Annotated in this window: 56 protein-coding genes (2 of these 56 cut by a window edge); 29 read left to right on the forward strand and 27 right to left on the reverse strand. The window is 73.3% G+C overall.

The genetic code is table 11. The features are described 5' to 3' along the window. From pruA to CFP65_RS27725, 3 genes are all read left to right on the forward strand, one after another. Positions 1 to 286, forward strand: the end of a protein-coding gene (gene pruA, locus CFP65_RS27715) for an L-glutamate gamma-semialdehyde dehydrogenase (RefSeq protein ID WP_104818737.1). The gene continues 1343 nt to the left of window position 1, outside the view; 286 of the gene's 1629 nt are visible here — the last part of the coding sequence; its start codon lies off the left edge, out of view; its stop codon occupies positions 284 to 286. Positions 287 to 535: 249 nt separating this feature from the next. Continuing rightward, positions 536 to 1465, forward strand: coding sequence for a proline dehydrogenase family protein (locus tag CFP65_RS27720; protein ID WP_104818738.1), 930 nt, complete (start codon positions 536 to 538; stop codon positions 1463 to 1465). A 105-nt stretch (positions 1466 to 1570) separates the two neighbouring features. Further along, on the forward strand, positions 1571 to 2548 hold the full coding sequence (locus tag CFP65_RS27725) for an AraC family transcriptional regulator (RefSeq protein ID WP_104818739.1): 978 nt from the start codon (positions 1571 to 1573) through the stop codon (positions 2546 to 2548). A gap of 275 nt (positions 2549 to 2823) precedes the next feature. Here CFP65_RS27725 and CFP65_RS27730 read toward each other — a convergent pair whose 3' ends face one another. After that, positions 2824 to 4083, reverse strand: coding sequence for a TerD family protein (locus tag CFP65_RS27730; protein WP_104821173.1), 1260 nt, complete (start codon positions 4081 to 4083; stop codon positions 2824 to 2826). Between the two features lie 196 nt (positions 4084 to 4279). Here CFP65_RS27730 and pepN point away from each other — a divergent pair, with 196 nt between their 5' ends. Then, positions 4280 to 7006, forward strand: a complete 2727-nt coding sequence (pepN, locus tag CFP65_RS27735) for an aminopeptidase N (RefSeq protein WP_104821174.1) — start codon at positions 4280 to 4282, stop codon at positions 7004 to 7006. A gap of 184 nt (positions 7007 to 7190) precedes the next feature. Here the strand turns inward: pepN and CFP65_RS27740 are convergent, their stop codons facing one another. Continuing rightward, positions 7191 to 8306 carry a hypothetical protein gene (locus tag CFP65_RS27740; protein ID WP_104818740.1) on the reverse strand — a complete coding sequence of 372 codons (1116 nt, stop codon included), beginning with the start codon at positions 8304 to 8306 and terminating at the stop codon, positions 7191 to 7193. A gap of 558 nt (positions 8307 to 8864) precedes the next feature. Here CFP65_RS27740 and CFP65_RS27745 point away from each other — a divergent pair. Next, positions 8865 to 9362: an SsgA family sporulation/cell division regulator gene (locus CFP65_RS27745; RefSeq protein WP_158702378.1), complete on the forward strand. Its 498-nt coding sequence runs from the start codon at positions 8865 to 8867 to the stop codon at positions 9360 to 9362. Positions 9363 to 9384: 22 nt separating this feature from the next. On the opposite strand, the gene CFP65_RS27750 is transcribed toward CFP65_RS27745, so the two are convergent. Together CFP65_RS27750 and CFP65_RS27755 are read right to left on the reverse strand one after the other, a co-directional pair. Beyond that, positions 9385 to 10866, reverse strand: a complete 1482-nt coding sequence (locus CFP65_RS27750; protein ID WP_254552604.1) for a GAF domain-containing protein — start codon at positions 10864 to 10866, stop codon at positions 9385 to 9387. A 187-nt stretch (positions 10867 to 11053) separates the two neighbouring features. Next, positions 11054 to 11674 carry a hypothetical protein gene (locus CFP65_RS27755; protein ID WP_158702379.1) on the reverse strand — a complete coding sequence of 207 codons (621 nt, stop codon included), beginning with the start codon at positions 11672 to 11674 and terminating at the stop codon, positions 11054 to 11056. A 169-nt stretch (positions 11675 to 11843) separates the two neighbouring features. Between CFP65_RS27755 and CFP65_RS27760 the strand changes: the two genes are divergently transcribed. Continuing rightward, positions 11844 to 12680: an inositol monophosphatase family protein gene (locus CFP65_RS27760; protein ID WP_104818744.1), complete on the forward strand. Its 837-nt coding sequence runs from the start codon at positions 11844 to 11846 to the stop codon at positions 12678 to 12680. 97 nt (positions 12681 to 12777) lie between these two features. Here the strand turns inward: CFP65_RS27760 and CFP65_RS27765 are convergent, their stop codons facing one another. Further along, entirely contained in the window at positions 12778 to 13383 is a 606-nt protein-coding gene (locus CFP65_RS27765; protein ID WP_104818745.1) for a TetR/AcrR family transcriptional regulator, read from the reverse strand. Positions 13384 to 13439: 56 nt separating this feature from the next. Between CFP65_RS27765 and CFP65_RS27770 the strand changes: the two genes are divergently transcribed. From CFP65_RS27770 to CFP65_RS27780, 3 genes are all read left to right on the forward strand, one after another. Then, entirely contained in the window at positions 13440 to 14372 is a 933-nt protein-coding gene (locus CFP65_RS27770; protein WP_104821175.1) for an alpha/beta fold hydrolase, read from the forward strand. A gap of 8 nt (positions 14373 to 14380) precedes the next feature. Further along, positions 14381 to 14737: a hypothetical protein gene (locus tag CFP65_RS27775; protein ID WP_104818746.1), complete on the forward strand. Its 357-nt coding sequence runs from the start codon at positions 14381 to 14383 to the stop codon at positions 14735 to 14737. Positions 14738 to 14916: 179 nt separating this feature from the next. Continuing rightward, a complete protein-coding gene (locus CFP65_RS27780; RefSeq protein WP_104818747.1) occupies positions 14917 to 15399 on the forward strand; it encodes an SRPBCC family protein in 483 nt (160 codons plus the stop codon). A 50-nt stretch (positions 15400 to 15449) separates the two neighbouring features. Here the strand turns inward: CFP65_RS27780 and CFP65_RS27785 are convergent, their stop codons facing one another. The 4 genes from CFP65_RS27785 to CFP65_RS27800 form a co-directional block, all read right to left on the reverse strand. Further along, positions 15450 to 15887, reverse strand: a complete 438-nt coding sequence (locus CFP65_RS27785) for a GNAT family N-acetyltransferase (protein ID WP_104818748.1) — start codon at positions 15885 to 15887, stop codon at positions 15450 to 15452. 89 nt (positions 15888 to 15976) lie between these two features. Continuing rightward, positions 15977 to 16291 (reverse strand): hypothetical protein, encoded by a 315-nt coding sequence (locus CFP65_RS27790; protein ID WP_158702380.1) that lies wholly within the window; start codon positions 16289 to 16291, stop codon positions 15977 to 15979. An 86-nt stretch (positions 16292 to 16377) separates the two neighbouring features. After that, positions 16378 to 17313, reverse strand: coding sequence for a M48 family metalloprotease (locus CFP65_RS27795; RefSeq protein WP_104818750.1), 936 nt, complete (start codon positions 17311 to 17313; stop codon positions 16378 to 16380). A 46-nt stretch (positions 17314 to 17359) separates the two neighbouring features. Next, entirely contained in the window at positions 17360 to 17797 is a 438-nt protein-coding gene (locus tag CFP65_RS27800; protein WP_371682473.1) for a BlaI/MecI/CopY family transcriptional regulator, read from the reverse strand. A 77-nt stretch (positions 17798 to 17874) separates the two neighbouring features. Here CFP65_RS27800 and CFP65_RS27805 point away from each other — a divergent pair, with 77 nt between their 5' ends. The 4 genes from CFP65_RS27805 (at position 17875) to CFP65_RS27820 (ending at position 20839) form a co-directional block, all read left to right on the forward strand. Then, a complete protein-coding gene (locus CFP65_RS27805) occupies positions 17875 to 18576 on the forward strand; it encodes a DedA family protein (protein ID WP_104818751.1) in 702 nt (233 codons plus the stop codon). Beyond that, positions 18573 to 19211: a phosphatase PAP2 family protein gene (locus CFP65_RS27810; RefSeq protein ID WP_104818752.1), complete on the forward strand. Its 639-nt coding sequence runs from the start codon at positions 18573 to 18575 to the stop codon at positions 19209 to 19211. The genes CFP65_RS27805 and CFP65_RS27810 overlap by 4 nt, the downstream gene beginning before the upstream one ends. 104 nt (positions 19212 to 19315) lie before the next feature. Continuing rightward, positions 19316 to 19828 (forward strand): pyridoxamine 5'-phosphate oxidase family protein, encoded by a 513-nt coding sequence (locus CFP65_RS27815; RefSeq protein ID WP_104818753.1) that lies wholly within the window; start codon positions 19316 to 19318, stop codon positions 19826 to 19828. 39 nt (positions 19829 to 19867) lie between these two features. Beyond that, positions 19868 to 20839, forward strand: a complete 972-nt coding sequence (locus CFP65_RS27820) for an LD-carboxypeptidase (protein WP_104818754.1) — start codon at positions 19868 to 19870, stop codon at positions 20837 to 20839. A gap of 96 nt (positions 20840 to 20935) precedes the next feature. Here the strand turns inward: CFP65_RS27820 and CFP65_RS27825 are convergent, their stop codons facing one another. The 8 genes from CFP65_RS27825 to CFP65_RS27860 form a co-directional block, all read right to left on the reverse strand. Continuing rightward, a complete protein-coding gene (locus tag CFP65_RS27825) occupies positions 20936 to 22897 on the reverse strand; it encodes a phosphocholine-specific phospholipase C (RefSeq protein ID WP_104818755.1) in 1962 nt (653 codons plus the stop codon). Positions 22898 to 22953: 56 nt separating this feature from the next. Next, a complete protein-coding gene (locus tag CFP65_RS27830; RefSeq protein WP_104818756.1) occupies positions 22954 to 24360 on the reverse strand; it encodes an endonuclease/exonuclease/phosphatase family protein in 1407 nt (468 codons plus the stop codon). A gap of 156 nt (positions 24361 to 24516) precedes the next feature. Continuing rightward, complete coding sequence (locus CFP65_RS27835) at positions 24517 to 24837, reverse strand: multidrug efflux SMR transporter (protein WP_104818757.1); 321 nt, start codon at positions 24835 to 24837, stop codon at positions 24517 to 24519. Further along, positions 24837 to 25502 carry an HAD family phosphatase gene (locus CFP65_RS27840; protein ID WP_104818758.1) on the reverse strand — a complete coding sequence of 222 codons (666 nt, stop codon included), beginning with the start codon at positions 25500 to 25502 and terminating at the stop codon, positions 24837 to 24839. Before CFP65_RS27840 ends, CFP65_RS27835 begins: the two co-directional genes overlap by 1 nt. A 152-nt stretch (positions 25503 to 25654) precedes the next feature. After that, positions 25655 to 26737: an ABC transporter ATP-binding protein gene (locus CFP65_RS27845; RefSeq protein ID WP_104818759.1), complete on the reverse strand. Its 1083-nt coding sequence runs from the start codon at positions 26735 to 26737 to the stop codon at positions 25655 to 25657. Between the two features lie 27 nt (positions 26738 to 26764). Next, positions 26765 to 27592, reverse strand: a complete 828-nt coding sequence (locus CFP65_RS27850) for an ABC transporter permease (protein WP_371682474.1) — start codon at positions 27590 to 27592, stop codon at positions 26765 to 26767. Next, entirely contained in the window at positions 27580 to 28551 is a 972-nt protein-coding gene (locus CFP65_RS27855) for an ABC transporter permease subunit (RefSeq protein WP_104818760.1), read from the reverse strand. The genes CFP65_RS27850 and CFP65_RS27855 overlap by 13 nt, the downstream gene beginning before the upstream one ends. Positions 28552 to 28559: 8 nt before the next feature. Further along, complete coding sequence (locus tag CFP65_RS27860; protein WP_104818761.1) at positions 28560 to 29729, reverse strand: ABC transporter substrate-binding protein; 1170 nt, start codon at positions 29727 to 29729, stop codon at positions 28560 to 28562. A gap of 294 nt (positions 29730 to 30023) precedes the next feature. Here CFP65_RS27860 and CFP65_RS27865 point away from each other — a divergent pair, with 294 nt between their 5' ends. After that, positions 30024 to 30800 carry a GntR family transcriptional regulator gene (locus CFP65_RS27865; RefSeq protein ID WP_168219634.1) on the forward strand — a complete coding sequence of 259 codons (777 nt, stop codon included), beginning with the start codon at positions 30024 to 30026 and terminating at the stop codon, positions 30798 to 30800. A gap of 72 nt (positions 30801 to 30872) precedes the next feature. Here CFP65_RS27865 and CFP65_RS27870 read toward each other — a convergent pair whose 3' ends face one another. After that, a complete protein-coding gene (locus CFP65_RS27870; RefSeq protein WP_104818762.1) occupies positions 30873 to 31445 on the reverse strand; it encodes a carboxymuconolactone decarboxylase family protein in 573 nt (190 codons plus the stop codon). Positions 31446 to 31662: 217 nt separating this feature from the next. Between CFP65_RS27870 and CFP65_RS27875 the strand changes: the two genes are divergently transcribed. Next, the gene (locus CFP65_RS27875) at positions 31663 to 31971 is read left to right on the forward strand and encodes a helix-turn-helix domain-containing protein (protein WP_104818763.1); all 309 of its coding nucleotides are present in this window, start codon (positions 31663 to 31665) and stop codon (positions 31969 to 31971) included. Positions 31972 to 32031: 60 nt separating this feature from the next. Here the strand turns inward: CFP65_RS27875 and CFP65_RS27880 are convergent, their stop codons facing one another. Beyond that, positions 32032 to 32784, reverse strand: a complete 753-nt coding sequence (locus CFP65_RS27880) for an alpha/beta hydrolase (protein ID WP_254552606.1) — start codon at positions 32782 to 32784, stop codon at positions 32032 to 32034. Between the two features lie 94 nt (positions 32785 to 32878). Continuing rightward, positions 32879 to 34480, reverse strand: coding sequence for a TauD/TfdA family dioxygenase (locus tag CFP65_RS27885; protein ID WP_104818764.1), 1602 nt, complete (start codon positions 34478 to 34480; stop codon positions 32879 to 32881). Positions 34481 to 34701: 221 nt separating this feature from the next. On the opposite strand from CFP65_RS27885, the gene CFP65_RS27890 reads away from it, so the two are divergent. The 3 genes from CFP65_RS27890 to CFP65_RS27900 all read left to right on the forward strand — a co-directional run bounded on the left by CFP65_RS27890 (position 34702) and on the right by CFP65_RS27900 (position 37455). Then, positions 34702 to 35547, forward strand: coding sequence for a DMT family transporter (locus CFP65_RS27890; RefSeq protein WP_104818765.1), 846 nt, complete (start codon positions 34702 to 34704; stop codon positions 35545 to 35547). A gap of 84 nt (positions 35548 to 35631) precedes the next feature. Next, positions 35632 to 36120: a MarR family winged helix-turn-helix transcriptional regulator gene (locus CFP65_RS27895; RefSeq protein WP_168219635.1), complete on the forward strand. Its 489-nt coding sequence runs from the start codon at positions 35632 to 35634 to the stop codon at positions 36118 to 36120. Positions 36121 to 36201: 81 nt separating this feature from the next. Beyond that, positions 36202 to 37455 (forward strand): MFS transporter, encoded by a 1254-nt coding sequence (locus CFP65_RS27900; RefSeq protein ID WP_104818767.1) that lies wholly within the window; start codon positions 36202 to 36204, stop codon positions 37453 to 37455. Positions 37456 to 37526: 71 nt separating this feature from the next. Here CFP65_RS27900 and CFP65_RS27905 read toward each other — a convergent pair whose 3' ends face one another. Then, positions 37527 to 38015, reverse strand: a complete 489-nt coding sequence (locus CFP65_RS27905; protein WP_104818768.1) for an ester cyclase — start codon at positions 38013 to 38015, stop codon at positions 37527 to 37529. A gap of 139 nt (positions 38016 to 38154) precedes the next feature. On the opposite strand from CFP65_RS27905, the gene CFP65_RS27910 reads away from it, so the two are divergent. Then, positions 38155 to 38817, forward strand: a complete 663-nt coding sequence (locus tag CFP65_RS27910; protein WP_104818769.1) for a TetR/AcrR family transcriptional regulator C-terminal domain-containing protein — start codon at positions 38155 to 38157, stop codon at positions 38815 to 38817. A 53-nt stretch (positions 38818 to 38870) separates the two neighbouring features. Here the strand turns inward: CFP65_RS27910 and CFP65_RS27915 are convergent, their stop codons facing one another. The 4 genes from CFP65_RS27915 to CFP65_RS27930 form a co-directional block, all read right to left on the reverse strand. Then, positions 38871 to 39617 (reverse strand): phosphotransferase family protein, encoded by a 747-nt coding sequence (locus CFP65_RS27915; protein ID WP_104818770.1) that lies wholly within the window; start codon positions 39615 to 39617, stop codon positions 38871 to 38873. Between the two features lie 88 nt (positions 39618 to 39705). Then, positions 39706 to 40188: a nuclear transport factor 2 family protein gene (locus CFP65_RS27920; RefSeq protein WP_104818771.1), complete on the reverse strand. Its 483-nt coding sequence runs from the start codon at positions 40186 to 40188 to the stop codon at positions 39706 to 39708. A gap of 48 nt (positions 40189 to 40236) precedes the next feature. Then, positions 40237 to 40734 carry a DUF664 domain-containing protein gene (locus tag CFP65_RS27925; protein ID WP_104818772.1) on the reverse strand — a complete coding sequence of 166 codons (498 nt, stop codon included), beginning with the start codon at positions 40732 to 40734 and terminating at the stop codon, positions 40237 to 40239. Positions 40735 to 40790: 56 nt separating this feature from the next. Next, positions 40791 to 42200, reverse strand: a complete 1410-nt coding sequence (locus CFP65_RS27930) for an NAD(P)/FAD-dependent oxidoreductase (protein ID WP_104818773.1) — start codon at positions 42198 to 42200, stop codon at positions 40791 to 40793. A 136-nt stretch (positions 42201 to 42336) separates the two neighbouring features. Here CFP65_RS27930 and CFP65_RS27935 point away from each other — a divergent pair, with 136 nt between their 5' ends. Next, positions 42337 to 42927: a hypothetical protein gene (locus CFP65_RS27935; RefSeq protein ID WP_104818774.1), complete on the forward strand. Its 591-nt coding sequence runs from the start codon at positions 42337 to 42339 to the stop codon at positions 42925 to 42927. Between the two features lie 259 nt (positions 42928 to 43186). Here the strand turns inward: CFP65_RS27935 and CFP65_RS27940 are convergent, their stop codons facing one another. After that, the gene (locus CFP65_RS27940) at positions 43187 to 44290 is read right to left on the reverse strand and encodes an alanine--glyoxylate aminotransferase family protein (protein WP_104818775.1); all 1104 of its coding nucleotides are present in this window, start codon (positions 44288 to 44290) and stop codon (positions 43187 to 43189) included. A 239-nt stretch (positions 44291 to 44529) separates the two neighbouring features. Between CFP65_RS27940 and CFP65_RS27945 the strand changes: the two genes are divergently transcribed. After that, a complete protein-coding gene (locus CFP65_RS27945; protein WP_104818776.1) occupies positions 44530 to 45621 on the forward strand; it encodes an amidohydrolase family protein in 1092 nt (363 codons plus the stop codon). A gap of 266 nt (positions 45622 to 45887) precedes the next feature. Beyond that, positions 45888 to 46565, forward strand: coding sequence for a uracil-DNA glycosylase (locus tag CFP65_RS27950; RefSeq protein ID WP_104818777.1), 678 nt, complete (start codon positions 45888 to 45890; stop codon positions 46563 to 46565). 107 nt (positions 46566 to 46672) lie between these two features. Here CFP65_RS27950 and CFP65_RS27955 read toward each other — a convergent pair whose 3' ends face one another. Continuing rightward, positions 46673 to 47089 (reverse strand): hypothetical protein, encoded by a 417-nt coding sequence (locus tag CFP65_RS27955; protein ID WP_158702381.1) that lies wholly within the window; start codon positions 47087 to 47089, stop codon positions 46673 to 46675. Positions 47090 to 47444: 355 nt separating this feature from the next. On the opposite strand from CFP65_RS27955, the gene CFP65_RS27960 reads away from it, so the two are divergent. From CFP65_RS27960 to CFP65_RS27990, 7 genes are all read left to right on the forward strand, one after another. Then, positions 47445 to 48629 carry a helix-turn-helix transcriptional regulator gene (locus CFP65_RS27960; protein WP_104818779.1) on the forward strand — a complete coding sequence of 395 codons (1185 nt, stop codon included), beginning with the start codon at positions 47445 to 47447 and terminating at the stop codon, positions 48627 to 48629. A gap of 207 nt (positions 48630 to 48836) precedes the next feature. Next, positions 48837 to 49196, forward strand: a complete 360-nt coding sequence (locus tag CFP65_RS27965) for a hypothetical protein (RefSeq protein ID WP_104818780.1) — start codon at positions 48837 to 48839, stop codon at positions 49194 to 49196. A gap of 165 nt (positions 49197 to 49361) precedes the next feature. Further along, positions 49362 to 50384: a glutamine synthetase gene (gene glnII, locus CFP65_RS27970; RefSeq protein WP_104818781.1), complete on the forward strand. Its 1023-nt coding sequence runs from the start codon at positions 49362 to 49364 to the stop codon at positions 50382 to 50384. A 224-nt stretch (positions 50385 to 50608) separates the two neighbouring features. Continuing rightward, positions 50609 to 51364, forward strand: coding sequence for an SDR family NAD(P)-dependent oxidoreductase (locus tag CFP65_RS27975; protein ID WP_104818782.1), 756 nt, complete (start codon positions 50609 to 50611; stop codon positions 51362 to 51364). Positions 51365 to 51390: 26 nt separating this feature from the next. Next, complete coding sequence (locus tag CFP65_RS27980; RefSeq protein WP_104818783.1) at positions 51391 to 52671, forward strand: M48 family metalloprotease; 1281 nt, start codon at positions 51391 to 51393, stop codon at positions 52669 to 52671. A 306-nt stretch (positions 52672 to 52977) separates the two neighbouring features. Continuing rightward, positions 52978 to 53685, forward strand: a complete 708-nt coding sequence (locus CFP65_RS27985) for a bifunctional 2-polyprenyl-6-hydroxyphenol methylase/3-demethylubiquinol 3-O-methyltransferase UbiG (RefSeq protein WP_104821179.1) — start codon at positions 52978 to 52980, stop codon at positions 53683 to 53685. 119 nt (positions 53686 to 53804) lie between these two features. Then, positions 53805 to 54503: the 5' portion of an alpha/beta fold hydrolase gene (locus tag CFP65_RS27990; protein ID WP_104818784.1), read on the forward strand. The gene runs 63 nt beyond the window's last position; only the first 699 of its 762 coding nucleotides appear in the window; it begins with the start codon at positions 53805 to 53807; the stop codon falls past the right edge of the window.

Here is a 54503-nt window from a genome sequence, read left to right on the forward strand (position 1 = left end):
GATGGAGGGCGTCTCCTCCTACGCGCTGACCGGCGCCGTCATCGCCCAGGACCGCGAGGCCGTCCAGCACACGATGCTGAAGCTGCGCAACGCGGCGGGCAACTTCTACATCAACGACAAGCCGACCGGCGCCGTCGTCGGCCAGCAGCCCTTCGGCGGTGCCCGGGCCTCCGGCACCAACGACAAGGCCGGCGCCAAGCAGAACCTGGCCCGCTGGACCTCCACCCGCTCCATCAAGGAGACGTTCGTCCCGCCGACGGACTACCGCTACCCGCACATGGGCTGACCCCCCTGCCCGGTGCACCCGAGGAGCCGCTGCCGCCGTGCCGACGGCAGCGGCCCCAGGTCCGGAGCCCCTACTCCGGACCAGGGGCCTGTGCTGTGAACAGGCCCCGCCCCGGGCCTGTGCTGTGAACAGGCCCGACCCCGGGCCCGTGCCGCGCACGGGCCCCCGGCCGGGCGGGCCACCCTCACCCGCCCGGCCACCCCCTTCTCTCGCTGTCTCTCCCTGCTGAACCATCTCCAGGAGTCACCGATGCTCCGTTCCGCCCTCCTCGCCGCCTCCCGCTCCCCGCAGGTGCGCACCGTCGTCGAGAAGTTCCCGCCCACCCACGCGATAGTCGAGCGGTTCGTCGCCGGTGAGGCGCTGGACAGCGCCGTCACCGCCTGCGACGACCTGGTGGCCACCGGCCGCAAGGTCACCCTGGACCACCTGGGCGAGGACACCAAGGACGCCGACCAGGCCGCCGGCACCGCCGAGGCGTACGAGCACCTGCTCGCCGCCCTCAAGGACACCGGCCTGGCCGCCAGCGCCGAGGTCTCGGTCAAGCTCTCGGCCGTCGGCCAGTTCCTCCCGGTGGACGGCGAGAAGATCGCCCTGGAGAACGCCCGCCGGATCTGCGAGGCCGCGGCCGACGCCGGCACCACGGTGACCCTCGACATGGAGGACCACACCACCACCGACTCCACCCTCTCGATCGCCCGTGAGCTGCGCGCGGACTTCCCGTGGCTGGGCGTCGTGCTCCAGGCCTACCTGCGCCGCACCGAGGCCGACTGCCGTGAGTTCGCCGGCGCCGGCTCGCGCGTGCGCCTGTGCAAGGGCGCCTACAAGGAGCCCGAGTCGGTCGCCTTCCAGGGCAAGCACGAGGTCGACCTCGCGTACGTCCGCGCCCTCAAGGTGCTGATGGCGGGCGAGGGCTACCCGATGATCGCCTCGCACGACCCGAACATGATCAAGATCGCCGGCCAGCTGGCCGAGTGGAACGGTCGCAAGCGCGACAGCTTCGAGTACCAGATGCTGTTCGGCATCCGCCCCGAGGAGCAGCTGCGCCTCGCCGAGGCCGGCAACACCATGCGCGTCTACCTGCCGTACGGGCAGGAGTGGTACGGGTACTTCATGCGCCGCCTCGCGGAGCGCCCGGCCAACCTGACCTTCTTCCTGCGGGCGATGGCCACCAAGGGCTGAGGTCTCCGCACCCGGGCGGTCGCGTACTACGGTGCGTGACCGCCCGGTCTGCTTTATGGTGTCGGAACGGACCGGGGGCGAGTCGCTGCTCCTGGGAGTCATGCCATGTCGCTGCACGACGGATTGCTGTACGACGGATTGCTGTACGACGGTGACAGTGTCGAGGGCCTGCACGAGGTCGTCAGCGCACGGTTCGCGCCGCACCGGATGACCGTCCGCGGCGACCGGTGGCTGAACGGCCGGTTCCGGGCCCTGCACGAGGGCCGGCTCGCGCTCTACGAACTCGGCTACGGCACCGAGGTGGGGGTCTTCCCCGGCGAGCTGCCCGACTTCTACAACATCCAGCTGCCGGTGGCCGGCACCGGCGAGGTCACCCTGGACGGCGCGGCGCTGCCGGCCGGCCCCTGGCTGGCCGGGCCCGGCCAGCGGGTCTCGATGACCTGGGACGCGCAGGCGCTCAACCGCATCCTGATCGTGCCGGCCGCCCTGGTCGAGCAGCGGCTGGCCCTCCGGCTGGGCGAGACGCCCGGGGCGCTGCCGCGGTTCGAGCCCGTGCTGGACGGGCGGGACCCGGCGGTGCGGGCCTGGCTGGAGCTGGCCCGCGGCTTCAACGAGTTCGCCGGCTCCGAGCTGAGCCGGCGTTCGCCGCTGGGCGTGGCCGGGTTCGAGCAGCTGCTGGTGGACACCCTGCTGGACGCCCAGCCCGGCTCGCAGACCGTGGCCCTGCCCGGTGGCGCCACGGCGGCACTGCCCGCCGCCGTGCGGCGGGCCGTGGCCTACTGCGAGGAGCACGCGGACGAGCCGATCACCGTCACCGACATCGCCCGGGCCGCCCGGGTCTCCCTGCCCAGCCTGCGCGAGGGCTTCCGCACCCACCTGGGCACCACCCCGCTGGCCCACCTGCGCCGCGTCCGGCTCGACCTGGCCCACCGCGACCTGCTCACCGTGGCCGAGGGCCGGGCCGAGGGCACCGTCACCGACATCGCCGGCCGCTGGGGCTTCACCCATCTCGGGCGGTTCAGCGCGCACTACCGGGCCGCGTACGGGCGCTCGCCCTCGGCGACGCTGCGGCGGGCCCCCTGAGGGCTCGAAGCCCTCGGAGCCTTGGTGTGACTATCCGAAAAACGGTGCCGATCGCGCCGCTAACTGGATAGCGGCGGCCCGGCCGCTCGGCGAGGCTGTCCGGGAAGCTGCACGAGACGGCGGGCCTCCGGGCCGGCCACGGGGGTCGCCGTGCAGACCGGGGCGCTCCTCGTGTGGGACGGAGCGCCGAGGGAGGACCGGCGGAGCCGGTGACGAGACCACCGCGCCGGCGGTCACACCGTCACCGGCTCCCCCCGGTGCCTGAACTCCGACAGTCAGAGCAGCGCAGCCGAGGGCTTGACCATGGCGCGGGCGGTCTTGGCGTCCACGTACTCGCCGATCGCGGTCATCACCCACTCGCCGGAGTACTGGCGGACCAGCTTGCACATCACCACGCCCGTGTGGGCGGCCGCCTGGGCGAGCTCGAAGCGGACCAGTTCGGCGCCGGTGCCCGCGTCCAGCAGGCGGCAGTAGGCGTTCTTGATGTCGGTGAACTTCTGGCCGGAGAACGAGTTGACCACGAAGACCAGGCCGCAGACCTGGGCCGGGACGCCCTCCAGGTGGACGGTGATCGCCTCGTCGTCCCCGTCGCCCTTGCCGGTCAGGTTGTCGCCGGAGTGGGCGATCGCGCCGTCGAAGATGGACAGCTTCATGAACCAGGCCGTGTCCACCTTGTTGCGCTGGGCGTCGAAGGCGATGCAGGAGGCGTCCAGGTCGATGTTGCGGCCGTGCTTGGCGGGCTCCCAGCCCAGGCCCATCCGGACCGAGGCGAGGTAGGGGCGGCCGTTCTTCTCCAGCGAGACCGAGCCGCCCTTGACCAGGTTGACCTTGCCCTTGTCCAGGGTGACCTTGGTGAGGCCCGGCGGCTGGACGGCCGGCGACGCCATCGGGCGGGGCGGCATCGCCTGGCCGGCCGGCGGGGCGGGCGGAGCCGGGGGCATCGGCGGGGCGGCGGCCGGCGTGGGGGCGGGTGTGGTGGCCGCAGTGGTCGGAGCGGCCGCGGCGGTAGGGGCGGCTGCGGCGGTCGGGGCGGCCGAGGTGGGCTCCTCGACCGAGACGCCGAAGTCGGTGGCGATGCCGGCCAGTCCGTTCGCGTAGCCCTGGCCGACGGCGCGGACCTTCCAGGCCGAGCCGCGACGGTAGACCTCGACCACCACCAGGGCCGTCTCCCGGCCCAGGTGGGGCGGGGTGAAGACGGCCAGCACCTCGCCGCTGTCGGCGTCCCGGAGGGTCGCCGTCGGCTCGGTGCCGGCGAAGGTCGCGCTCGCGTCGTCCAGGCTGGCCGTCACCACCACCCGCTCGATGCCCTCGGGCAGCGCGGTGGTGTCCACCGTGATCGCGTCCGGCGTGCCGCCGGCCGCCGGGCGGTGCGTCACGCCCGGGCCGTTCGGGGCGTTGAAGAAGACGAAGTCGGCGTCGGAGCGCACCTTGCCGGCCGCGGTGAGCAGTAGTCCCGAGACGTCCAGGGCCTTGGGAGCAGACACCTCCACCGTCACCCGGGCGGCTGTGATCGGGGCGTTGCCGCCCTGGGACAGGACCGTGGACACAGTGCTCTCCTCCTGAGGTGTGGGGGCCGAGGTGATGGGGCACCCGCCGTGTCACCCACCCTAACCAACCGGGCGGTCGGGCCGTACGAGACCTGCCGCCGAGGCCGACGGGCCGTCAGAAAGGCGCCGCCGGAGGATCCCGAGGCCCTTGTGGGCGGCAGTGGGGTGGGGAAGCATGCGGACCATGCCAGCACTCCAACGCGCCGAGGCACTCACCCGTGCCCGCCTGCTCACCGTCCACGGCTACCGCGTCGAGCTCGACCTCACCAGTGGTGCGGAGCTCTTCGGCTGCCGGACCGAGATCCGGTTCACCTGCGCCGAGCCCGGGGCCGGGACCTTCCTGGACCTGCGACCCGAGGTGCTGCACCGGGCCGTGCTGAACGGCCGCCCGCTGCCGGCCGCCTCCTTCGTGGACGGCCGGCTCGCCCTCGACGCCCTGGCCGCCGAGAACGAGCTGCTGATCGAGACCGACCAGCGCTACTCCCGGACCGGCGAGGGCCTGCACCGCTTCGCCGACCCGGCCGACGGCGAGGTCTACGTCTACGCCAACTGCGGCCCCGACGCCGCGCCCCGGGTCTTCCCCTGCTTCGACCAGCCCGACCTCAAGGCGTCCTTCGCGCTCACGGTGACCGCCCCGCAGGGGTGGACGGTGATCGCCAACAGCGCCCGCAGTGCCCATGGCGCTGGAGGTGCCGGCGGTGCCGGCGGTGGGGGCGGTGCTGGAGGTGCCGGCGCTGGGGGCGGTACGGCGGGTGTGGTGGGCGGTGCGGCGGGTCGGTGGGAGTTCGAACCGACCCCGCCGATCTCCGCCTACCTGGTCACCTTGGTGGCCGGGCCGCTGCACTCGGTCTACGCCGAGCACGACGGCATCCCGCTCGGCGTGCACGCCCGCCGTTCGCTCGGCGCGGCGCTGGACCGCGAGGCCGCCGAGATGTTCGAGCTCACCGCCGCGAGCTTCGACCGGATGCACGCCGTCTTCGCGGAGCGGTACCCGTTCGGCAAGTACGACCAGGCCTTCGTGCCCGAGTTCAACTGGGGCGCGATGGAGAACCCCGGCTGCGTGACCATCGCCGACCGGTTCGTCTTCCACGCCCCGCCCACCGAGGCCGAGCGGGAGACCCGGGCGATGGGCGTGGCGCACGAGATGGCGCACATGTGGTTCGGCGACCTGGTCACCATGCGCTGGTGGGACGACCTCTGGCTGAACGAGTCCTTCGCCGAGTACCTCGGCTACCGGGTGATCACCGAGGACACCCGCTACACCGAGGCCTGGACCACCTTCGGCATCCGCCGCAAGTCCTGGGGCTCCGACGCCGACCAGCGCGACTCCACCCACCCGGTCGCCGCCACCGGCATCGACAGCCTCGCCGAGGCCATGGTGACCTTCGACGGCATCGCCTACGCCAAGGGCGCCTCGGCCGTGCGGCAGCTGGTCGCCTGGCTCGGCGACGAGGTCTTCTTCGCCGGGATCAACGAGTACCTGAGCCGCCACCGGTACGGCAACGCCGACCTCGCCGACTTCCTCGCCGCCCTCACCGACGTGAGCGGCCGGGACGTCCGGGGCTGGGCCGAGCGGTGGCTCGGGACCACGGGGCTGGACACCCTGCGGGTCGAGACCACGGTCGCGGGCGGGGTGGTCACGCGTGCGGAGCTGGTCGCCGAGGGCAGCCGGCCGCACCTGGCAGGGGTCGGCGTCTACGACCTGGTCCGGGGCCGGCTGCTGCTCCGCGAGTCCTTCGAGGTCGAACTCGCCCCGGGCGGCCGGGCCGTCCTGCCGAAGCTGGCCGGCTCGCCCGCCCCGGCCCTGGTGCTGCCCAACCACCAGGACACCACCTGGGCCAAGATCCGCCTGGACGCCACCTCCTGGCACGCCGTCGCCACCGGCCTCGGCACCGTCGCCGACCCGCTGACCCGGGCCGTGCTCTGGGAGCACGCCCGGGACTTGGTCCGGGACGGCGAACTCCCACCGGACACCTACCTGGAGATGCTCGCCGTCCACCTGCCGGGCGAGAGCGCGGACGCCGTGGTCGAGACGGTGCTGCTCTTCGCCCGGGCGGTGGTGGTGCCGACGTACCTGCCGGCGGAGCGGCGGGCGCACGGGCACGCGGTGCTGCGGCGGATCTGCGAGGCGATGCTGGCGCTGCCTGGGGCTGGGGCTGGGGCTGGGACCGGGGGCAGGGGCGGGAGCGGGGGCGGGGGCGGGGGCGGGAGCGGGCGCGTCGAGAGTGGTGCGGCTGGGAGCGCGGCGGCCGGGCGTGGGGCGGCCGGGCGTGGGGCGGCGACGGTGGAGAGCCGGCGGCTGGTCGCGCTGCGGGGGCTGGTGGAGAACTCGGTGGGGGAGGCCGGGCTGCTCTGGGCCCTGCTCGACGGTGACCGGGAGGAGGCGGGTGCGGACCGGCGGGAGCTCGGGGTCGAGCTGCGCTGGGGCGTGCTGATGCGGCTGGCCGCGCTCGGGGAGATCGACGAGGAGCGGATCGCGGCGGAGTTGAGCTGCGAGCCGGGGGACATCGCGCAGCAGGGGGCGGCGGGTGCCCGGGCGGCGCTGCCGGACGCCGCTTCGAAGGAGCGGGCCTGGCGGGCGATGTTCACGGACGGGGAGCTCTCGGCACTGGTGCTGGGTGGTGCGGCGGCTGGGTTCTGGCTGTCGGGCGGGGCGGAGCTGCGGGAGGGGTACGTGCGGCGGTACTTCGAGGAACTGCCCGACGCCGGGCGACGAGGGGACGTGGTGATGCGGACGCTCGCCAGCCGGCTCTTCCCGGTCTGGTCGGTCACGCCCGAGACGGTCGCGCTGGCGGAGGCGTGCTTGCGGCAGGACGGGCTCACGCCCGCGACGCGGCGGCTGATCGGGGATCAGACGGACGATCTGCGGCGGGCGCTGCGGGTGCGGCGGTCGGCTGTGGCCGACGGGTGAGCGGTGCCTCGGGGCGTGCTTTACGTCGGTGGTAAACATGCCCCGAGGCTCGCTTTGCCATGGTCCCCGGTTTACCCCTGGGCGTTCTTTATGTCGGTGGTAAATGTGCCCCGAGGGCGGCTTTGCATCGGACCACGTTCTGCCTCGGGGCGCGTTTTACGTCGGACGTAAAAGTGCTGCCGACCTAGAACGTGCCCCGGATGGCCAAGGCCCGCGGGGCGGCCGGGTCGAAGGCGGAGGCGGTCCAGGTCTCGGCCGTGGCTGCGGCCGGGGCGCTGCTGCGGGTGCCCCGGACGCCGAAGGTGTGGCTGCCGGGCGGGAGCTCGTCCAGCGAGAAGCGGTAGGTGATGGTGGCGCGGTCCTGGGTGACGGTGACCACCGCGCCCGGGACGGAGCACCACGGGGTGGTGCCCGGCAGGGCCTCCGGGCGGGCCAGCCGCAGCTCCACCTGGAGGGCGGCCAGGTGCGCGGTGGAGTTCAGGACCAGGCTGTGCCGGGTGCCCGAGGGGCCGAGCTGCTCCCGGAGCGCCTCCGTGTCCCGCAGGGGCGGCTCGGTGGGCGGCTTGGCCGTCGGGGTGTCGGTCGGCGCGGCCGTCGGCTTGGTCACCGGCGGTGCCGTGGGTGCCTGGATCGGCGGCCGTCCGGTCGGTCCGGTGGGCGAGCCGGTGGGCGAGCCGGTCGGCGAGGGCTTCGGGGGCTGGGTCGGGGCCAGCGGCGGCTGGCTGGGCGAGGCCGTCGGCTGACCGGTCGCGGTGGGCGGCAGGGAGGGCCCCGGGGCGGTCGGCGACCCGCTCGGACCCGGCTGCTGGGTGGGGCCGGCCGCCACCGGTGGCAGCGAGGGCCCGGCGCCCGGGAGGGCGGGGCCGCCCGTGCCGCTGGGCGAGGTGGAGGGCACGGCGAGCGGCGCCCCCGAGGCAGGGGCGGCGGGGGAGGCGGCAGCCGAGCCGTGCGCCGTGGGGTGTCCGCTGCTGTGGGTGGGGGAGGGCCGGTGGGTCTCGGCGGCCGCCTTCGGGGCGCCGAGGGCGCGCGGGCCTGGCATGGCCTGCTGGGCGGCGGGCGAGCCGTCCGGGCTGGCCTCGGGCGGGTTGCCGCCGACGTTCGCGGTGTCCGGGTGGCGGCCGATCTGCTGCTGGGAGCTGACCAGCCAGGTGGTCGCGGCGCTGATCCCGAGCACGGTGGACATCGCCATCGCCGCGCCGGAGAACCGCAGCCCCGGCAGCGCGAACCGTCCGCCGACCGGCCCCGGTCGCCCGTGGCGGCGGCCGGTCTGCCGCGGTGCACCTACCCGGTGGAGCGTCACTCCGGCCTCCCCTCTTCTCGGCTCTTGCCGCCTCGCTGCTGCTCGTGCGCTGTTTCGTGCTCTGCTGCCCGTGCCCTGTCCGGTTCGTGCTGTTGCTCGTTCGTCCTGCTGCTCGTGCCGTACGCGTCCCGCCGCCGTGCCGTGCTGCCCGTTCCGACCGGTACCCGGGGGCGCCCGTCGGGGCGTTCCGTCGGTGGCGAGTCTGTGCCACTCGTCCGGGCCGCGCGAGCGCCTCCGGACGCCATTTCGGTGGAGAGCCGGTGAGGGACCTGCGGGGGGCCTGCGAGGTTCGGTGGTATCACTGCGGCCCGCCGTTGGTACGACGGGCCGATGCTTCTACGGTGTCACGAGATTACCAGCGGTGTGCCATTCTTCCGACAGTGTGCCGCGGTGCGCTTCGCCACCCGAGTGGGCCTGCCTGTCGGCGAGTTGACGATCTGCCAGGTCGCCGGCCGGGCGGTTGGCAGGGTGCGGGGTTGCAACCCCCTGCAACCTTTGCCGGGCGGCGCCGCGTCCAGCACTCTGGCCCCTGACCCCAGCCGCCTCGGAGAGACTGTCATGCCGCGCGACCCGCTGTCAGCCGCCTCGCCCCCGCCATCCGCCGCCACCCCCACGGGCGGCGAGGCGGGTCGCTCCGCCGCCGCCCCGGCCCCGGTGGAGGAGGTCATGACCCTGCGGATCGCGCTGGACCAGGATCTGGTCGGGGAGGTGCGGACCCGGTTCCGGTACGACCCCGAGCGCCCCTACGAGGTGTTGCTCACCTTCCATCTGGGGCGCGCGGACGAGGCGGACTGGGTGTTCTCCCGGGAGCTGCTCCGGGACGGCCTGCGCGGGTTGAGCGGGCAGGGGGACGTGAAGCTCTGGCCCGCGTACTGCCCCTGCCACGGTTCGACCCTGCACCTGGCGCTCGAATCCCCGTACGGCAGCGCCCTGCTGGAGGTCTCCAAACCCCGGGTCAAGGCCTGGCTGGACCGCACCTACCGCTGCGTCACCGAGGCGGAGGAGGAAGCGGCGCTGCCCACCGACGCGCAGTTGGCCGCCTTGCTGCAGGACTGACGGCAGGACGGCCCCGGCCGGCTCAGCGGCAGGCGGTCGGGATGCTGAGCGCGCTGCTCAGCGGCAGGCCCAGCGGAGTTCCGGTGATCGGTTCGGGGCCGAGCGACTGCGCCGGGATGCCGGGGACGCCGACCGCCGGCGCGGTGGCCGCGGCGGGGCCGGCGGCGGTGGGCAACCGGTGGGTGCCGGCCAGCAGTGCGGCGCGCAGCTCGCGGACCCAGGGGCTGACCGCGCCGGGCAGCAGGTCGTACGGGTCGGCGGGCCCGGACACGGTGACCTCGGCGGAACGGGTCAGCCGGTAGGGACGGTGGTCGAGCAGACCACCCAGATAGCGCCGCAGCCGGGAGACCTCGGCGCGGATGGTCACGGTGCGGCCCGGGTCGCCGAACAGCGCCTCGGCGAGCTGGGCCGCACTTCGGCCCTCACGGTGCAGCGCGAGCAGCAGGAGCAGCTCGGCGTGGCGCGGGCTGAGGGTGTGTGACCAGCTCCCGACCGAACCGGAGACGTGCAGTTCGGGGCGGTCCGGGGCGCTCAGGTCGAGCCGGATCCGGGCTCCGGCGGTCTGTTCGACCGCCTCGCCCGCCGAACCGGTCCGGGGGCGGATCAGCCAGCCGTCGGCGATCGGTTCGACCACGCACTCGCCCAGCGAGGGCAGCCAGTGCACGGCGGTCGCGCCCCAGCCCTGGGCGGGCAGCCGGAGCCGGGGCACCGGTGGCAGTCCGACGGTGGCGGCCGTCCAGCCGGCCTGGTCCACCACCAAGGCCGGTTCGCCGAGCCGGGCGAGCAACGGGGCTGCCACCGTGCGGAGTTGGTGCAGGCCCTCCAGCTGGCGGGCCCGCAGTTCGGCCTCGGCGAGGCGGGCGGCCGTGACGGCCAGTTGGAGCAGGTACGGGGCCATCGTCCGGGCCGGGCCGCTGAGGTTGACCACGCCCGCGAGCCGTCCGGTGCGGGGGTCGTGCACGGGGGAGGCCACGCAGGTCCAGCCGTGGTGGCTGCGCAGGTAGTGCTCGGTGGAGTGCACCTGCATGGGCCGCCCGGTGCGCAGGGTGGTGCCGATCCCGTTGGTGCCCACCTCGTCCTCGACCCAGCGGGCGCCACTGTCGAAGCCGATGTTCTCGGCGGTGCGGCGCAGTCCGCGCTCGCCCTCGTGCCAGAGCACGTGGCCCTCGGCGTCGGCGATGGCCAGGATCAGCGGGGTGCTGCTGCTGGGGGCCAGCAGGGTGGCCCGCAGTACGGGCAGCACCTCGGCGAGCTGGGTGGCCTGACGGCGGTGCTCGACCTCGGCGGTGCTCAGCCGCTGCGCGTTCCGCCCCCGCTCGGGGTCGAGCCCGAGCCGGCGCAGCCGGTCCCAGGAGTCGCCGATGACCGGCCGGATGGCGCCCGGGCCGGTCTCCCCGCCGGTGACGGCGCTCTCGTGGACGGCGGCGGAGGTGCCCGCGTCGGCGGTGCCGACGGTGGGTCTGCCTACGGTGGACCGGCTCGCCGCCCGAGGGCTCTGCTGCAATCCGTCTCCCCGTCGAGTCGTCGGTCCGGACCCCGTCGTCCGGTGACAGGGTACGGCGGAGGGCGGGTGGGATGACGGAGTTGCGAAATCTTTCATACCGCCCGGAGCTCCGCTGCTAGGGGTGCGGCGCTCGTGCGGCGCGGCAGCTCATCCGTACCAAATTTGACGGGGTCTCGACAAGTTTGGTTCAGATGGTGAAAGAGTTGATCGATGGGGCTGGAGTGCTGGTCGGAGCACTGTCCGGCGGGGCGATCGGTGGGGTGACTGGTGGGGTGGCCGGCGGGGTGGCGAGGGCGGCGATGAAGGGTTCGCGGACGGCCGGGTCGCAGTGGGCCGCCTCCAGGGCGCGCTTGTCGGTGTCCGGATCCGACCCGGCCGGGTGGTCGGTGCCGTCCGCGCAGGCGATCGGCATCGAACCGGCGCCGTCCCAGCTCGGGCCGGTGGGGAAGGTGACGTCGATGACCACCCGCTCGCCCCCGTGGCGGATGGTCAGGTACCGGTGCACGTCCCACAGGCCGGCTGCGGGCACGGCCGCGGCGGCCGCCGGGCCGAAGGCCCGCTCGGCCCCGGCCGGCGTGCAGCGGTAGACCCGGTGCACCAGCTGTGGTTCGGTCTCCGGCCAGCGCTCGGCGAGGGCGGCGGCCAGCAGTGCGTGCTTGGACGAACAGGTCCCGCGCCACTCGGCGAGCGCCCCGCGCGCGCTGCGCTCGGCCGGCCGCCCGTACGGCATCGACCGCACCGCCTCGATGACCTCGGCGAGGGTGGCGTCCGGCGGGAGGCCCGCCCGGGCTGTCAGTTCGTCGATCATGGCCGTCATTGTCCACCCGTCGTCAATCCTCCTGCCCGGGGCCGGTGTCGGGGGCCGGTGTCCGGGAGGCTGTCCGGGGGGCCGGGGGTGGTGACCGGGGTCGGCCCCTCCGGTCCTCTTGGCGGTGGTCCGTGACCCCGGGGCGGGGCTCGCGCCTATCGTTCGGACCATGATTGATTCACGGGTGGGAGCGGACGGCGTCGAGCCGGGCGGGTCGGATCTGGCCGGGCTGGACGATGCGGGGGTCGCGGAGGCGGCGGCGCGGGCCGGGGCCGAGGTGGTGCGGTCGATGTTCGGGCAGCGGCTCGAGCGGATCGACAAGGGCGGTGGTGACTTCGCCACGGCCGCCGACGTGGCGGCGGAGCAGGTGATCCTCGACCTGCTGCGGGCGGCGCGACCGCAGGACGGGGTGCTCGGCGAGGAGGGTGGCAGCCAGGGCGCAGAGGGGGCGGCCCGGCAGTGGCTGGTGGACCCGCTCTGCGGCACCCTCAACTACGCCGTGGGCAACCTGGTGGTGGCGGTCAACGTCGCGCTCGGCGGCGGTGCGGCCGGCGAGGTCAGCGCTGCGGCGGTGGCCGACCCGTTCGGCGGGGAGGTCTTCCGGACCGACGGGGTGTCGGCCTGGGACGAGAACGGCCCGTTGACCCCGACCTCGGCCACCCGGCTGGTGGACGTGAACCTCGACCAGCCGCTCCCGAGCGCACCGGGCTTCCGCGGCGTCGACCTGCTGGCCCACCCCGGCTTCGTCGCGGGCTACCGCCCCCGGGTGGTCTCCAGCACGCTGGCCGTGGCCTGGGTCGCGGCGGGCCGCCGGGCGGCGTACGTCACCGACGGCGGCGACCTGCGCGGCAGCGTGCACTTCGCGGCGGGCATCGCGCTCTGCCGGGCCGCCGGCTGCGTGGTCACCGGCATCGACGGCGCCCCGCTCGGCCCGGCGGGGCGGGGGCTGCTGGCGGCGGCGGACGCCGAGACGCACGCCGAGCTGTTGGCGATGATCCGCGGCTGACGGGGTGGAGGTCCGGAAGGCAGGGTGACGACCTGCTAGCTGATGGCTCACCGGTTGACGCCCCTTCGGGGATCCTCCGGGATCCGCCGAGGGCGTTTCAGGTCCGGTCGAAAAGGTCGTCCAGGTGATCGTCGAGGATCGCCTGGACGTCCTCGCCGGTGCGCTGGCCGGCCAGCACGCTGGAGCCGAGGCCGTTGACCATGGCCAGCAGGCCGGCCGCCGTCCGGGCCGGGTCGCGGCGCGGGCGGAGTAGGCCGGCCTCCTGGGCGGCCTGGAGCTGCTTGGCGAGGAAGCCTTCGAGCAGGTCGGGCTCGGCTGCGGCCCGCTCGCCGACGGCAGCCGGGTCGTTCAGGACGAGGGTGTAGTACGCGGCGTACGTCCGGGTGATCCGGCGGCTCTCCGGGTCGGTCGGCAGGATGCTCGACAGGATCGCGGTGACGGTGCCGCGCGGGGTCGGCGGGGTGCCGGCCTCGCGGACCCACCGCTCCATCCGGGCCTGGAGCTGGGTGCGGAGCCGGGTCAGCGCGTCGAGCAGCAGCCCCTCCTTGGTCGTGAAGTAGTACTGCACCAGCCGCAGCGAGACCCCGGCCTCGGCGGCCACCGCCCGCATGCTGGCCGCTTGGAGCCCCTGGGTGTCGGCGATGCGCAGCAGGGCCTCGGTGATCTGCCGCCTGCGTTCCTCGTGGTCCACCTGGGCCGACATGATCTTCCTCCGCTCGCTCGTGGTACACCCGTATCATGCTGTGGTACACCTGTATCATGCGAATGCGAGCGGGTGAGGGAGTGGGCGAGTTCAAGGACCGGCGGTCCGCCGAGCGCTACGGCGCCGCCTACCAGCGGGCGTTGGCCGAGCTGTGGCCCGGCCCCCGGACGGCGGTCGACCTGCCGACCAGCCACGGCACCACCCGGGTCTACCGGGTCGGTCCGACGGCGGAAGAGGGAGAGGCGGCTGAGGCGGTCGGCGGCCCGATCGTGCTGCTGCCCGGGTCGGGTGGCAACGCCCTGATGTGGCACCGGTACGTCGACCGGCTGGCCCGGCGGCACGAGGTGATCGCCGTCGACACCCTGGGCGAGCCCGGCGCGAGCGTGCAGCGCGCCCCGATCGCGGACGGCCTGGCCGGGGCTGGTTGGCTGGAGGAGCTGCTCGGCGCGCTGGAAGTGACGGGGGCTCACCTGGTCGGGTGCTCGTACGGCGGCTGGCTCGCCCTCCACCACCAGCTGCGCCACCCCGGCCCCCGGGTGGCCTCGCTGACCCTGGTCGACCCGGCCGGCCTCGGCCCGATCGGGTTCCGGTTCTACGCCTGGCTGATCGGCGGCGGGTTGGCCGCGCTGGCGCCGCAGGCCCTGCGGCCCGGGCTGGCCCGGTTGGTCGGCAACAGCGCGATCCTGGAGGGGGAGTTGATGCGGCTGATGCGGGCCTCGATGGGTTACCGCCGCGCCCTCCCGATGGCCACCACCCTCACCGACGAGCAGCTCGCCACCCTGCGCACCCCCACCCTCGTCCTGCTCGGCGCACGCAGCGCCCTCCACGACGCCCCGGCCGTCGCGGCCCGCCTGGCCCGGCTGGTCCCGGCGGTGACCGTGGAGCTGGTCCCCGGCGCGGGCCACGCGCTCCCGCCCGACCGTCCGGAGCTGGTGCTCGACCGCATCCTCACCATGGCCGCCCGGGGCCCCGCCGGCCGCCGGTCGTGAACGGGTCGGTGGCGCCGGGTCAGGGCCGGCCGGGCCGGGGCTGGCAGAAGGTCGCCGAGCTGGGGGTGATGGTGGGCGAGGGTGGGGCGCGCAGCTGCGCGACCTGCGGGGCAGGCGTGCGGGCGTACCAGTACCGCTTCCACCCGATGGGGTCGCGGCAGTTCGAGCGGTGCATCGGGTTCGCCTGGTGCCCCGACTGCCGGGTGTACGTCAGCGCGCTGGTCCACGTGCCGCGCGAGCAGGTGCTGGTCGACGCTCTGGCCGACCTCCCGGCCGGGGAACGCGAGCGGCTGGAGCGGAGCGAGACCCGGTTGGTCGCGTACCTGGACCGGACCTCCAGGCGAGCGGGTGGGGCTGGTCGGTGAGGGGGCACGGACGACTGCCAGCGGAGTGGCCGACGGGTGGCGGAGCAGGAGGGTCAAGGGGAGAGTGCCAGGGTCGGGACGCCCACAGCGGTGCCGTCGGGGCGGCCGGCCGGTAGGGGGTTGGAGTTGCAGCCACGCCTTCCCGACCGACCGTCAGGTCCTGGCGCATGATCGGGCGCATGGAGAACTCGCGATCCACCCAGGCGCCCACCGCGTACGCCTGCATGCTCGTCCGTCGGCCGGCCGAGGAGGCGTTCCGGGCGTTCGCCGATCCGGCCGTCACCACGCGCTTCTGGTACAGCGGCAGCAGCGGGCCCATGACGGCCGGGGCCGAACTGCGCTGGGAGTGGGAGACGTACGCGGTCTCGGTCGAGGTCAGGGTGAAGGAGGTGCGGGAAGGGCGGCTGATCCGGTTCGAGTGGGGCAACTACGACCAGCCGACCACGGTCGAGTTGGCCTTCACCCCACGTGCGGCTGATGACACTTCTGCCGAGGCCACCTTCGTCGAGGTCACCGAGAGCGGCTTCCAGGGGCCGGGGGAGGACGCGCTGCGCTGGGTGAACGACACCGTCGGTGGCTTCTCCACGGCGCTCTGCGCGATGAAGGCCCTGCTCGAACACGGCATCGAGCTCAACGCCGTCGCTGACCACCACCCGGCCTGACCGGCCTGACCGGCCGGTGGGTGGGGCCGGGGCGGCGGGTCCGGCCCGGGTCAGCCGTCGAGGGTGACGCGGTGGACCGTGGACTCGCGGGGCTGGAAGCCGGCCCGTTCGTAGAGGCGGTTGGCGGCTTGGCGGGTGGGGTGGGAGGTCAGGTCGACGGTGCGGGCGCCGGCGGCGCGGGCCAGCTTGAGGGCCTGGTCGAGGAGGGCGGCGCCGATGCCGTGGCCGCGGGCGGCGGTGTCGACGACGACATCCTCGACGCGGGCGCGCAGGCCGGAGGGCAGGGGCGAGAGCACCAAGGTCAGTGCGCCGACGACGGTGCCGTCGAGTCGCGCGGTCAGCAGGGTGTTGGAGTCGCAGGCCAGCAGGCGGGCGAGTGCCTCCCGGTCGAGTGGGGTGGCCGTGCGGGACAGCTGCGGGAGGAGGCGGGCGAAGGCCGCGACCAGTTCCTCGTCGGCGGTGCGGACCGCTTCGATGTCGATGCTCATGTGGCCGGAGGTTACGTCGCCGGTGGGTGGGGAGGCGGCGGAGTTCCGGTGGAGGGTGTGCGAACGGTGTGAACGGTGCGGCCGGTCGGTCAGGCGGTGAGGCCGGTGTAGGTGGCCAGGGCGGCGAGGGCGAGCCCGGCGGCGATCAGGGCGGTGCCGAAGCCTCGGCCGTGGTGGGCGAAGAGTCGGGTGGGCACCGAGGTGCGGGTGCCGTGAAGGGTGTCGCGGGCGATCTCGGCCGCCGCGAGGTCGGCGCGGCGGGTGCGGAAGCCGTCCGAGTCGGTGCGCAGCAGCAGGCCGTAGCAGAGGGCTCCCAGGGCGAGCAGGCTCAGCAGGACGATGGCGATCACGGGGCTGTACGGGTGCACCCGGTGTGTGTGGTGGCCGAAGCGGGAGAGGGGCATGGTGTGGAATTCTCGCCCGCCCGGGTCGGTGATGTCCAAGTGGATCGTATGCGGAGAGACCTTTGGTGGTGAGGATCACCGAGGAGTCAGTGGGTGGCGGAGGACTGGGCGGCCTCGACGGTGTGGTGGAGGTCGGTGGTGGCGTCCAGGGTGGCGGCGGTGGTGAGGGCGAGGCAGGCGGCCAGGGCCAGGGTGGCGGTGGTGCGGCCCCGGGAGGGGCGGGGGCGAGGTGCCGGGGCGAGCAGGGCGGCCACTCGGCGGGGGACCGGGCCGGTGTGGGCGGCGGGGGCCAGGCGGGGGCGGTCCGGGCGCGGGGCGCGGGCGGCGGCCAGGGCCGCGCGGCCGACCGCGCGGGCGGTGGTGGCGCGGTCGCCGGTGGTGCGCGCGGCGTTCTCGTCGGCCCAGCGTTCCAGGTGGTAGCCGAGCGGGGCGCGGAGCTGCCGGAGGGCCGGGTGCAGGGCCGCCGCGTACTCGGCGGCGGCCAGGAAGAGGTGGTGGCGGCCGGCCAGGTGGGCGCGTTCGTGGGCGAGCAGGGCGGCGCGTTCGGGCCCGTCGAGGGCGCGTAGCATGCCGGTGGTGACCACCACCCGGCCCGGGTGCCGGGGCCCGCCGGGGAGGGCGAAGGCGTCGGCGCGGTCGTCCTGGAGGACGGTGAGGCCGAGGTCGGCGGGGGCGTGGCCCACGCTGCTGCGGGCGCGGCGCAGGTCGGCGAGCTGGTGGCGGGCCGTGCGGACGGCCAGCGCGGCCGTGGCGGTCAGTGCGAGTCCGGCGGCGGCCGCCCGGAGCGGGGTGTCCGGCAGCCAGTGCGGGGAGAGGTGGCCGAGGGCCAGCACGAGCGGCAGCCGGAGCAGCCCGCCGCCGACGGCCAGGGCCAGCACGGTGGTGCTCGCCGCCGCGAGGGTGGTGGCGGTGGCCGCGAGGAGGAGGGCCGCGGTGCGGGGGGCCAGCTGCTCGGCCAGGCGTCGGGCGAGCGGCGCGGCGAGGAAGGGCAGCAGCAGGGGCACGAGCAGGCTGAAGGTCACCGGGCGCCTCCGGAAGCGGGGGTGGTCACCTGGGGCCGGGCCGGCATCAGGACTCGCCGAGGAGGGTGCGGAGCAGGCGCTCGTCGTCGGAGGAGAGGTCGGAGACGAAGCGGGCCAGGACGGTGGAGCGGTCGTGGTTGCGGCCGAGCTCGGTGTGCATGCGGCGGGCCGAGAGGCCGGCCTCGTCCTCGACGGTGGCGGTGTAGGCGAAGCCCCGGCCGGCCTTGTGCCGCTCGACCTGGGCCTTGTCGTGCAGGCGGGCCAGGATCGTGGCGACGGTGGTGCGGGCCAGGCCGCCGCCGAGGGCGGACTGCACGTCCTGCGGGGTGAGCGGGGTGGCGGCGGCCCAGAGGGTGGCGAGCACCTGCGACTCGAGCTCACCGGCGTGTCGGCGGACCGGCTCCGCCAGGGCGCCGGTGTCGGCGCCCGAGCCGTCTCCGGAAACGGCCTCGGGCATCGGCTCCGGCGTGGGCGTTTCCCGCATGTCGACGCTTCCTCCCGTTTTCGTCTACAGTCACGTAGACCGTCTACATCACTGTAGACGGTCGAGGTGGCCGGGTCATGGCCACCTCCAAAAGTACGGGAGGTCCGCCAGCCTTGGTCCAGTCGTCCGCCCAACTCGCGGTGAATGTGCTCGACGCCTCGTCGCTGCTCGCCGCCTTCGGCGCCCTCGGCGTCGCCCTCGTGCTGTTCGCCGAGACCGGCCTGCTGGTCGGCTTCTTCCTGCCCGGCGACTCGCTGCTCTTCACCGCCGGCCTGCTCTGCGTGCCCGGCGCGACCAGCGGGCCGCAGCTGCACCTGGCCCAGGTGCTGCCCGCCGCCGTGGTCGGGGCGCTGCTCGGCGCCCAGGTCGGCTACCTGATCGGCCGCCGGGGCGGCCGGACGCTGCTGGCCCGCAGCCACCGGCGCAGCCTGCACGAAGGGGCCGCGCGGGCCGAGGAGCTGCTGGCCAAGTACGGGCACGGGAAGGCGATCGTGCTGGCCCGGTTCATCCCGGTGGTGCGCACGGTGCTCAACCCGCTCTGCGGGGTGCTCGGCGTGCCGGCCCGCACCTTCGCGCTCTGGCAGGTGCTGGGCGGGCTGGTCTGGACGGTCGGCGTGGTGCTCGCGGGCTACGGGCTCGGCTCGACCGTGCCCAGTATCGACCGTTATCTGCTACCCATCATCGGTCTGGTAGTAGTTGTCTCCGTGATCCCCATTGTTCTCGAACTGTTCAAGGCCCGTCGTCAGGGCACCCGTGGCCAGGGCGGTGCCGCCCGATGAACTTCATCGCCTACGACGGCAGCGGCATCGACGGCGGCCTCTACACCCGCGTGCTCGGCTGGGCCGACGGCGCGCCGAGCTGGCTGGACCAGCTGATCAAGGTCTGGTCCGCGATCGGGCTCGGGCTGTTCGCCCTCTTCATGCTCTACGCCTGGTGGCGGGCGCGGTCGGCCGATTCGGTGGTGATGGCCCGGGTGCTGGCCTCGCCCGTGATCGTGGTGGTCGCCTACGCGGCCAACTCGGTGCTCAAGGGGCTGGTCGAGGAGAACCGGCCCTGCCAGCAGCTGAACGTGCGCAACACGCTGGAGGCCTGCCCGGGCGCCGGTGACTGGTCCTTCCCGAGCAACCACTCGGTGATCGCCTTCGCGGCGGCCACCGCACTGGTCTTCGCGTACCGGCGGATCGGCTGGTACGCCTACCTGGCGGCGGCGCTGATGGCCGCCTCCCGGGTCTGGGTCGGCGTGCACTACCCGCACGACGTGGCCGTCGGCGCGCTGGTCGGCGTCCTGGTCGGCCTCCCGCTGGCGCTGCTCGCGGGCCGCGCCGCGCCGTTGGTCGACCGCCTGCGGGGCGGCCCGCTCGGGCCCTTCCTCGGCACCGGGCCCGCGCCGGCCTTCGGGGTGGCCGGTCGCTGACGACTCCCTTGTGCGGGGTGCCGCGTGGGGAGAGCATGTGAGCCGGGTGGGTACGTCCCACCCGGCTCCGCTGTTTCTCGGTACGGCTGTGGAGGGGATTCGCGATGTCCTACCGGCTCGACATCATCCAAGGGGACTGGCCCGCCGAGGAGTTCGCCAAGGGGGTGGAGGGCATCCTGGCGGAGAGCATGGTGCTGACCCTCGCCACCGCCGGGCCCGAGCGCGGGCCGCACGCGAACCTGGCCTTCTTCGCCCACGACGAGGACCTGGTGCTCTACTTCGTGAGCGAGCGCTCGACCCGGCACAGCCTGCACCTGGCCGAGGAGGCCCGGGCGGCGGCCACCGTCTTCCTGCCGCCGCCGGTCTTCGGCGAGCAACTGCGGGGCGTGCAGCTCACCGGCCTGGCCGGCGAGGCCTGGGGGCACCAGGCGGAAGCGGCCTTCGCCGCCTACCAGCGGCGGTACCCGGCGTTCGCACGGGACCCCGAGGTGCGGGAGCAGTTCCTGGCGGGGGGCGGAGCGGCGGCGCTCTACCGCTTCCAGGTGGAGGAGCTCACGGCGGTGGACGAACCGCATTTCGGCCGGCGGAACTACCTGCGGGCGCGGGTGGTGCGGTGAGATGGGGGTCGACCGCCGTTGACCGACGAAGGAGCTCCCATGCCTGCGATCCTCCGACCCCGCGCGCTGCGCCCCGGCGACCTCGTGGTCGTCACCGCGCCCTCGGGCCAGCTCGAACCGGGTGAGGAGCCGATGCTCGCCCGGGGTGTGGCGATGCTGGAACGGATGGGCTTCCGGGTGCGGGTCAGCCCGATGGTCGACCCGGCGCGCAGGCGCTGGTGGGCCTCGGGCACCCCGGCCGAGCAGGCCGCCGAACTCAACGGCCTGCTCCGGGATCCGCAGGTGCGGGCCGTCGTCGCGCACACCGGCGGGCACACGACCATCGGCTACCTCGACCTGGTCGACCTGGACGCCGTCCGGGCCGACCCGAAGCCGATCCTCGGCTACAGCGACATCTCGCTGCTCAACCTGGCCCTGCACGCCAGGACCGGCCTGGTCGGCTTCCACGCCGACCTGGCCACCCACGGGTTCGGCGGCGACTGGTACACGCTGGGCGACGAGGCCCGTCGCGGCGAACTCCTCGACCTCTACACCCGGGTGCTCACCAAGGCCGAGGCACCGGGCCTCCTGCCGGCGCACGGCAGTTGGGAGACCTGGCGGCCCGGCCGTGCGCAAGGGCCCCTGCTGGGCGGCCTGTTGAGCCGCCTGGTCCTGCTGCAGTCCACCCCGTTCGCCCTGCCCGCCGAACGGTTCGACGGCGCGGTGCTGTTCTGGGAGGAGGTGCGCCGGCCGGTCGAGCGGGTCTGGGGCGACCTGCAGGCCCTGCGGCTGTCCGGCGTGCTGGACCGGATCGCCGGGCTGGTGGTCGGCATCCCGAATGAGGTGACGCCCTACGGGGAGGCCGGCCTGCGCGAGGTGGTGCTCGACGTGCTGGGGGAGCGGGACATCCCGGTGCTCGGCCAGGTGGACTTCGGGCACAATGCGCCGAACCTGCCGTTGCCGGTGGGGGTGCGGGCCGAGCTGGACGCGGATCTTCGGACGCTGTCCCTGGTGGAGGCCGCTGTCTCGTAGGGAACCCGGGCGGGGCGCGGGGGGGTGCTTGGGATCAACAGCTCTACTTGGGTGGGGTGTTGGCCGCGCCGTTCCCCGCGCCCCTGGGTTCACCGATCAGTGCAGGATGCCCGCGTACCTCCGTACGAAGCGGGTGCCGGTGCCCGCGGTGATCGTCACGTCGTAACCGCCGCTCACGGTGGGCCAGTTCAGGGTGGTGGACTGGCCCGGGGCGACCCAGGCGGTCTGCGCGGCGCCGCCGAAGTCGTTCGGGACGGCGGTGAAGGAGCACTCGGTGCCGCCCGCGTTGGCGAGAGTGAACGTGACGCCGGCGGCGCCGAGTCGGGCCGAGACGTCCGGGACGGCGACGTCGGTCTGGTCGGCCCGGGTGACGGTGCCGGCGAAGCGGCGCACGAAGCCGTCGGGGCCGTGCACGGTGAAGTCGTAACGGCCGTCGGTGGCCGCGGCGTTCCAGGTGTAGGTCTTGGTGGCGCCGGGCGCGACGGTGTACGGGGTGCCGGTGAACGGCTGGGCGATGTTCGGGTAGACCGTGTAAGGGAAGCCCGCCGTACCGGAGTTCGTCATGGTGCAGGTGACGGCGCCGGTGCCGCGGTCGACGGTGGCCTCGGCGCCCGGGCGGTAGGGGAGCGGGCGGTGCGGGCGGGTGCCGGGCTCCTGGGCGGGCATCGCCTGGGCGCCGGTGGCGGGCAGCACCACCGCGGGCAGCGAGGCGCCCGCGTCGGCCTTGGCCATCAGGGCGGTGGTGTCCGGCAGGGCGGGGATCGAGTAGTCGGGCGCGGTGAAGTCGAAGCAGCTGGTCAGGTCGCCGCAGACGCTCCGGCGCCAGGCCGAGATGTTCGGCTCCTGCACCCCGGTGACCACCTCCAGGAAGCGCAGCACCGACGTGTGGTCGAACACCTGGGAGTTGACGTAACCCCCGCGCGACCAGGGCGAGATGGCCCAGAGCGGCACCCGGTTGCCCAGGCCGATCGCCCGGCCCTGGGTGAACTCCTCGGGGGTGCCCGCCTCGGGGGTGGGCGGCACCATGTGGTCGAAGTAGCCGTCGTTCTCGTCGTACATCACCAGGAAGACGGTGTGCTGCCACACCGCCGGGTTGGACATCAGCGACCGCAGGGCCTGGTCCACCCAGTGCGCGCCGTAATCCGGGCTGGCGTTGGGGTGTTCGCAGAACAGGTACGGCGCGACCAGCCAGGAGACGGTCGGCAGGGTGCCCGCCTTGCAGTCGGCGTCGAAGGCCGCCGGGTCGAACTTGGTCATCGCGTTGACGTAACGCGGGTCCGTGGTGGGGAAGTTGTGGAACTGCTTGAAGTACGAGAGCGCGTTGTCGTCGTAGTCGCCGGTCCGCTCGTCGGTGCTCGGGTTGTGGTACACCCGCCAGCTGACCCCCGCGGCCTGCAGGCGCTCGGCGTAGGTGGTCCAGTCGGCCACCGGGTTCTCGGTGACCGGGGTGTTGTCGATCCACGGGCCGGTGGTGCCGTCCCGGCCGGGGCCCGCGGTGCCGGTCCACAGGTAGAGCCGGTTCGGGTCGGTCGGGCCCGCCAGCGAGCAGAAGTACGCGTCGCAGAGCGTGAACGCGTCGGCCAGCGCGTACTGGTAGGGGATGTCGGCGCGGGTGAAGTACCCCATCGCGCGCTCGCCCTTGGCGGCCACCCACTTGTCCATCGCGCCGTTGTTGATCGCCTGGTGGCTGGTGGCCCAGTCGTGCGCCAGACCGGCCGCGTTCTGCGCGTTGTACTTGGTGGTGTCCATCCGGTACGGCAGCATCACGCCGCCGTCGCTGCGCCCGGCGTCGGGCTGGCGGAAGACGTTGCCGCCGTTCGGGTACTGCAGGGCCTGCTTGTCGCCGAAGCCGCGGACCCCGTTGAGGGTGCCGAAGTAGTGGTCGAAGCTGCGGTTCTCCTGCATCAGGACGACGACGTGCTTGACGTCCGCGACCGTGCCGGTGGCGCCGGTGGCGCCGGTGGCGGCCTCGGCGGCGGTGGACGGCAGGCCGACCACGGCGGCGGCCCCGGCCGCGGCGGTGGCACCGACGAAGGTGCGGCGGCTGAACTTGGTCATGGGTGCTGGCCCTTCAGGGTCAGAGGGGGCGTCGGGGGAGGTTTCGAAAGGGCGCGTCAGAGCGCGAAGGTGGCCACGGCGGCGGCGGTGTCGGAGGGCCACTCGTTGGCGGCCGTGGCCGGGTCGGCCTGCGGCCAGCCGGTGGCCAGGGTGTGCGCCTCGACCAGGGTGAGCGGGCCCGCGTACTGGACCTGGTCGATCCGGTCCTGCGGCTCGGCGTTGCCGCCGCGCACCTTGCGGGTGGGCGACCAGGTGGCGCCGGGGGAGGCCACCGGGTCCGGGTGGGCCGCGCGGTAGGCGTCGGTCAGGCCGGCGTTCTGCAGCGCCACGGTGACCGGCCAGGCAAGGGTGGGGTGGCCGCTCGTGGCGGTCCAGTCCAGGTGGGAGGGCGAGGAGAGCGCGGCGGCCAGGATCACGGGGCCCTTCGCGGCGTCGGCCTGGACGGCGTCCGCCAGCGCGGCGGCCTGCCGGCCCCGGGTGGAGCTGCCCTCGGCGGTCTGCACCTGGGCGGCGCTCTGACCGTCCTGGATCGCGTACGGGCCGTAGTTCGACTCGTCCAGCCCCGCCGCCCAGAAGCGGACACTGCGGGAGCCGGGCAGCTGCAGGGTGGCCGCCGCCGCCGGCAGCGAACCGGTCACGGCCGTCACGGAGCCCAGCGGATAGCGGCTGAGGATGCCGAGGCTGCCGGGGCTCTGGTAGGCGTACCAGCCGAGCGCGGTGGCCAGCGCCTGGGCGGCGGTGCCGGCCGTCTCCTGGAGGGCGAGCACGTCCAGGCCCTGGGTGAGGATCACCCGCAGCTGCTTCTCGAAGCCGTCGGTGCTGTGGGTGCCGGCGTCCCAGAGGTTCCAGCTGGCGGTCTTCAGGCGCAGCGGCGCGGCGGGGTCGAGCACGGGCACCTGGACGGTGACGGTGTCGGTGACGCCGGAGGGGTCCTTGATCTCCACCGTGACGATCGCGGGGTGGGCGGGCGCGGCGGACGGGGCGGTGCCGGTGACGGTGCCGTCGGCGGTGACGGTGAGCCAGGAGTCGCCGCCGGTGCGGCGGTAGCCCGGGGTGCCGGTGCCGTGCTGCCAGAGCCCGGCCAGCTTCACGCTGACGACCCCGCCCGGGGCCACCCGGGTGGCGGTCAGCGCGTCCACGGCGGCGTGCGGGCGGGCGGCCACGGGCTTGGGCTGGAAGCCGAACGGGGCGGACTGGGCGAGGACGCCGTAGCCGTCCTTGGCGCACAGGTACGCGGTGTACGGCCCGCCGGTGAGCGCCGAGGTGTCGAGCTGCACGTCGCCGGAGGTCGCCGGGGTGTACTTCCAGACCAGGCTGGAGCCGGTGCCCGGGAGGCGGGTGCCGTCGTAGACGCCGACCCAGTTCTTCGGGTCGGCGTCTACGGTGGTCCAGTGGAAGGTGAGCTTGTCACCCTCGGTCGGGCTGGTCGGCGTACTGAGCACGAGGGAGTTGCCGGTCGCCACAGATGTCCTGTCCGCCGCTCCGATGCCGGTGCGGCTGGGTCGAGTTGACTGTACAACTGACCCAATTCACGCTGGGAGCGGCGGACTTCGCATGAACGGGAGATGACGGGGCGTCGGGAGGCGCGAGGCCACTCGGTGCGTCTCGGCCGGTGTGCCTCAGTGGCTGCCGCGCAGGTTGAGCACCACCACGCCGACGATGATCAGCGCGATGCCCAACCACTGGGCCCGGCCCAGGTGTTCGCCGAAGGCGACCACGCCGATCCCGGCCACGGCGGCGGTGCCCGCGCCGGACCAGACGGCGTAGGCCACCGAGACCGGGATGTGCTTCAGGGCCTTGCCGAGCAGGAAGAAGGAGAGCGCGTAGCCCACTCCGACGGCCAGGCTCGGGTACAGCCTGGTGAAGCCCTCGGTCAGTTTGAGGCAGCTGGTCGCGCAGACCTCGCTGATGATCGCCAGGGCGAGCAGCAGCGCGGCCATCAGGCGGTGGCTGGGGCGGTGAGGGTGGAGAGGAAGGCCAGGTCGGCCTGGGTCAGGCTCTCCAGCAGGGTGATCCGCTCGGCCGGGGCGATCGGCACCGAGGAGGGCACGGCCAGCACGGCGCAGCCGGCCGCGTGGGCGGAGGCCACCCCGGTCGGGGTGTCCTCGACGGCCACGCAGCGGGCCGGCTCGAAGCCGAGGCGGTGGGCGGCGGCCAGGTAGGGGGCCGGGTCCGGCTTGGTGACCTCGGTGTCCTCGGCGGCCAGCGTCAGCGCGAACCACTCGCGGCCCAGGCTGTCCAGCACCAGGTCGACCACCTGGCGCGGCGAGGCGGAGACCAGGGCGGCGGGGACGGCGGCCGCGCGCAGCTCCCGGAGCAGGTCGAGGGCGCCCGGGCGGGGCACGATCTCGGCGGCCACCTTGGCGGTGAAGGAGTCGTTCAGCTGCGTGGCCAACTCGGCCTCGGTGCGGGCCTGGTGGCTGATCCGGTAGAAGTGGGCGGCGGTGTGCTCGACGGCCTGGCCGAGGATCTCGGGGAGGTCCGCGTCGCCGAGGGTGAGGCCCAGTTCGGTGGCCAGCTCGGTGGCGGTCTCGACCCAGAGGTGTTCGGTGTCGACGAGCGTCCCGTCCATGTCAAACAGAACGGCGGAAGGGTAGTCAGGCATGGCGGTACCTTAGGTTTTCGTTGCGGGGCGGTGGTAGGACGCAGCTGCCTCCGGCGGCGCCTCCGGCGGGCACCCCGCGGGGCGACGGCGAAGCGCCTGCGGCGCCGCCGGAGGCGGATGCGTAAGCGCTTGTACGAGCGCTGGTGGGAGCGTCAGGCCTTGCGGTCGACGAGGACCGGCCGGTCCGGCAGGGACAGGGCGGCCGTGGAGCCGACCGGCAGGGAGGCTGCGGCCTCGGTCGGCAGGTCGGACTTGACCTCGGTGCCGTCGGGGAGACGGACGGTGATCCGGGTGACGCTGCCGAGGAAGGAGGCGCCGATCACCAGGGCGGGGCCCTGCGGGTCGGGGGTGAGGCCGACGTTCTCGGGGCGGACCAGGACCTCCAGGGAGCCGTCCGCCGGGATCTCGCCGTCCACCGCGAAGCGGCGGCCGAGCACGGCCACCTCGGCGCCGGCCCGCTCGCAGGGGATCCGGCTCATGGTGCCGACGAACTCCGCGACGAACGCGGTGGCCGGGCGGGCGTAGAGCTCCTGCGGCGTGGCGCACTGCTCCAGGCGTCCGGCCCGCAGCACGGCGACCCGGTCGGCCATCGAGAGGGCCTCCTCCTGGTCGTGCGTGACGAACAGGGTGGTGATGCCCAACTCCTGCTGCAGGCGGCGGATCTCGTCCCGGAGGTTGAGCCGCACCTTGGCGTCCAGGGCCGACAGCGGCTCGTCCAGGAGCAGCACCCGGGGCTGGAGGGCCAGCGCGCGGGCCAGCGCGATGCGCTGCTGCTGGCCGCCGGACATCTGGTGCGGGTAGCGGTCGGCGTGCTGCGGCAGGCCGACCAGCTCCAGGAGCTCCTTGGCCCGCTTGAGGCGGTCGGCCTTGCCGGTGCCGCGCATCTTGAGGCCGAAGGCCACGTTCTCGGCGGCGCTCAGGTGCGGGAAGAGGCTGTAGGACTGGAAGACCATCCCGGCGTCCCGACGGTGCGCGGGCACCCCCGTGATGTCCTTGCCGTCGATGAGCACCTGGCCCGAGTCGTGCTTCTCGAAGCCGGCCAGGATGCGCAGCGCGGTGGTCTTGCCACAGCCGGAGGGCCCGAGCAGGGCCAGCAGCTCACCGGGGTGGACGGTCAGGTCCAGCCCGTCGAGGGCGGTGGTGGCACCGAACTGGCGGCGCAGCGAACGGAATTCGACGGTCGCGCTTCCGGGGGCCAGCGGCACTCCGGTCACGGGGGCGGTAACCGTGGTCATGGGGGTTCTCCGAGACAGTACTGAAGATCAGGGGCGGGCGGGCTTGCGGCCTCGCCGGTCACGGCCGGCGGCCGAGAGGGCGAGCAGCAGCACCCAGGCGAGCAGCAGGCTGAGCACCGAGACGGCCACGGACATCTGGCCGTCACTCTTGCCGGCCTCGTAGATCCAGACCGAGAAGGGCTGGTAGCCGAGGATCGAGCCGGTGGTGAACTCACCGAGCACCAGGGCGAGGGTGAGGAAGGTGGCGTTCAGCAACGACTGCCGCAGGTTGGGCAGGACGACGGTGAAGACGGCGCGCGGCCAGCCGGCGCCGCAGTTGCGGGCGGCCTCGACCAGGGTGCGCACGTCGACCACGCGCAGCCCGGCGTCCAGCGCCCGGTAGGCGAGCGGCAGCGACATCAGCACGTAGGCGAGCACCAGCACGACGGGGAAGCTGGGGTTCTGGATCGCGACGATGGTCTGGAAGAACGGGGTGGACTTCAGGTAGTCCGGGCCCCAGCGGAGCACGCCGATGATGCCGGCGGTGAGCGCGATGACCGGGACGACCAGCGGCAGCGAGCAGACCACCTCGATCACCGTGCGCAGCCGGGGCGAGCCGAGGCGCACCGCGATCAGCGCGGGCACCAGCAGCGCCAGCACCACCAGGATGGTGACGACGGCCAGCTCCAGCGTGAAGGTCAGCGCGTCCAGGAAGCCCGGCGCGGTGATCAGGCCGGTGTAGGCCTTGAGCGAGAAGCCGCTGTTGTCGTCCACGCTGAAGATGACCGAACAGGCCATCGGGACGAGGAAGTACAGCCCGGCGAGCAGCAGGACGGTGCCGCGTCCGAAGCGGATCCGAGAGGTCAGGCCAGCCACTTGGCACTCCTGCGCTGGAGGGGCAGGTAGACCGCCATCACGATGGCGGCCACCACGATCATGTCGAGGCTGAGGGCGAGGGCCACGTTGCCCTGGCCGACCAGCACGTTGCCGGAGAGCGCGTCGGCGATGTGCAGCGGGATGAGCGGCACCGAGGCGCCGACCATCGCGGCGGCGGTCGCGTACGCGGCGAACGCGGAGCCGAACAGCATCACGTAGCCGCCGAGCAGCGAGGGCAGCAGGATCGGCAGCGCGACGTGCCGCCAGTACTGCCAGGTGGTGGCGCCGTTGTTGGCCGCGGCCTCGCGCCACTGCACCCGCAGGCCCTCCAGGGCCGGGGTGATGGTGAGCAGCATCAGCGGGACCAGGAAGTACAGGTAGACGACCGAGAGGCCGTTGAAGCTGTACAGCGTCCAGCCGTGCGCGGTGAGGTCGAAGCTCTTGGTGAGCTCACCGGCGTTGCCGAGGGTGGCGACGAAGGCGAAGGCCAGCGGCACGCCGCCGAAGTTGGCGAGCACGCCGGAGGCGGAGAGCACGGCCTCGCGGAACAGCCGGAAGCGCGAGGTCACCACGGCCTGGGCCAGCGGGAGGCCGACGACCGTGCCGATCAGCGCGGTGAGCGCCGAGAGCTTGATCGAGCCGAGCAGGGCCGTCCAGTAGGCGCCCTGGACGGAGGCCGTCAGGTTGGCGGTGGTGAAGCTGCCCGCGCCCGAGGGCGCGTCCGGCGAGAGCGTGAACGCGCCGATGGCGATCGCGACGGCCGGCAGGCCGAAGGCGATCGCGAAGAAGACCAGGAGGGGGAGGGTGGCGAGCCAGGCGCCGCCCTTGGGACGCCAGCCGCGGCGCTTGGCCGGGGTGGCGCGGGGGGTGGGTGCTGCGGTGCGCGGGGCCCCCGCCCCGCCGCCGATCTGATCGGCGGCGGAGGCGGAGGACGGCACCGGGGTGGGAGCCGTGTTCATGGTCGAGGTCAGCCCGCGATCGCCTTGGCCCAGCCCTCGGTCACGGCCTTCTTGGCCGTGTCCGTCTGCGCCTGGGTCGGGAAGGTGGTGAAGGGCTTCTCGATGGTCGGCAGCTTGGCGACGGCGGTGGCGTCGAGGGTGCCGGCGGCCTTCATCGAGTCGAACAGGGCCGGGGTGGCGTAGCCGCCCAGGAAGAGGTTCTGGCCCTCGGCGGAGTAGAGGTACTCCTCCCACAGGCGGGCGGCGGCCGGGTGCGGCGCCCACTTGTTGATGGCCTGGTTGTAGTACTGGGCGTAGGAGCCGTCCGAGGGGATCGACACCTGCCAGTCGATGCCCTTCGGCTTGAACAGGTCGGTGTAACCGGCGTTCAGGTAGGACCAGTCGACCGAGATCGGGGTCTCGCCCTTCTCGATGGTCGCCTTGGTGGTCTCGACCGGGTTGAAGTTGCCGGCCTTCTTCAGCTTGCCGAAGAAGTCGATGCCGGGCTGGATGTTGTCCAGCGAACCGCCGTTGGCCAGCGCGGCCGCGTAGACGGCGCCGAAGGCGGCACCGGCCTTGGTCGGGTTGCCGTTCAGGCCGACCATGCCCTTGTAGTCGGGCTTCAGCAGGTCCGCGAAGGTCTTCGGGCAGACCGACACCTTCTTGGCGTCGCAGCCGATCGACATGTAGCCGCCGTAGTCGTTGTAGCGGGCGCCGTTCGGGTCCTTCATGGTGTCCGGGATCTTGTCGAAGCCGGCGACCTTGTAGTTGGCGAGCAGGCCCTGCGAGGCGGCGCTCAGCGCGAAGGCGGAGCCGAGGTCGACGACGTCCGGGGCGCGGTCCTGGTCCTTGCGGGAGGTGATCGCGTTGATCTCGTCCTGGCTGGAGCCGTCCGGGTTCTCGTTCTCGATCTGGATGCCGTACTTGGCGGTGAAGCCGTCCATGATCTTGCCGTAGTTGGCCCAGTCGCGGGGGAGGGTGATGGTGTGGAGCTTCCCCTCCTTCTTCGCGGCGGCGACCAGGGCGTCCATGCCACCGAAGTCGGCGACGGCGGTGGCGACCTTGGGGTCCTTGCCGCCCTTGGCACTGTCACCGGAGGCAGCGGTGGACGAACCCGCGGAGCCGCAGGCGGTGAGGGAGAGCGCGGCGGCGGTCAGCACGGCCGCGAAGGCGGCAGCACGGGCACGGTGCACGGTCACGGGGGTGTCTCCTGATCGGGGGTGCCGCGGGAAGGGCTTGGGCGGCAAGAGGAAGTCGCAAGGTGAAGGAGTGTCGACGAGTTCAGGCCAAGTTGGCTGTGCAACTTCGCTGACGGGGGTAAGTACGCCGGAGTTCGGTGACGGGAAGGTGAACGGACGGCCCAGACCAGGGGTCGGCTACGGGAACGGTGAAGTCGGGGCCCCTGTGGGGTGATCGCCAGCAGCTACAGTCGGTAGCGCCCGGTCCCTGCACCAACAGGTGGCGGACCCGCAGCACCCCGCCCAGGAGGGACAATGACTGACGTGGCTGTAGACCCGGACCGCTCCGTCGGCACGCTCTACCGCAAGGTGGCCGCCGACCTCCGCGAGGCGATCACCTCGGGCGCGTACGGCGAGGCCGGGAGACTGCCGGCCGAGGGCGCCATCGCCGAGCAGTACGGCGTCTCCCGCGGCACCGTCCGCCAGGCGCTCGCCGTGCTCCGCGCCGACGGCCTGGTGACCTCCCGCCGGGGCACCCGGCGGGTCGTGCTCGGCACCGCCCGGGTGCAGAGCTTCTCCGAACTCCTCTCCTTCACCCACTGGGCCCGCTCGATGGGCGAGGAGCCCGGCGGCCGGCTCGAATCCCTGGTCCGCCGCCCGGCCGACGCCGCCGAACGCGAACAGCTCCGCCTGGAGCCGGGCAGCGAGGTGTACGTGACGCTGCGCCTGCGCACCCTCTCCGGCACCCCCGTGATGGTCGAGCGCACCGTCTACCCGTCCTGGGTGGGCGAGTTGGTCGCCCAACTCCCCCCGGACGTGGTCTCCCACACCGAGCCCCTGCGCGAGCACGGCATCCTCTTCACCGACGCCGACCACACCATCGACGTGGTCGCCGCCAACGCCGACGACGCCCGCCTGCTCGGCTGCCGCCGGGGCAGCCCGCTGCTGCGCGAGAAGCGGCGCACCACCGACCCCACCGGCATCCCCGTCGAGTGGTCCCAGGACCGCTACCTGCCGGGCACGGTGGCCTTCAGCATCCACAACTCCCTTGCCTCCTCGGCCCTTTCCCGCCACACGCGAGAGGGCGACTGAAGGGGCCTCGGGGTGGGGTGCCTCGCGCCAGGCGGTCGGGTGCCAGGCAGTCGGGCGTCAGGCAGTCGGGCGTCAGGCTGCCGTGTGTGCGGCGATCGGCTCGGTGCCCGGCTCCAGGGGCAGGCGGAGCGCTCTGACGGTGAACGAGACGGCGTGGTACCAGCCGCAGACCAGCAGCAGTTCGACCGCGGCGTCCTCGCCGGTGGCGGAGACCAGCGCCGCCCAGGCCGCGTCGGAGAGGTCGGCGGTCGCCCGGAGTTCGTCCACCGCTGCGATCACGGCGCGGTCGGCCGCGTCCCAGCAGTCGTCGGCGGGCCCGCCGGTCGCGAGTGAGGCCAGCTGCTCGGCGTCGAACCCCGCACGCTCGGCGAAGGCGGCGACATGGACGCCCCACTCGTAGTCGGCCCCGCACAGCGCGGTCGTCCGGTCGATGACCAACTCCCTTTGCCGGAGGGTGAGAGCGGAACGCCGGGAGAAGTAGTGCCCGCCCCAGCCCGCGATGCCCTGAACGAGCTCGGGCCGCCGCGCCCACACCCGGAACAGCTGGATCGGCGTGTGCCCGAGCCGCGCGAGAGCCGCCTCGGCGGCCTCCTCGTACGGCGGGGTGAGGGGCTCGATCCGCGGCTGCTTCGAATTCAGAGGCATGGGGTCATGCTAGCCTCGGCGCTTCGGAAAGAGAAGCACCGCCGGGCGAGCGCTTGACGAGTGGCGCTGAACGGCAAGCGTCGAACGGGAAGCCCCGAATGGTGAGTGCTGAACAGCGAGTGCTGAACGCGAAGTGCTGAACGAGAACTGGTGGACGATGTCAGCAACTCCCCTCCCCGGTAGACCTGTTCGAGGTTCGGACACGGGGCGGCCGATCATGGCGCTCCTCGATCTCCTGGGCCGCCGCTGGACGTTGCGCGTCCTGTGGGAGCTGCGGGGCGACGCCACCCCGACCTTCCGGCAGCTCCAACAGCGGTGCGACGGCGTCTCGTCGAGCGTTCTCTCGACCAGACTCCGCGAACTCGGCGAGGCCGACCTCGTCCAGAACCACGGCGACGGCTACCAACTCACACCACAGGGCCGGACCCTCCACGAACGCCTCGCCCAACTCGACGCCTGGGCCGCCGACTGGCGGCCCAAGGCAGTGGGACCCGGTATCAGCGGTCAGCAGCCAGAAAGCTGCTGACCGCCTTGCGGAAGCCACCCGGATCCTCCACCCACGGCAGGTGACCGCCTTCGGCCAAGGTCACCCGGGACACCTCGGGTAGCGCCTGTTCCAACGAGTCCACCGAACTGCGCGGCCGAGGGTCCTCCGCACCGTCGACGATGAGGACCGGGACCTGCAGAGCCTCGCACCTCGCGCGCAGCTCCGGAGCATCCCACGCTCGGGTCTCCGCGTTGATGGCCGCATTGCACTCGAAGTTGACTCCGAACCAGGGGTGGCCATGCGCTCGGCGTGTGCCAGTGCCCGGTCGCCCCTCGCGAAGTCCGTCGACCACTGCAGTACGCAGAGCTCGCGGTCCTCGTCCTCGGTCCGTTCTCCGTCGTTGAGCTCCGCCCACCTGGCGAGTCGATCGCCCAGCCGTTCCCGGATCCTTCGCCCGTGCTCGTCGCGCCAGGTCGCCCTCGGGTCGATACCGGTACCGGAGACGTAGACGAGGCTGCTCACCCGCTCCGGGAACCTGATCGCGTACTCCAGCGCCAGCTGAGCCCCCCAGGAGTGGCCCAGCAGGGCTGCCCGGGCCAGGCCGAAGTGCGACCGGACGGCATCCAGGTCCGCCGACGACCGCTGGACGGAATAGGGGCCGCATCGCTGCGACCGCCCGGCTCCCCGCTGGTCCCAGCGATACACGGCGAACTCGTCGACGAGCAGCCCGGCCACGTCGTCGAGGGTGTCCCAGAGGCCAGGGCCGCCATGGCAGAAGACGACCGGATCGCCATGGCCGGCCTCTTCCACCCACAGTCGGACACCGTCGTCCGCCACCACCGTTTCGTCCATGCCTCCAAGTCTGGCGACGCCGGCCGCGCAGCCGCCCAGAGCTCGGGGCATCGTTACCGGATGTTCGCCATGACCTGCCTCGAGGTGGATGCCGTCAGCCGTCCAGACCGTCCAGGCCGTCGAGGCCGAGCAGTCGTCCGAGCAGCGGCCGGAAGTGTTCGAAGGCCGGCGTGGGCGCTGCCGCGTCCTTCGCCAGATCGTCCCAACGCCGCACGGTGACGGCGTCCGCTGCGCCCGGCAGCGCCGCGAACTCCGCCGCCTCGGCCGGGCTCATCGGGCCGCCCTGGACCTGGAGGGTGTACTCGGAGGCCTCGGAGAGGCTTGCCCGGTACGTGGGCTCGACCGCGCAGAGGTAGCGTTTGGCGGCCACGTGCAGGCGGATCGGCTCGGTGACCTCGGGGCCGAAGTGGTGGGCCAGCCAGTCGGCGCCGGTGTGGCTGTGGCGGTTGTCGGCGCCGCGCATCAACTCCAGCCCGCTGCCGCCGAAGTGGCCCACGTCGTGCAGGAGGGAGGCGGCCACCAGGTGGTCGGGCGCCCCGGCCGCCTCGGCCAACGCCCCGGCCTGGAGCATGTGCTGGGCCATGGTGACCTCCTCGCCGAGGTACTCCCCGGCGCCCTCGCCGGCGAACAGCTCGGCCAGCGTGTCGAGTACGTCGAGTCGGCGTTCCAGCACGGCGAGCGTGCTGGTGAGCGAGTCGAGGTCGGCGTAGCAGCCCTGGAGGTGCCGTCCGCCGTCCCGCTCGAAGGCGGTGCGGGCGTGCAGCAGCCGGACGTTGTCGAAGATCAGGCAGTCGCCCGGCGCGAGGCGGAACTCCAGCCGCAGCTCGGGCCGCAGGGTGATCTCGGCGAACCGCCGGTACGCGGCGTAGAAGGCGTCCAACTCGGCGGCGCCGAGCCCGCGCAGGGTGCCGATCGAGCGGTTGTTGAACCGCACCTCGCGGATCCGCCCCAGCCCGTCCACCCCGATCAGCGGCACCTCGGCCCGCAGCTCCGCCTCCCGGTCCCGGAACTCGAACGGCACCGGCGTCCGGGTGAGCACCGCGAAGTCCGCGGGGGCTTCCTCGCGCAGCAGCGCCGCTGCCTGGAAGCCGTCCACCAGGCCGGAGTCGCCGCCCTCGGCCTCGTTGCGCAGGCAGTGCAGCAGTTGGAGGGTGGGCACCGGGTCGCGGTAGGGGTTGTCGGTGTGCGGGGCGATGGCCACGCTGGTGAAGGCCAGGTTGTTGGGCTGCGGCTCCACCCGCACGTCGAACAGCTCGCCGTAGTTGGTCTCCCGGACGAACCCGAAGCTCCGGGCCACCGCCAGTACCTGCCCCTCGACGGCCGGCACCCCGCGCAACACGGCGAATCCGGACCGCCGCACGGCCCCCAGCACCGCCACCCGCTCGGCCGGGTCCGCCAGGTAGGCCGACCAGTCGGCCTCGGGCAGCCCCCGCGCGAAGTCTGCGGCCGTCCAGCGGCGTTTGCCGCTCTCCGTCCGCCCGTCACCCGCCGCGGTCTGCTCGAACCACTCGGTGGCGTACCGGGAGCGGTGGCCGTCCGACCAGGTCACGGTGAGCTGTCCGTCGGCTTCGGCCTGTTCGGTGATCGCCAAGTCCGCGGGCAGGTCGGTGATCTGGAACAGCTTCTGGCCGGTGCGGGGGTCGCGGCACTCGGCGCACGGGCAGTTGTCGCGCAACCAGTACGGGGAGAGGGACATCGAGGCTCCTTCGTGGCGGGGCAGCAGCTCAGTAGGCGTCCAAGTTGTACAGCCAGCTTGTTCAGACGGGTGACTTTTCCGGCCGGTGGTGAGCAGCATCGATCGGCTGGTTGGCCGGCGGGTGAACAGGCGGCGACCGGGGCCCGGCGTAGGCTGACAGGAAGGGGATTCCGCAGGGTCGGCCGGTCTCGCGACCGGTCCTTCGAGTCGGGTGGTCCTTCGTGGCGGTGTTCCTGCTCGCGATCGGGTCGGCCTGCTGCCTCGGGCTGGGCTTCGTGCTCCAACAGCAGGCGGCCCAGCGTGCGCCGCGCTCCGACCTGCTGCACTGGCGACTGCTGCTCGACCTGGTGCGGATGCCCGAGTGGCTGTTCGGCACGCTCTTCACCACCGGCGGGCTGGTGCTCGGTGCGCTCGCGCTGGCCAACGGCGAGGTCTCGCTGGTCGAACCGCTGCTGGCCACCAACCTGCTCTTCGCGATGGCCCTCTCCCGGGTGATCACCCGACAGTCCCTCGGCCGCTCCGGCTGGCTCGGGGTGGTGGTGCTCGGGCTCGGGGTGACGGCCTTCATCGTGGCCGGGCAGCCCCGGGCCGGCGGCGAGCAGGCCGGGGCGCTGCGCTACTGGCTGGTCTTCGGTGCGATCGCCGCCGCCGCGCTGCTGCTGGTCTCGGCGGCCCGCCGGCTGCCCCTGTTCGAGGAGGCCACCCTGCTCGCGCTGGCCGCCGGGCTGCTCTACGGACTCCAGGACGCGCTCACCCGGATCACGGCCGAACGCTTCGACCACGGCGGGATCTCCCACGCGTTGACCGGCTGGCAGCTGTACGGGGTGGTCGGGATCGGGGTGGTGGGGCTGCTGTTGGTACAGAGCGCCTTCGAGGCCGCGCCGCTCAAGATGTCGCTGCCCGCACTGACCGCCGCGCAGCCGATCGCGGGGATCGTCTGCGCGGTCGGGGTGCTCGGTGACCGGCTGCGGGTCACGCCCGGAGCGCTTGCCTGGGAGTCGGCGGGGTTGCTGGCGATCGTGGCGGGCGTGTTGGTGGTGGGGCGGCACCCGGCGATGCCGGCGTAGGGGGACGGCTTTGGCTGTGTGCCTGGGGTTGGCGCCCGGCGGGGATATAACAGTACTTATACAAGTGCTGTTAGAGTTCCGGGCATGACGACCACCGATCCCACCCGCGAGAGCCTCTGGCGACCGCTACGCCTTCTCCAGGCGAGGATGGACTCCGACATCGGCCGGATCTACGCCGACCGGCAGATCGAGGGCCTCAAGCCGAGCTGGGTGATGGAGCTGCTCAGGCTCCACGCCGAGGGCCCGATGACCATCAAGGACCTGGCCGAGTCGGTCCGACGCACCCACTCCGCCCTCAGTCAGAAGGTCGCCGCGATGCGGGCGGCCGGCTGGGTCGAGGTCGCCGAGGGGGTGGACGCCCGCACCCGTACCGTCGGCCTCACCGATCGCGCCCGCAGCGTGGTCGACCAGCTGGCCGCCGAGTGGCGGGCCACCGAGGCCGCCCTCGCCGAGCTGGAGGCCGAGCTCCCGTACCCGCTCTCCAAGGTCGTCGTCGACATCGAGCAGGCCCTGGAGCGGCGCGGCTTCCACGAGCGGATCGTGGCCAAGCTGATGGAGGCCGGGGAGGGATGAGCCGATTGCGGAGCCGGTTGCCGAGCCGGCTACGGGGGTCTGGTCGGGGGCCGGTCGCAGGGCTGGTCGCGGGATGGGGAAGTGCAGTTGCGCAGGGTGCTGATCGACGTCGAACCGCTGCGCGGCTGCCCGCCGTTCCGGCGGCTCTGGTTCGGTCGGAGCCTGTCGGCGCTGGGGAGCCAGCTCTCCTTCGTCGCGGTGCTGTTCCAGATCTGGCAGGCCACCGGCAGCACCGTGTGGGCCGGCGCCGTCGGGCTGGCCCAGGCCCTGCCGCTGGTGCTGCTCGGGTTGTTCGCCGGGGCGTTGGTCGACCGGGTGGACCGGCGGCGCTGCTATCTGTACGGGACGGGTGGACAGGCCCTCTGCGCGGGGTTGCTCGCCTGGCAGGGCCTGGTCGCGCCGCTGCCGCCGGCCGGGGTGCTCGGGCTGCTCGCCGCCCAGTCCTGCTGCGCGGCGCTGAGCGGCCCGGCGGCGCGGGCCTTCGTACCGTTGCTGCTGCCCGCCCGGCAGCTCGCGGCGGGGCTGGCCCTGCAGCGGGTCGCGTTCCAGGGGGCGATGCTGTTTGGTCCTGCGCTCGGCGGTCTGGTGGTGGGTCGTTGGGGCGTCGGGGTCGGGTATCTGCTCGACGCGATCAGCTTCCTCGCCGCCCTCCACGGGGCCTACCGGCTACCGCAGTTGAGCTCGGGGGGGCGTCCGGCGCGTCCCGGGCAGGCCGGGCTGCGGGACGGGGTGGCCTTCCTGGCTCGGATGCCACTGGTCCGGGGCGCACTGCTGACCGATCTGGCGACCACCGTGCTCTCGATGCCGGTGAGCCTCTTCCCGGTGGTCAACTCCGAACGTTTCGGCGGGAGTCCGCGCACGCTCGGGCTGTTCCTCACCGCGCTGGCCGTCGGCGGGGTGGCGGCCTCGCTCTGCTCCGGGGCGTTCACCCGGCTGCCGCGCCCCGGGCGGGTGATGCTGCTGGGTTCGGCGACCTGGGGCGTGTCCTTGCTGCTGTTCGGCCTGGCCGCCAACTCGCCTGTCGCATTGGCCTGTCTGGTGCTGGCGGGGGCGGCCGACACGGTCGCCGTGGTGTCCCGGGGCACCGTCGTGCAGGCCAACACGCCGCCCGAGTACCTCGGCCGGATGGCCGCCGTCGAACAGATCGTCGGCCAGGCCGGTCCCGACCTCGGCAACCTGCGGGCGGGCGTGGTCGCCGGCGCGTCCTCGGCTGCGACGGCGCTGGTGAGCGGCGGGTTGCTCTGCCTGGCGGCGGTGGCGGCCGTGGCTGCCACCGGGCCGGAGCTGCGCGGGTCGGCCGCCTTCGTCCGTCGGGAGTCCTCGGCCGGAGCCTGAGCGTCCGGGGTGCTGTGGGTGGGCCGAGCGTTCATTGGCCCAACTCCCCCGCTGTGCTTGCTCAGTACGGGTCAGTCCATGGTCGGCCAGTCCCAGCCGAGCTGGATGAACATGCCGAGGCGGTCGCTCACGGCGCGGATCTCGGCGATCCGGCCGTCCCGGACGGTGAAGATCCAGATCTGCTCCACGTCGCAGCGGCGGCCGGTCGGCTGCGGCATCCGGGCGTGGGCACCGGTGTGCACCCCGGTGACTCGCAGCCGGGCCACGACCTCCTCGCCCTCGGCGATCAACTGCTGGATGTGGAAGCCGTCTTCCTCGCCTTCCGTGCTGAACGCGGCGAGCTGGAGCCGGAAGCCTTCGATGGCGGCGCCGGGTGCGTCCTCCTCGCCGAAGATGACCTTGTTGTGGTCGATCACCCCGGGGGAGAGCAGCGGCACCCAGCGCTCGCCCGAGCGGTCGTTGAGGGCGGCGACGAACTCGCGGATGACGTTCTTGTTGGTGTCGAGGGTGGTGGTGTCGAGGGTGGTGATGGGCGCGGTGGCGAGTGCGGTGACGGACATCTGTGGTTCCCCCGTGTCGGTGTTTTTCTTACACAGTAAGTTTCGCTGGCGATGAGTCTTCTCTTATCGTGTAAGAAAGTCAAGGTCCGGTGGGGACGCGCGGGAACGCGGTCGAGCGCGGGGCGAGAGGGAGTGGAGCATGGCGGCACGGCAGCCGGCCCGGCGCGGGCGGGGCGAGCGGGCGGGGCTGAGCAGGCAGCAGGTCCTCGACGCGGCGCTCGAGCTGGTCGACCGGAGCGGGCTGAAGGCGCTGACCATGCGCTCGCTCGGCGAGGAGCTCGGGGTCGAGGCGATGACCCTGTACCACTACGTGCCGAACAAGGACGCCCTCCTGGACGGCCTGGTGGAGCAGGTCTTCACGACGGCCTCCCCGGCGATGGACGGCTCGGCAGACTGGCGCACGGCCCTGCACGCGTACGCCACCGCCCTGCGGGCCGGGCTGCTACGCCATGCGGCCCTCCTCCCGCTGGCCGCCTCCCGCCCGGCCGTCACCCCGGCCACCCTGGACGAGGTGGAGGCCGGCCTGCGGCTGCTGACGGCGAGCGGCTTCTCACTCGATCGGGCGCTCCATGTGCTCAACTCGCTTGCCGTGTTCGTGATCGGCCATGCCACGGCCGAGGCCCGGATCGTGGTGGCCCCGGACGAGGCGGGTGGCGCCGACTGGCTGGCCACCCTCGCCGCGGACCGGTACCCCCTGCTGATCCGCGCGGCCCGCGAGGGCGTCGGGGTGGACGACGGCGAACGGTTCGCCTTCGCGCTGGACGCCCTGCTGCTCGGGTTCGAGGCCCTGCGGACCGCCTGAACGCCACCGCCCGGGCAAGGTGGGCACGCCCCGAAGATCGGGCCCGGGCGGGCTCACATCCGGGAGCGGAGCACGTCGACCTCGCAGCCCGGGGCGAAGGGGTCGAAGCCGTGCTCGGTCAGCCAGCGGACCACCAGCAGGCTGCGCAGGGACCACCAGGCGTGGATGACGTCGAGGTCGACGTCGGTGCCGTAGCCGGCGAGGAGGTCGTCGAGACGGTCCTCGTGGCCGAGGGTGAAGGTGGCGAGATCGTGGAGGGCGTCTCCCCGGCCGGCCTCGGACCAGTCGATGATGCCCGTGACCTCGTCGTTCTCGAGGAAGACGTGGGCGATCTGGAGGTCGCCGTGGGTGAAGGCCGGCGCCCAGGGGCGGAAGGCGGCCTCGGCGACCCGGCGGTTGCGGGCGACCAGGTCGGCGGGCAGGATGCCGTTCGCCACCAACAGGCCGCACTCCTGGTCGAGTTCGGCGGCCAGGGCGGCGGTGCTCCGGCCGGCTCGGCCGAGCCGTGGCGGCAGCGGGGCCTCGTGCAGGGTGCGGATGGCGGCGCCCGCCGCGGCCCAGGCCGCCGGCGAGCCGGTGGACGGACCACCGAGGCTGCCGAGGGTGGTCCCCGGGATCGCGGTGATCGCGAGTACGGGTGGTCGGCGCCAGAGCACCTTCGGGGTCGGGACCGGCGCGAGGGAGATCGCCTCGACCTCGGCGTCGATGCGGGCCCGATCGGGGTCCACCTTCAGGAACACCTCGCCGACGCGCAGGGTGGCGCGTTCGGAGTGGGCGACGATGACTTCGACCTCATCCATGGGCGACCAGTATCCCGGCGAGGGCTCCCGCCGTCGCCGGGTTTCTCACCTACGCGTTTCCCCGGCGGGGTGACGTCGCGAGGGTTCGTCAGGAGGCGTCCGGGGCCACCGGGTCCGGGAGCCGCTCGGTGTCGGCGCCGAAGGGGAGGAAGACGGTGCGGCCGGCGAGCAGCCAACTGCCCTCCGTTCTGCGGAAGATGTCCTCGTAGTGGCCGACGTTGGCGGGGAGCCGGGGCTCGATCATGCCGCCCGCGTAGCCGTCCACCCGGTACGTGGTCAGGTACGAGACGGCCCGCGCGGTGGTCTCGGATTCCACCGTGACCAGGATGTTCGTCATCAGGCGCCGCGACAGCCGGTCCGCCGGACGGGAGGCGAAGTAACGGCGCAGGGCCTCGCGCCCCTCGACGCGCCGGTCCCCGTGCGGCCAGTACCAGAAGCCGTCCGGGGTGAACAGCTCGGCCACCGAGCCCGGTTCGCCGAGGTCGAGGCGGTGGATGAACTCCACGATGACGCGCTCGCAGGCGCGTTCCGCGAGCATTCGTTCGACCGGGGGCATGATCTCGTTCTCCATGCTCCTTTGTATCAGCACCGCCCTGGTGCCGGGCGGCGGGCGCCGGGCTCAGTCGAGAACCAACCGCTGCCTGCCGTCGATGAGTTCGCGGACGGCGTCCAGGTGGCCGGCGTGGGTGGCGGTCTCGGTGAGGACGTGGAGGAGGACCTCGCGGAGGGTCTCGTAGCGCCAGCTGCCGAAGAAGTCGGGCCACCAGGCCGGGGCGGCGTCCAGGTCGGCACCGGACAGGAAGGCGTCGGCGAGTTCGGCCTCGGTACGGTAGCGGGCGAAGACCTCCTCGGCGCTGAGGGCCGGGGCCGGCTGCCACGCGTCCTGCTCGGCGCCGAGGATCTCCTCGATCGCGGACCGGTCGCCGGCCGCGACCGCTCGGAACCAGAACTTCTCGTCGTCCAGGGCGAGATGGTGGACCAGGCCGAGGCAGGTCCAGCCGGAGGGCAGCACCGGGCGGCGCAACGCCTCCTCGTCGAGGCCGGCCAGGATGTCCAGGACGTGCTTGCGCTTGCTGTTCAGGGCGGAGAGCAGGGCGGTCAGTTCGGTGTCAGCCATGGCACGGGACGGTAGTTCGGCCCACTGACAGCCTGACCGGCCCGGGAGTAGCGGAGTCAGCTGCCGGTGACCGTGGTCTCCCAGGTGGCGCGATCGGGGCCGGAGAGGCCGGGCGCGAACTCGGGGTTGGCGCGCAGCCACTGCTCGACTCGGGTGCGGATGGCGGGAGTTGCCAGGGTCTCGGTGTCGGTGCGGAGCAGGTGGCGGATGTGCAGGCGGGCCCGGCCGACGGCTGGGTCCTCCCGGCCGCAGGCGCCGAGGGCGGCCTTCAGGAGCGCGTCGCCGGTGAGCGGCGGGAGGGGAGCACCGGTGACGGCGGCCTGGAGGCGGTCCTGGCCCGCGCGGTCGACGGCGGCCTGGGCCTCGTACCAGGGGCGGAGGTGCTCGACTCGCCAGCGGTGGTAGGCCGTTGGGAGCCCGGGGTGGGTGAGGTCGGCGTGGCAGGCCAGCCAGTGGGCCGCGCGGAAGGCCAGCGGGATGCCCTGGCCGAGGGTCGGGTTGGTATGGATCGCGCTGTCGCCGAGGCTGACCAGGCCGGTGACCACCGGGCCCTGCTCGTCGACCAGGGCCGTCCAACGGTTCTCCAGGCCCGCCATGATGTGCACCGGCGTGACCGGCTGGTGGTCCAGCTCCAGCCAGGCGGCCGTGCCGGGGAAGAGCCGGGCTGCGGCGTCGAAGACCGCCGGGTCGCGCAGCCGGGCCCGGGTCGGGTCCGCCACGGAGACCGAGAGCGCCACCGCGAAGTAGCCGTTGTCGCAAGGGAAGACGGCGCAGTTGGCGTAGGCGGTGGCACCGCCCAGGGTGGTCGGCTCGGGCTCGGTGGCCCCGGCCGGGCGGCGGTACCAGCGGCAGAAGTAGGCGATGCTGGTGCGCTGGCTCTCCTGTACGGGCGGCCGGGCCCCGGCGGCGGCCAGCCAGCGGGCCAGGCCCGAACGGCGGCCCGCCGCCTCGATCACCAGGTCGGCCGGGAGCCCGCCCTGCTCCGTGCGCACCCCGGTCACCCGGGGCGGCTCCTCGGCCCTGGCCGGCCGAGTGGTGAGCAGGCCGGTGACGCCGACTCCGTTGCGCAGCTCCACCGTCGGTTCGGCCAGCACGGCCCGGGTGAGGGCGGATTCGAGGACGATCCGGCGGGCCCGGGTGGTGACCAACTCCTCGTCGCCGGGCTCCGGCTGCGGCGGTCCGTAGCGGTGGAGCTCGTGCTGCTCGGTCGCGCCGAGGGCGAGCAGTTCGGCGTGGACGTCGGGGGCCAGGTCGTTCAGCACGGTGCGGACCGGGCCGAGCAGCGAGTGCGGCTGCACCGCCTGCGGGCTGGCCGGGCGGGTCCAGTGGAGGAAGTCGGTGTCCAAATCGGCTCCGGCGCAGCGGGTTTCGCGCTCCAGGATGGTCACCCGGTGACCCCGTCGGCCGAGGAAGAGCCCTACCGCCAACCCGCCGATCCCGCCGCCGACCACGGCTGTGTGCACCATCACGTCCCCCTCGTCCGGTGCCGCCTCACGCTAGCGCATCATGATCCACCGGTGTCGGCCGATCCCGACGGCGTTTCCGGTGCGGGGGTGTGGGGACCTGTCGTAGGGCAGGAGTTGGCACACGGAAGGATCCGGTGTGGACCCGAAGCGGCAAGGCCTGGACGCGATCGCGGACCCCCGGGCGCGGGCGGCGCTCGCGAGCGTACTGGGCTCCGGGCTGATCGAGGAGGCCATCGCGCGGACGGCACCCTTCGCCCCGGCGCTCGATCAGGCTCGAATGCGGACCCACGCGGCGCTGCTCACCGCGGAGTTCGCGAGTGCCGGGGTGGTGGTGCCGGCCGTCACCGTCGAGAACATCATCCTGATGCGGGCGCTGATGGTGCCGATCGAGGACCCGGCGCTCGCCCTGGCCCTGGACCGGATCTGGGTGTTCGCGACCAACCTGGACGACGTGTGCAGCCATGACGCCGCCGCGGCCGAGACCGTCCTGCGGGCGGGCATGCTGCCCGGCGCACGGGACGGTTCGCCGGACACCCGCTACCTCCGGTACGCGTTCGAGGAGATCGCGCCGTTCTGCGATCCGACCTTCCTCCCGTCTACCGGACGCAGCTCTACGGCGCGATCACCGGCGTCCTGCTGGAGGCCCAGTACCGTCCCGACACCTCCGACCGGATCGACGGCGACTTCGTCCGGATCTTCAACGGGTACTCCCAATTCTGTTTCCTGAGCCTCCAGTTCGCCGACCCCTGTCTCGCCGCGCGCCGTCACTGGGGGTTCTGGGCGGCGGCACTGAGCTCCTGCGTCGACTGCCTCAACGAGGTCAACGACGTACTGTCCTGCTACAGGGAGGCGGTGCACGGCCGGGACTTCCTGCGCACCGGAGGAGCGCGTCCAGCGGCACGTCGCGCCCCCGGAGCACGGGACGGCCGGGGGCGACGCCCGGTACCGGCACGCCGGCCGGCGCACCCGCTGAGCGCTCGGGCCGGTCAGACCGGCTCGGGGGCCGGCGCCGACTCCCAGGCCAGCTGGGCCGCTTGGAGGGCCGGGGCCGGGTCGGCGTCGGTCGCGGTGGCCAGGGCGGTGAGCACCGAGAGCACGGTGGGGAGGGTGGCGGCGGAGCCGTAGTGGTTGACCCGGAGCATCTCGGCGGCCAGCGCGCCGCCGCCGGCCTGTACGGGCAGGGCGCGGTCCAGGCGGGCGGCGAGCTCGTCGGCGCGGAGGCTGTCGGCGGTGCGCAGCGTGGTGGCCACCGGGGCGGCGGCGCGCTGGTCCGGGACGAAGGGGGAGAGGCCGGGAAGGGCCAGTGCGCCGGCCCGGGTCGCGGCGGCGGCCGCGCGGTGGCGGGCGATCACGGCGGGCAGGCCCTCGGCAGCGATCCGGTCCAGGCAGGCGCCGAGCGCGAGCATCTCCAACTGAGCGGGGGCGTGCGGGAGTACGGTGCGGCCGGCGTCCGTCCAACGCTCCTTCCAGTCGAGCAGCGAGAGGTAGGAGCGGCGCGGCGCGGCCGGGTTGGCGGTGATCCTGGCCCAGGCGCGGGGCGAGACCGCGACGGCCGAGACCCCGGCCGGCCCGCCCATCGCCTTCTGCCCGCCGATCACGCACAGGTCCACGCCCCACTCGTCGGTGCGCAGCGGTTCGGCGGCCACCGAGGCCACCGCGTCCAGCATCAGCAGCGCGCCGCTCTCCCGGACCACCGCGCCGATCTCGGCCACCGGGTTGGTGTTGCCGGTGGCGGCCTCGGCGTGCACCAGGGAGACGAACTCGGTCTCGGGGTGGGCGCGCAGGGCTTCGGCGACCTGCTCGGCGGAGACCGCCGCGTGGTACGGCACGGCCAGGTCGACCACCTTGGCGCCGCAGTCGCGCAGCCAGTGGCCGAAGGTCTGCCCGTACGGGCCGGTCACGATGTTGAGCGCGGTGCTGCCGGGGTGCACCGCGCTGCGGATCGCGGCCTCCAGCGGCAGTAGCGCCTCGCCCTGCTGGATGATCACGTCGGATTCGGTGCGCAGCAGCGCCGCCACCTGGTCCTCGATCGCGGCGAACTGCCCGGCGCCGAGCGGCGGCAGGTCGAGGAGGTCGGGCGAGGGATTCATCGGGCGGGCCTTTCGGTACGTAACGGACACCGGCGGCCAGTCTGCCGCATCCGGCCGCCCCGACCGGCCCCACGCGTTCGGCCGACCGGTCCCGTGCGTTCGGCCGACCGGATGCGTGCGCTCGGCCGAACGCGCGAGTCCGAACGCGTACGGGCCTCCGGCCGACGGATCTCGGGCGCTCGATCGGGCAACCGCCCGGGCTCCACCGCAGCTGCCAGGGGCTCGGTAGAGTGCGGGCCATGAGCGATGCTGCGGTGCTGCACATCAAGGGCCGGGTGCTGGTCGGGCCGGAGGACGTCCGGGACGAGCTGTGGGTGGTCGGCGGCCGGGTCACCTTCGAGCGGCCGGTCGGCCCGGCGGACGTGCGGACGGTCACCGGTTGGGTGCTGCCCGGTCTGGTGGACGCGCACTGCCACGTCGGGCTGGACGAGCACGGCGCGGTGGACGAGGCGACCAGCGAGAAGCAGGCGCTCACCGACCGCGCGGCGGGCACCCTGCTGATCCGCGACGCCGGTTCGGCGGCGGACACCCGATGGGTGGACGACCGGGAGGACCTGCCGAAGATCATCCGGGCCGGGCGGCACATCGCCCGCACTCGCCGCTACATCCGCAACTACGCTCACGAGATCGAGCCCGGCGACCTCGCCGCCTATGTCCGCCAGGAGGCCCGGCGCGGTGACGGCTGGGTCAAGCTGGTCGGCGACTGGATCGACCGCGAGCGCGGCGATCTCGCGGCCTGTTGGCCGGGCGAGGCCCTGCGGGAGGCGATCGCGGCGGCGCACGAGGAGGGCGCGCGGGTCACGGCGCACTGTTTCGCCGCCGAATCCCTGCCGGACCTGCTGGCGGCCGGCATCGACTGCGTCGAGCACGCGACCGGCCTGACCGAGGAGTTGATCCCGCAGTTCGCCGCCCGCGGGGTGGCGATCGTGCCGACGCTGGTCAACATAGCGACTTTTCCCTCGCTCGCGGACGGCGGCGAAGCGAAGTTCCCGGCCTGGTCGGCCCACATGCGACGGCTGCACGAGAAGCGCTACGACACCGTGGGCGCAGCCCACGACGCGGGCATCCCGATCTACGTCGGCACGGACGCGGGCGGCGCGCTGGCCCACGGCCTGGTCGCGGACGAGGTGGCCGAACTGGTCAAGGCCGGTCTCTCGCCTGCCGAGGCGCTGTCGGCCGCCAGCTGGGGCGCCCGCGCCTGGCTCGGCCGGGACGGCCTGACGGAGGGCGCCGCCGCCGACCTGGTGGTCTACGCGGAGGACCCCCGGGCGGACGTACGAGTGCTGGCCGACCCGCAGACGATCGTGCTGCGCGGGCGGATCGTCCGGTAGCGCCTGGCCGGCGGGCCCGGTGACCCGGCGGGCGCGGTGACCCGGCGGGCGCGGTGACCCGGCGGGCCCGGCGAGCTGTGCGGCGGTCGGCCATGTGGGTCGGCCGCTCGGGCTGCGGGGTCGGGCAGGTGGCGCGCTGCGGGGTCGGTGGTGCGCCTGCGGAGCGGCCGGGCGCTCGGAGCAGTCCGTGCGCCCTCGAAGCGGGTGATCGCGACTGCTTCGGAGACCGGCCGCGGGGCGTGGCGCTAGGCCGATAGGGTGGTGGCATGGCACCGCGTCCGCTGCATGAGATCGTCGAGCCCGGTTGGGCTGCCGCCCTGGAGCCCGTCGCCGGGAAGGTCGCCGCGATGGGGGACTTCCTGCGCGGCGAACTCGCGGCCGGGCGCACCTACTTGCCCTCCGGGCCGAACGTGCTGCGCGCCTTCCAGCAGCCGTTCCAGGACGTGCGGGTGCTCATCGTCGGCCAGGACCCGTACCCGACGCCGGGTCACGCCGTCGGCCTCAGCTTCTCGGTGGCGCCGCACGTGCGGCCGATCCCCGGCAGCCTGATCAACATCTTCCAGGAGTACGGCCAGGACCTCGGCTACCCGCCGCCGAGCAACGGCGACCTGACCCCCTGGACCAACCAGGGCGTCCTCCTGCTCAACCGTGCCCTCACCACCGCCCCCGGCAAGCCGGCCGCGCACCGGGGCAAGGGTTGGGAGGAGGTCACCGAGCAGGCCATCCGCGCCCTGATCACCCGGGGCGGCCCGTTGGTCGCGATCCTCTGGGGCCGCGACGCCCGCAACCTCCGCCCGCTGCTCGGCCCCTGCCCCAGCATCGAGTCGGCCCACCCCAGCCCGATGTCCGCCGACCGTGGCTTCTTCGGTTCCCGCCCGTTCTCCCGGGCCAACGAGCTGCTGGTCCGTCAGGGCGCCCAGCCGGTCGACTGGCGACTTCCGTAAGCACTTACAGGACCGCTGTCACATCCGGGGCCCGGACATCGCTCCGGACTTCGGCCCGGTGGGAATGCCCGGGCCGACCTGTTCGGGCGCCCTGACCCGTCCGATGGTCAGCGACCCCGGACCCAGCCGATCGCCCGCGTCGAGCTGAAGCCCCCGATGACCGCTGCCGCGACGACCATGCCGAGCAGCCCTTGCGTAGCCCCGCCGAGCAGCGTGAGGACCACGCCGCTCAGGATGCTCAACAGCTCCAGCCCGATCACGGTGCGCCGTGCCCAGTCCCGCCGAGCCGCCGTTCCCAGTGCGCCGGCCGCCAGAAGCACCGCGGCCACCAGCGTCGCCCACGCGGCGACGAGGAGCAGTGCTCTGTCGTCCGTGTAGCCGTGATCGCTGTCGGACCGGTTCATGCCGAACATGACGATGGCGACCACGAGGTTGACGGCCGCTTGGAGCCAGACCGCCACCAGCGCGCCTTTGAGCCCACCCGGCATCCGGACGCTCGGAGGCGACTGCACCATCTTCTCCACCCCCACTTGGCCCCCCGCCCCGTTGCGAGCTGGAGCAGGGTGGTGAGTTGGCCCCTGCATCGAGCGGGGCGTCAGCTCAGATTAATGCACGGGCATCAGCAATGCACAGTAGCTGTGATGGATCGTCAGTTCCTTCTCCCTTCGGCCGATCTCCGAAACCGGCCCGCAGGTCTGCCCTGAATCTCCACGGAGAGGCCCGTGGCCGGATCCGTTCGTGGACGCTACGTTCGTGCCCATGTCATTATCGGCAGCAGATCCGACAGCAGATCCGACAGCAGGTCCAACGGCAGGTCCAACGGCAGAACCGTCAGCCGACCCGGCGTCGGCGTCGACCCCGCAGGGCTTCGTCCGCAGGTTGCGCGAGCTCAAGGTTCGCTCCGGCGAACCCTCGCTGCGTGAACTGGCCCGCCGCACCGGCCTCCCGCGCAGTACCCTGGCCGACACCTTCGACCCCCGCCGGACCCGCCTGCCTCCACTGGACCGGGTCCTCACGATCGTCTCCGCCCTCGGCCGCCCACCCGAGGAGGCGGACATCTGGGCGGCGGCCTGGCGCACCCTCCGCTGTCGTCTCGCGAACCAGGCGCTCCCGGCACTTCCCGAGAGCCCGAGCCCCGCGAGTCCCGCAGACCCCACCGCCTCGACCGGACCGACCGCCGAACTCCCCCTCCCCGCACCGGTGATGAGCTCACCACCCGCCATCCGGCCGGAACTCCCCACGCCTGCAGGGGAATCCATCGGTCAGACGGTGCCCGCAGCCGCCGTCGGGCAGCGGCCGCGCCTGCTCACCCTCACCGTGGCCCTGCCCCTCACGGTGTTGCTCGCGGTGACCTGTGCCCTGGCCTTCAGCATCGCCCGGGCGCCCCGCCCGCCCGCAGCAACCGCCGCCGGAGCGGTTGCTGCCGGAGCGGCGGGCCCGGCGGCGCCGCCGTCGGTGTGGCGCGGCCGGGTCGCCGAGGAGGCGAGGATCGGCGACAGCACCACCGACACCGTGCCCGTCACCAGGACGGTGCGCCCGGGCGACACATTGGTGCTCTCGCTCATGCTGACCAGCACCACACCCGGACCGATCACCGTCACCGACAGTCGGGGCGACCGGTACCGGCTGCTCGGCGACGTCACCGACGACCGCCGGCACCGCACGGTGGTCGCCGCCGGCTTCGCGGTGCCCTTGCTCGCGGCCGGAGACACCCTCACCGTGACCCATCCGGCCGCGAGCAAGCACCACCTGGCCGTGGACGAGTTCGCCGGTCTGATCACGGCCGGCCCATCGGCCACCGGCCACGGCCCGGCAGCGGGTGCGGTGTTCAAGGTCGGGGCGGTGCCGCCCGCAGGGGTCGGCGGGGGACTCCTGCTGGCGGCGGTCGGGACCAACTCCGGTTCGGCGCCCCAATTCGCCCCCGGTTGGACGGAGTTGCCGGTGCTCGCGCTCTCCTCCTACCGGCTCAGCGTCGCCTTCCGGGTGACGCCGGACTCGGCGGCCTACGGGGTGTCCGGCACCACCGACGCACAGTGGGGCGCGGTCCTGGTGCCCTTCGGCTGATCCCGGTGCCGCTCGGTCGAGCGGGGGCGCCGCAGGCCGGCGGGCTGCCCACGGCTGCCCGCGGCTGTCCGGGATCGTCCGAGCACGTCCGAGCCTGTCCGGGGTTGCTCCGGACGCGTTGTGAGGGCTCGGGGCGGCGGGTCAGAGTCTGGCTCGCCGCCCCGACGACCCGTCCCGGCGGCACCCCTCGTCACAGGAGGAACAGCCATGCGTCTCACGAAGAACATGCGCCGCGTCGCCGCTGTGGCCTTCGCCGCCGCCGCGCTCGTCGGTGCCGCCGCCACTTCGGCCAGCGCGACCGAGGGCACCTGGACGATCTCCTCGGGCAGCAGCTGCGTGGCCCTGGAGAAGATCCAGCTCCAGGGCGGCCACGACTACATCGCCGTCGACCCGATCGCCAACGCCGGTGGCTGTTCCTTCGGCGTCTGGAACGTGAACGCCGGCAGCTGGGCGTACGGCCCGACCAGCAGTGGCGCCCAGTCGCCGTGGATCTACGACGGCCCGGGCCAGCTGCTCCAGGCCTGCGTCTTCGGCCCCAACGGCGGTTCCTGCGGCCCGGCCAACTGACATCCAGCTCTGACGCACCACGAGCGGTCCGCGGTGGCACTCTCGCACAGTGAGCGTGCCACTGCGGACGGTTGGTTCACATGGGCGTTACATCGGAGGAACAACCGGGAAACGGCGGCTTGCGACGCTACGCGGGCACCCACCACTCAAGTTGCGAGGTAAGCCGTGGCAATCAAGGCCGAGTACATCTGGATCGACGGCACCCAGCCGACCGCCAAGCTGCGTTCCAAGACTCGGGTCCTGGCCAATGCCGACAAGATCCCCACCTGGGGCTTCGACGGCTCCTCCACCAACCAGGCCGAGGGCCACGCCTCGGACCGCGTGCTCCAGCCGGTGAAGACCTACCCGGACCCGATCCGCGGCGGCGAGCACATCCTCGTCCTCTGCGAGGTCATGGAGATCGACGGCTCCGCGCACCCGTCCAACACCCGCGCCCTGCTGCGCCCGGTCGCCGAGCGCTTCGCCGCTCAGGAGTCGATCTTCGGCATCGAGCAGGAGTACACCTTCTTCAAGGGCTCCCGCCCGCTCGGCTTCCCCGAGGGCGGCTTCCCGGCCCCGCAGGGTGGCTACTACTGCGGCGTCGGCGCCGAGGAGGTCTTCGGCCGCGAGATCGTCGAGCTGCACCTGGACCGCTGCATCGACGCCGGCATCGCCATCTGCGGCATCAACGCCGAGGTCATGCCCGGCCAGTGGGAGTTCCAGATCGGCCCGGTCGACGCGCTGACCGTCTCTGACGACATGTGGGTCGCCCGTTACCTGCTCTACCGCACCGCCGAGGAGTTCGGCATCGACGCCACCCTCGACGCCAAGCCGGCGCGTGGCGACTGGAACGGTGCCGGTGCGCACACCAACTTCTCCACCAAGGCCATGCGTGAGGGCTACGACGCCATCATCACCGCCTGCGAGTCGCTCGGCGCCTCGCAGGAGATCGTCCTGGAGCACGTCAACCAGTACGGTGACGACATCCAGTCCCGCCTGACCGGCAAGCACGAGACCGCCCCGTGGAACGTCTACTCCTACGGCGTGTCCGACCGTGGCGCCTCGGTCCGCATCCCGTGGCAGGTCGAGGTGGACCAGAAGGGCTACATCGAGGACCGTCGCCCGAACGCGAACGTCGACCCGTACGTGGTGACCCGCCTCCTGGTCAACACCTGCTGCACCGCCCTGGAGAAGGCCGGCCAGGTCTGATCCGCCGCAAGCCCTGACCGGGGCGTGCACCCTGCTCCGCCGACAAGGCGGACGGGGCGCACGCCCCGGTTGCGTAAGTGGTTGCGTTAGCGGTTGCGTAAGTGGTTGTGCGAGTGGTTGCACGAGCCCTTGTGCAAGCCCTTGTACAACCGGTTGCACAACCCCTTGTACAACCGCTCACATTTCCCCTTGCCCGCGCCCCGACCGAATGCGATCTTGTGCCCATGGATCTTGGACTGACGGGCAAGAAGGCGTTCATCACCGGTGGCTCGGCCGGCATCGGTCTGGCCATCGCGCGGGCGTTGACGGCCGAGGGGGCGCAGGTCGGGGTCTGCGGCCGGGACGAGGAGCGGCTGGCCGCCTGCGGGTTCCCCGGGGTGCACGCTGATGTGACCGACCCGGAGCAGCTGGGGGCGGCCGTCGACCGGGCGGCGGAACTGCTGGGCGGGCTCGACCTGGTGGTGGCCAACGCCGGTGGCGCGTTCGGCGGCAGCCTGCTGGAGTCCACCCCCGAGGACTGGGCCCGGACCTACGCGGTCAACGTGCTGCACGCCGCGCACGCGATCCGGGTGGCTGTGCCGCACTTCGAGCGGGCGGGCGGGGGAGCGGCCGTGGTGATCTCCTCGATCACGGGCTGGAAGGCGGGCCCCAAGTCCTCGTACGCCTCGGCGAAGGCGGCCGAGATCCACCTCGCCGCCACCCTTGGCCAGGAACTCGCCCCGCGCGGGATCCGGGTGAACGCGCTCAGCCCCGGTTCGGTGCACTTCCCCGGGGGTGGCTGGGCCGAGTTCGAGCGGCTCTTCCCCGAGCGCTTCGAGGCCTTCGTCCGGGAGGACTCGCCGCGCGGCCGGCTGGTCGAGCTGCGCGAGGTCGCCGACACCGCCTGCTTCCTGCTCTCCGAGCGCGCGAGCGGCATCAACGGCGCCAACATCTGCGTGGACGCCGCCCAGGACCACCCGAGCGCCGGCCGGCTGTTCTGAGCCGGGGCGCGGTCTAACCTGACCGCATGGACTTGCCTGACCGCACCGACCCGGCAGTTCCCGCCACGGGCACCACACCGGACGGTCCGCCGGGCACCACACCGTCCGGTCCGCCGGACGCCGGACCGGACGGTCCGCCGGTGGATGCTGCGGACTTCACCCCGGCGGACTTCACCCCGGCGGACTTCACCCCGGCGGAGGTCGCCCGCGGTCGGGCGTTGCGCCGGGCCCAGCTGCCCTGGGTACTCGGTGGGCGGATCGCCGGGCTGGTGTTGACGGTGGCGCTCGGGTTCACCCCGGCCGGGGCGGGGCTGGTGACGGGCGTCGGTGGGTGGTTCGGTGGGTCCTGGGCGGCCGAAGTGCTGGGCGGGGCCGGGGCGTTGTTGGTGATCGGGCAGGTGTTGCAGGTGCCGTTCGGGGCCCGGGTACGGGCCGTCCGGGCGGGGTACGGGCTGGTGACCCAGGGGTGGGGCGGCTGGGTCGTCGACCAACTGCGGGGGCTGGCGCTCGGGTTGCTGCTGGTCCTGCCGGCCGTGTGGGGGCTGTACGCGCTCAGCGGGTGGTCGCCGCACCGCTGGTGGTATGCCGCCGCGCCCGCCGCCGCCGGCCTGGTGCTCGCCCTCTCCTTCCTCCACCCGCTGCTGATCGAGCCGGTCTTCAACCGGTTCGCCCCGATGCCGCCCGGGCCGCTGCGCACCGCGCTGCTCGCGCTGGCCGAGCGCGACGGCATCGCGGTGCGGGACGTGCTGGTCGCCGACGCGTCCCGCCGCACCACCGCGCTCAACGCGTACGTCTCCGGCTTCGGCGCCACCCGCCGGATCGTCGCCTACGACACCCTGCTGAGCACCGCCGAGCCGCGCGAGGTCGAGCTGGTGGTCGCCCACGAGTTGGGGCACGTCAAGCACCGGGACGTGCTGATCGGCACCACTCTCGGCGCGCTGGGCGCGGCCCTCGCCGTCGCCCTGCTCGGACTGCTGCTGACCTGGCCCGCCCTGCTCTCCGCGGCCGGGGCCGACTCCGCCGCCGACCCGCGTTCGCTGCCGCTGTTGGCGGCCTGCGCCGCGCTGCTCTCCGCGTTCTCCGGCCCCGCCCAGTGCACGGCGAGCCGGCGGATCGAGGCCCGCGCCGACACCCACGCGCTCGACCTGACGGCCGACCCGGTGAGCTTCATCGCCATGCAGCGCCGCCTGGCCGTGGCCAACATCTCCGACGTGGACCCGCCCCGCGCCCTCGAACTCCTCTTCGCCACCCACCCGAGTGCCACCCGCCGGATCGCCGCCGCCCGCCGCTGGGCAGCCGCCCGCTGACCGACGGGCGGACGCGCGGACGGGGAAATCCGCTGGCAGACGGGGTGGCGCACGAACTAGGGTCCCGCCGTGACTGCGACCCCCGACCATGCCGAACCCGCCCTCGACGCCGGTACGCCGGCCGACGCCGACGCCCCCGGTACTCCGGCCCGCCCCGACGCCCCCGGTACTCCGGCCCGCCCCGACACCCCCGGTACTCCGGCCGCCGCCGACGTCCCCGGCCACGCCACTGCCGCCACCGGTACGGCCACCGGCGCCGACGGCCCCGACTGGCGGGCCGCCAACCGTGCCAACTGGGACGAGCGCGTGCCGTTCCACCTCGCCAGCGAGTTCTACGACCTGCCCGGATTCATCGCGGGGCGGGACAGTCTGTGGGACTTCGAGGTGGCCGAGGTCGGTGAGGTGACGGGCAAGCGGCTGCTCCACCTCCAGTGCCACATCGGCCTGGACACCCTCTCCTGGGCGCGTCGCGGCGCCCGCGTCACCGGGCTGGACTTCTCCGAGCCCGCCGTGGTCGCGGCCGGCGAGCTGGCCGAGCGGATCGGGGTCACCGACGCCCGCTTCGTTGCCTCCGACGTGTACGCGGCGGCCGAGGCGCTGGACGGGGAGACCTTCGACATCGTCTGCACGGGCTTCGGCGCCCTCTGCTGGCTGCCGGACCTGGACCGGTGGGCCCGGACGGTGGCCCGTCTGCTCGCCCCAGGCGGGTTCCTCTACCTCGCGGAGTACCACCCCTTCGCCGACATCCTCGGCGCCGACGGCCTGACCGTCGAGCAGGACTACTTCAACCGCAAGCCGAACGTGTACGACGAGCCCGGCACCTACACCGACCTCACCGGCCCGACCGAGGCCACGGTGACGGTGGAGTGGCAGCACGGCCTGGGCGAGGTCGTCACCGCCCTCGTCGAGGCCGGCCTGCGGCCGGAGTTCCTGCACGAGCACGACCACGCCCACTTCCGCCTCCCGGCGGGCGGCCCGGTGCCCCGGGTCTACTCGATCAGAGCCGCCAAATAGCGGACCGGGCCGCCAGAAGCAGCGGTATGCCGAGCGGCCCACCAGCCTGGTCGGGCCCAACGGCGAAGTGGCGCCGCCCAACCTGTGTCGTGACACATATGTCGTGTAACATGTCTGATATGAGCACTTCAGCGAAGAGTCCCACCCTCGTCTTCATCCCGTGCTTCTCCGGTGCCCCGTGGAGCGCCGAGCAGCTCGCCCCGTACGGGGATGCGCCCCGCCGCACGCTGCGCCTCCCCGAAGGCGTCGACGACATCGACCGTTACGCCGACCACGTCGAGACCGCGGTCGCGGGCCTGGACGAGTTCGTGCTGGTCGGTGACTCCTTCGGTGCGAACATCGCGCTCGCGCTCGCGACCCGCCGTCCGCAAGGCCTGCGCGCCTTGGTCCTGTCCGGCGGATTCGCGGCCGACCCGGTCGACTCCAAGCCGTGGCGGGCGCTGGCCCAGGTGATGGGCAAGGCCCGGGGGCCGCTGTACCGGCAGCTGACGCTGCGGGCGCACGCCCACCGGCTCGCCTCACCGTTCGACGGCGAAGGGCAGGTGCCCTGGAGCGAGGCGCGCAGCCGCGACCTGTTCCTCGCCAACACCCCGGCCGCCTCCTTCGGCGCCCGAGTCCGGGCAGCGCTCACCGCGGACTACGTCGCCGTGCTCGGCCGGGTCCAGGTCCCGACGCTGATCCTGACCCCCGCGCACGACGTGCTGATCGGCGAGGAAGCGTCCAGGGTGATGCTCGCGGGCATCCCCGACTCCCGGGAGGTGGTGCTGCCGCGCACCGGCCACATGTTCCGCTTCTCCCACCCCGTCAGCTACGCCGCC

The sequence above is a fragment of the Kitasatospora sp. MMS16-BH015 genome (genome assembly GCF_002943525.1).
Lineage (GTDB): Bacteria > Actinomycetota > Actinomycetes > Streptomycetales > Streptomycetaceae > Kitasatospora.

What these genes read in the sequence shown, in the direction of transcription:
- CFP65_RS27720 (WP_104818738.1), top strand. Translation starts at nt 536, where the DNA reads ATGCTCCGTTCCGCCCTCCTCGCCGCCTCCCGCTCCCCGCAGGTGCGC.
- CFP65_RS27725 (WP_104818739.1), top strand. Translation starts at nt 1,571, where the DNA reads ATGTCGCTGCACGACGGATTGCTGTACGACGGATTGCTGTACGACGGT.
- pepN (WP_104821174.1), top strand. Translation starts at nt 4,280, where the DNA reads ATGCCAGCACTCCAACGCGCCGAGGCACTCACCCGTGCCCGCCTGCTC.
- CFP65_RS27745 (WP_158702378.1), top strand. Translation starts at nt 8,865, where the DNA reads ATGCCGCGCGACCCGCTGTCAGCCGCCTCGCCCCCGCCATCCGCCGCC.
- CFP65_RS27755 (WP_158702379.1), bottom strand. Translation starts at nt 11,674, where the DNA reads ATGATCGACGAACTGACAGCCCGGGCGGGCCTCCCGCCGGACGCCACC.
- CFP65_RS27760 (WP_104818744.1), top strand. Translation starts at nt 11,844, where the DNA reads ATGATTGATTCACGGGTGGGAGCGGACGGCGTCGAGCCGGGCGGGTCG.
- CFP65_RS27765 (WP_104818745.1), bottom strand. Translation starts at nt 13,383, where the DNA reads ATGTCGGCCCAGGTGGACCACGAGGAACGCAGGCGGCAGATCACCGAG.
- CFP65_RS27770 (WP_104821175.1), top strand. Translation starts at nt 13,440, where the DNA reads ATGCGAATGCGAGCGGGTGAGGGAGTGGGCGAGTTCAAGGACCGGCGG.
- CFP65_RS27780 (WP_104818747.1), top strand. Translation starts at nt 14,917, where the DNA reads ATGGAGAACTCGCGATCCACCCAGGCGCCCACCGCGTACGCCTGCATG.
- CFP65_RS27785 (WP_104818748.1), bottom strand. Translation starts at nt 15,887, where the DNA reads ATGAGCATCGACATCGAAGCGGTCCGCACCGCCGACGAGGAACTGGTC.
- CFP65_RS27790 (WP_158702380.1), bottom strand. Translation starts at nt 16,291, where the DNA reads ATGCCCCTCTCCCGCTTCGGCCACCACACACACCGGGTGCACCCGTAC.
- CFP65_RS27800 (WP_371682473.1), bottom strand. Translation starts at nt 17,797, where the DNA reads ATGCGGGAAACGCCCACGCCGGAGCCGATGCCCGAGGCCGTTTCCGGA.
- CFP65_RS27805 (WP_104818751.1), top strand. Translation starts at nt 17,875, where the DNA reads ATGGCCACCTCCAAAAGTACGGGAGGTCCGCCAGCCTTGGTCCAGTCG.
- CFP65_RS27810 (WP_104818752.1), top strand. Translation starts at nt 18,573, where the DNA reads ATGAACTTCATCGCCTACGACGGCAGCGGCATCGACGGCGGCCTCTAC.
- CFP65_RS27815 (WP_104818753.1), top strand. Translation starts at nt 19,316, where the DNA reads ATGTCCTACCGGCTCGACATCATCCAAGGGGACTGGCCCGCCGAGGAG.
- CFP65_RS27820 (WP_104818754.1), top strand. Translation starts at nt 19,868, where the DNA reads ATGCCTGCGATCCTCCGACCCCGCGCGCTGCGCCCCGGCGACCTCGTG.
- CFP65_RS27825 (WP_104818755.1), bottom strand. Translation starts at nt 22,897, where the DNA reads ATGACCAAGTTCAGCCGCCGCACCTTCGTCGGTGCCACCGCCGCGGCC.
- CFP65_RS27835 (WP_104818757.1), bottom strand. Translation starts at nt 24,837, where the DNA reads ATGGCCGCGCTGCTGCTCGCCCTGGCGATCATCAGCGAGGTCTGCGCG.
- CFP65_RS27840 (WP_104818758.1), bottom strand. Translation starts at nt 25,502, where the DNA reads ATGCCTGACTACCCTTCCGCCGTTCTGTTTGACATGGACGGGACGCTC.
- CFP65_RS27845 (WP_104818759.1), bottom strand. Translation starts at nt 26,737, where the DNA reads ATGACCACGGTTACCGCCCCCGTGACCGGAGTGCCGCTGGCCCCCGGA.
- CFP65_RS27855 (WP_104818760.1), bottom strand. Translation starts at nt 28,551, where the DNA reads ATGAACACGGCTCCCACCCCGGTGCCGTCCTCCGCCTCCGCCGCCGAT.
- CFP65_RS27865 (WP_168219634.1), top strand. Translation starts at nt 30,024, where the DNA reads ATGACTGACGTGGCTGTAGACCCGGACCGCTCCGTCGGCACGCTCTAC.
- CFP65_RS27870 (WP_104818762.1), bottom strand. Translation starts at nt 31,445, where the DNA reads ATGCCTCTGAATTCGAAGCAGCCGCGGATCGAGCCCCTCACCCCGCCG.
- CFP65_RS27875 (WP_104818763.1), top strand. Translation starts at nt 31,663, where the DNA reads ATGGCGCTCCTCGATCTCCTGGGCCGCCGCTGGACGTTGCGCGTCCTG.
- CFP65_RS27880 (WP_254552606.1), bottom strand. Translation starts at nt 32,784, where the DNA reads ATGGACGAAACGGTGGTGGCGGACGACGGTGTCCGACTGTGGGTGGAA.
- CFP65_RS27885 (WP_104818764.1), bottom strand. Translation starts at nt 34,480, where the DNA reads ATGTCCCTCTCCCCGTACTGGTTGCGCGACAACTGCCCGTGCGCCGAG.
- CFP65_RS27895 (WP_168219635.1), top strand. Translation starts at nt 35,632, where the DNA reads ATGACGACCACCGATCCCACCCGCGAGAGCCTCTGGCGACCGCTACGC.
- CFP65_RS27905 (WP_104818768.1), bottom strand. Translation starts at nt 38,015, where the DNA reads ATGTCCGTCACCGCACTCGCCACCGCGCCCATCACCACCCTCGACACC.
- CFP65_RS27910 (WP_104818769.1), top strand. Translation starts at nt 38,155, where the DNA reads ATGGCGGCACGGCAGCCGGCCCGGCGCGGGCGGGGCGAGCGGGCGGGG.
- CFP65_RS27915 (WP_104818770.1), bottom strand. Translation starts at nt 39,617, where the DNA reads ATGGATGAGGTCGAAGTCATCGTCGCCCACTCCGAACGCGCCACCCTG.
- CFP65_RS27920 (WP_104818771.1), bottom strand. Translation starts at nt 40,188, where the DNA reads ATGGAGAACGAGATCATGCCCCCGGTCGAACGAATGCTCGCGGAACGC.
- CFP65_RS27925 (WP_104818772.1), bottom strand. Translation starts at nt 40,734, where the DNA reads ATGGCTGACACCGAACTGACCGCCCTGCTCTCCGCCCTGAACAGCAAG.
- CFP65_RS27930 (WP_104818773.1), bottom strand. Translation starts at nt 42,200, where the DNA reads ATGGTGCACACAGCCGTGGTCGGCGGCGGGATCGGCGGGTTGGCGGTA.
- CFP65_RS27940 (WP_104818775.1), bottom strand. Translation starts at nt 44,290, where the DNA reads ATGAATCCCTCGCCCGACCTCCTCGACCTGCCGCCGCTCGGCGCCGGG.
- CFP65_RS27945 (WP_104818776.1), top strand. Translation starts at nt 44,530, where the DNA reads ATGAGCGATGCTGCGGTGCTGCACATCAAGGGCCGGGTGCTGGTCGGG.
- CFP65_RS27950 (WP_104818777.1), top strand. Translation starts at nt 45,888, where the DNA reads ATGGCACCGCGTCCGCTGCATGAGATCGTCGAGCCCGGTTGGGCTGCC.
- CFP65_RS27965 (WP_104818780.1), top strand. Translation starts at nt 48,837, where the DNA reads ATGCGTCTCACGAAGAACATGCGCCGCGTCGCCGCTGTGGCCTTCGCC.
- CFP65_RS27975 (WP_104818782.1), top strand. Translation starts at nt 50,609, where the DNA reads ATGGATCTTGGACTGACGGGCAAGAAGGCGTTCATCACCGGTGGCTCG.
- CFP65_RS27980 (WP_104818783.1), top strand. Translation starts at nt 51,391, where the DNA reads ATGGACTTGCCTGACCGCACCGACCCGGCAGTTCCCGCCACGGGCACC.